A 57,078-nucleotide genomic window follows, 5' to 3' on the forward strand; every position below is an offset into this window, starting at 1 on the left:
TTTGGCGTACGATTAACGTATACAGATCCTCCAACCCATGCGGGGCACAGATATCCACCTGATCCTGATTATCTAACCTTACACCTATGGCAGTGACGATTTCTGGCCAATATCGAAGAGCATCTTCTGTTGAATGATATGGCTCGTTTCCATTGTGCAGATGCATCCTAGCCTGGTTTTTCACCGACCACTTCAAATTACCCGTCTCTTCGCGAAGCCTTTGTTCCAGCAGTTGATCCCGCTCCTCACGCATATCTTCCGTATCATAGTAAACAACATCAATATCGCTGTGCAGTTCGCGAAGAGGATAGCCATGAAGCACATCCCAGATATAATTGCGGATATACCCCGCACCTATGTAACACTGAGGCAGTTCAAGACTGCGAACCCGCCGCAGGTCGTGCATGAATTGTCCATGCTCCGTAATCGCCTGAATCAACTTTTCCTCATGCAGCATATAGCGTCTCTCCCTGTTACTTTGTCTTTTTAATTGTAGAGCTATCATTGCTCACTTTCACTTTACCGAAACACTGCTTGTTCCAATATATCATGTTTGAGTACCCTCAATAAAATAAACAAATCCCCTCAGGAGTCACCTTAAGCTCATCTGATCAGATGTTCCTTAAGATTATTTACCCTGAGGGGATTGAATGAGGAGATCGAATAAGGGATTGGGCCTACTGGAATTCCATTAACCCCACATGCCAATCAGTAATATGCCGCCAAAAATAACGATGGAACAGAGAATACGCTTCTTCCCCTGCTGTTCTTTCAGTAACAAAATACCGAGGAAGGCGGCGAATACCGTCCCCACTTCCCGAAGCGGGCCCAGTCTCGCCATGGGTGCCTGCTGTAATGCAAACAAGAATAACAAATACGACCCCGGATTCAGCAACGCCCCCAACATAATGGTTGATCGGTTCTTTTTCCATTCCTGACGCAGTTGGCGGGAAGCGAGCAGCGCCGGAGTCAATCCAGCCACAAAGCCGATATTTGTCACTTCAAGTAAAGACAAGGGTGAAATATGCTCCAGATTCAATTTGTCCACGAACACATAACTGGTTGTACATAAGCCAACACATAAGGCCATCAGAACCGGCTTTGATCCTGTTACCCTTGAGCCAGATTTGCCATCTCTGCTTCCCACACCACTAAGCACCGTAAATCCTAAAATCATGCAGGCAATACCCATCCATCCGAACAGAGACAACGTTTCCCCCAAAAAAGCAACGCCGATCAATGGAACCAACAAGGTGCTCGTTCCCCGCATAATCGGATAAATCTGCGACAAGTCGCCCAATTCGTAGGTCTGCGATAGCAGCCAGGAATACAAGGCTTGCAGCGCCATCGATAACACGAGTAGTGCATAGGCTGGCATGGATACAGGTTCACGCAACAACTCTACGATAAGCACAGGCAGGAGAATCACGGTCGGGATCATCATGATGGACCATAAAAACACGCTTTTGTTTAAACTTCGTTTGGTGAACATGCTCCAGACCGCGTGAGCCATCCCGGAGGCGAGCACCAGAACTATAGGTAAAATCATAATCAAAACGTTCCTCTCTAATCCCTTGCTCTTCTATAATTCTCTATTGTGCCGAAGTGCTCTCAGGTTGATGTTCTGGCTGTTCACTCACAACAGAGCCGTCCTCCAAGCGAAGCCAGGTATCGAAGCTGCGTTGTCCCGCCTGCAAATGAATGACCCGACCTCCGCGCAGCATGCCTTCCCTCCCATATGTACTGTGTCCACTTGAACGCCCGTAGCAAAGACGAATACCATGATAAGTCCCCTGAAAATCATTCACATGATCATGTCCGCAAAAGGTCCCCATCACATCGCCCATCTCCAGCAGTGCAGAGAACAGACCCGAGTTCACTTGGGCAGAGCAAACAGGTTCGTACTTGCTGCCGTAACAGATCTGCGTGTCCCACATGAACTGATATTCAGGAATCGGGATATGGAAAAACGCCAAGGCTGGGAGCTTATCCCCGCGGCTGCGGCCGGGATTGACGCGTGTGGATTCAGACATCAGCCAGTGGATCTGATTGGGCTGAATCCAGCCATAACCGGGAATGGACTCGAACTGGGAATAGTCCCCCGAATCGAGTAAATACAACACGGCCGCCGGGTTGCCATCCGCTCCGGCAATCTCCAATGTGTAATTGCCCAAGCCCGCAATCTCACGCGGCCCACGTTCTGTCACGGTATGTGCATGCTGCTGAATCACATCCATTAATCCATCAGGGGTAATCCGATTCTCTGTATCATGGTTGCCATACACAAAAGCCCACGGAATACCACGTTCTTCCACCACCGACACGGCATCCCGAAATGCCTGCTCCGGGTTTTCACATTCCTTATTGCCAGGATCAACCGGTCCCGTGTAGATGACATCGCCTGTAAATACAACCAGATCGGGTTGTTCCACTTCAATTATCGTTTTCATTAATTGCCGGGTCCGAAGATCTTCAGGCCGCCCCTCCTTCCAGTGCAGATCTGTAAACTGTACGATTTTAAAAGTTCCATTTTTTTGAAAAGCAAGCTGACGTTTCACCCTTTTTCCTCCCTGATAATCCATGTACTATGGACCAAAATATAAGATGTTGTTTGTTGTGGTTTTACGTTGTTTTATTTGATCTTATCGTCACATCATATTACTGTCAATACATATTAAGAACAGAATCCAAACCTTATTTTCACCTCGATTACCATTTCAAAATTGACAAGGACTGCTCACCAACTTAAACTATTAAAACAACAACAATCCACACTATGTCACAACACTAAAATATATAAAACTTAGATTGAAACTTCAGGAGGCACAACCCATGTCTTTAACGTATGAAGAACGCAGACACACCATTCTTATCCAACTTGCTACGCAGGGCAAGGTTCAGGTACAGGTTCTGGCGGATCTGTTTCAGGTATCTACGGAAACGATCCGACGGGATTTGGATCGACTTGATAAGGAAGGCGAATTGCGCAAAGTATACGGAGGCGCTGTTCGTGTGCGTTCAGGAATGACCGAAGCCCCTTTTCAAAAGCGTGCGCAGCTTCAACTGAACGAAAAGCAGGCCATTGGCGTGGCAGCCGCCGCTCTGATTGAGGATGGAGAGACCGTAATGCTGGACAATGGCACAACAACACTGGAGATCATGCGGCAGTTGCGACATCGTTCTCAGGTGACCGTCATTACCAACTCCGTTCCCATTCTCACCTGTGCACTGGAGGAATTTGCAGGCAAAATCATTTTCGCCGGAGGAGAAGTCAGCCCGGTCGTACAAGCCTCTACCGGACCTATTGCTCATGAATTGCTGAGTCGATTCAAAGTCAACAAGGCATTCATCTCAGCAGGCGGCGTTTCGTTAACGGATGGTATCACAGATTATGTGTTGGAGGAGGCCCTCATCTCTCGCAAAATGATGGAGCGTGCGGAGGAAGCCATTTTGGTCGCTGATCATACCAAGTTTGGACGCTCCACCTTCGCCCAGATTGCACCTTTGGAACAAATATCCATGGTAATCACAGATGCCGCATGCCCTGCAGAATGGGTAGAGGCTCTTCACCAAATGGAAATTGAAATGGTTCACAGCATTTGACAATGTGAGCCATTTTCTATATTTTAGAAGTATAATGATCGTTCTATCTTATTCTGGAAGGAGGTCTTATTCCTTATGAGCAGCAAAAAGGAAACGCTGTTGAACGTGGCGGAGGAATTGTTCTACCTTCACGGATTCCACTCCATTGGCTTGAAGCGAATTATCACAGATGCCGGGATTGCCATCATGACGTTATATAATCACTTCGAATCCAAGGATGATCTCATTGTTGAAGTGCTTCGACGGCGCGAACAGCGCTATCTGGAACAGCTGCGGCAGTATGCCGACAACAAAGCGCAGCCTGTATTGCTCAATCTGGCGGAAGGGCATGCACGCTGGTTGATGGAACATGAGTCAAGAGGATGTTTGTTTTTGCGTGCCAAGGAGGAATTTGGCGGAGATACAAATAACGTCATTGTACAAACCGTTAATGCGCACAAGAAACATGTGATGACCCTGATTAAAAATCTTGATCCTGCCGCAAGCGACCGTGCAGTGTTGCAATTTATCCTGCTGCTGGAGGGTTCCACCGCGCTCGCCGAGACAGAAAATGTAAATAATGTGTGTCGGGAACTCGTTCACATGACGCAGAATAGTTTCAAATAGTCCCACACTGGGTGAGTTATTATTTCAACTCACTTTTTTATTTCAAAGAAAATATAATGATCGTTCTATCTAAAAGGCGGTGGATTTAATGAAAAAAGTAATTTTCCCAGGGATTGCACTTATTGCTGTATGTTATGCATTCGGGAGATTCAGCTACGGGCTGTTTATGCCGGAAATTTCGGAAGCACTGCAACTGGACGATGCCCAGTCCGGAGCAATCAATTCCGCAACCTACATTGCATACTGCCTATCCTTGCTTAGTGCTCCTCTCCTTATTAATCGTATGGGGCACTATCATGTCATTCAAATAGCGGGTGTTAGCGCTGTGCTCGGTTTACTGGGCATTGCCTTGTCTCCAAACGCGTTTGTTCTCACAATAGGCGTATTTCTCGCCGGATTAAGTACTGGCTTGGCCTCCCCTGCATTGGGTAACACCGTCTACGCTGAGCTTGCGCCTGAGCAGCAAGCCAGAGGAAACAGCTGGATTAACACAGGTACCAGCTTTGGCATCATCGTATCCGGTCCAATCTACTGGCTGTTCACCGAATATTGGCGGTTAACCTACATCTTTTTCGCTGTTCTCGGTGTTGTGGTGGTGGTGTGGAATAGACGTGTTCTTTCCACACGCAAAACGGAGCCTTGTACCCAGTCGCTCTGGGCTTGCATGAAGCCAACCAAACCGGGTATGGCTCTGCTCATGGCTTCCCTTCTGACAGGCATCAGTTCTGCGATCTATTGGACCTTTGCCCGAAACTTCCTTACGGACGAAAAAGGGGCCTCCGATTCGGAAGCCGTACTGTTCTGGATTGTGATGGGGATTATGGGGATTCTCGGCGGGTGTGCGGGCCGTATTATTGAACGCATTGGGATTGGATGGTCCTATCGAATAGGCCTTCTGCTCTTGTCTGTTTCACTTGGCATTATCCTTCTTCCATCGATGACCGCCAGCCTGGTCTCAGCCGTTATGTTTGGCAGTACCTATATTTTTCTGACCAGTGTATTCATCGTGTGGGCGACCAGGCTATTTCATCCAAATACGTCCATCGGGATCAGCCTTGCTTTTCTCGCGCTCGGTGCGGGTCAGTTCCTCGGTTCATCCATAGCGGGCTATACCATTGAAATGTTCTCCAACACTACAGCATTTCTGGCCTTTGCTGTACTGGGTCTGTTCGGGTTACTCATTCGGGTGAAGCACCCTGTATCTTAATTTTTACAAACCAACAGGCTATACATCTGCTGCGCATCTGAAACCGATATGCCCAGTAGATGTATCAGGCGTGTTGGGGATTCTCGCCGCCACTCTATAGCGATTGCAGTAGGAACGATGGCATAAGTAGGAACCGCCTTTTAACACCTTGCGTTCTTTATTGGGAGATAGTTCCGTGTTAACGACTGTAGACTTCTCATGATCCGTTACGTAGTTATCGGCGCACCACTCCCACACATTGCCTGACATATTGTACAGTCCGTATGCATTCGGAGGGAACGATTGGGATGGAGCGGTGCCTGCATAACCATCGGCTGCATTATTTTTCGTTGGAAATACTCCCTGCCAGATGTTGCAATAGTGTTGTCCATTCGGCCTTAACGTATCGCCCCAAGGATATTTCTTCTGAATCAGGCCACCCCGTGCTGCGTATTCCCATTCCGCTTCTGTGGGCAGACGTTTATCGGCCCAGCGGCAATAGGCATTGGCATCATTCCAGGAGATATGAACAACCGGGTGATCAGCGCGATCGTTTACATTAGAATCGGGTCCTTCGGGATGAGCCCAGTCAGCACCTTCAACTACCCACCACCAGGGTGTCTGTTGTACCACATTTCGAACTTGAGTCGCCATTTGCGGAGATACGAACAGATGAAAAACAAAAGACCAGCCAAACTGCTCTGACTCAGTCCGATACCCCGTGTCACGTACAAATTGTGCAAACTCCGCGTTGGTTACCGTACAGGCATCCAGATAAAAGGAGTTCACCTGAACTTCCCTGACGGGACCTTCCCCGTCTGCGGCAAAAGCTTCGGGGTCATTCGTGCCCATCAGAAAACGTCCACCTTCTATACGAATGCTTTCTTTCTTCTCTGCTCTATCGGTTAGAGCTATTACGAAATCGGCTATAGAACTGGTATGAATGGATGGCTTGTCCCCAACAACCTCTGTCGATGCAGCCGTTTCCTCTGACAGGTTCTTTTCATCCAGCTTGCCGCCCCGGCTTGCAGCGCAGCAGCAAGAAGAAGGTTTCTTTGGCAGCTGATCATGCATCTCAAGCATCCCCTTCTATGGTTAGGTTTAAGACTCGTTCTCTCCATTGTACACGGCAGGGCGAATATTCGGATACGGTGGTGTTTGGTTGTCAATACCTTTGAGGATATGGTCTGATGATTTCCTCACTCCACACCTGTACTTCGATGTAACGTTCCGGTCCGAGATCCCCCTGTAGATTCCATTCCTGAGGCCAGCCATAGGATTGGATAATGTCCGAGTTTATTATTCGTACATTCTGGGTCTTATTCAGATACATAACAACTTCTTACACCTACTCATAATGTACATCATGTCCACAGTAGTGAAAATATCAGCAGCAAAATAATTCGTTTGGATGAAATTCACACAGTGCACTTCATTCGCAAGATTCGCTATTATTAGGGAAATATTAACCAACAAATGATAAACTAATATAAGAGAGATTACTTCATATGCTAAGGCATAATAAGGAGGGCTTTATTATGTTAGGAATCAGAGTACAGCAAGTAGAGAATCAACTAATCATCCGTTGGCAGCTTTCCAAAATAGAAATTCCCATCTCAGACATTAAAGCAATTACCCTTGATGATACATATGGTGGAAGTGAGCCTACAGCCGTTCGAATCGGCGCAGCGTATGGCGCTTCCGAAACAATACTAATTCGCACAACCCATCAATCCTACATCCTGTTTACTTCCAACGAGGCTTTATTCCCAAAAATCAGTGCCATACTATCAAATAATACAGGTTAGTGGAATGCGTCAAACTTGCAACGTGCTAACGAATCTAGCGCACCTTAAACGTCCGATTCTCAAGGTATGCCGATTTTAACGAACTTCAGTGACGTTATTTCGGTGAAAACACAGCGTCAGAGCCTAAAAATCGATCTCATTGATAAAATAACGTCTCTGGGATTCGTTACATCTCAGAATGGTGTAAATGAGAGCGAATAACATGTGTCACGTTCTTTAGGCCAAATTAAAGCGAACAAGGGGCGTCCACCGTCATGTACATGACTTTTGGGACACCCCTTGTTTTCAAGTTAATATAAGTTCAAATGACAGTCCTATCTCCAACTCCACTTCGGTAACTGATCCAGCGTAATTACTTCTTCACTATTATATACTTCCTTCAAATACGCTACCTCATTATGATTACCACCCTTTAAGAATTCTCCCGTCCAGGTACAGAACCAGCTCCATTGTACACCCTGCTCTTTCATTTGCTTTGGATCAGGAATGGAGCCGTTCTCGGCTAAGGCAATGATTTTGCTGTCATTCACCAGTGCACGCAGATTCTCATAACGTTCAGCTAATGGGCTGTGATCGCCTGCTTCTGGATACACATCCACACTCACAATGTCCACTACATCGTCACCCGGATACCACTCCGGCTTTTCGGAGTTCCAGACCCAGATCAGATTACCCAGCTTATACGTGTTGACCAATTGATCATACAGCAGGCGATACAACTGCTTGGCAGCTTCAGGTCCTCTGGCACCCCACCAGAACCAGCCTCCTTCGGCTTCATGAAGCGGCCGGAATAACACAGGCACCCCAGCGTCCTTTAGTTCTTGCAGATGTACTGCAATTGCATCGATATCCCGGATTAACAATGTATACTCTTCAGATTCAGGATGAGCCAGCGCTGACCCGAGATCATAGGTGGTGGCATCCGTATAGAAGCCACGCCACCATTCCTTACCGGGTTCATCGATCAAGCCTACTGGTGCATTCCAATGCCAACATAATGTCACAATTCCGCCTTGCCGGTGCCATGCCAGCGCATCCTGAATCTCCTGGGAGATTGCGCCGCGTTCTGTCCTTGATGGAGAATAATCCATGAGATCGAATCCGATCACCGCCGGCTTGCGGCCTGTATTCTCATTAATCCAGTTCAGATTGCCGTAATCCTGCTGACCCGACAGTATCCCTTTTCTATAACGCTCCGCCAAGTACTTCATCAGTTCTCTGGCCTCGGAAGTCGCTGCTTCATTCACCAGAATACTGCTAATCTTGCTCTCCATCATAGCTCCCCCTCACTCTACAGCATGGTCCAAGCCCATTAAACATCCAACTTCGAATCAGCAATCAGATATGTTGAGTACAGCAATCGTACGCCTACTCTTCTTCTTATCCAACAACCCCGGAGCGTTCAATACTCTCCACGAAATAACGCTGTACAAACAAATACAAAATAATGAGCGGTGCAATCGCCAGCAGAATGCCTGTATCCACGATCATGGCAACATAGTTCGGATCTGCCTTCATGCCCGAGCTCGAACCAAAACCCATCAATTGGGGAATCAACTGGTTGGCTTGGGCAGGCAATGATGCCACCTTCAGTGAGATGAGTGGACTTTCACTCATGAATAGCGCCGAGTAGAATGTATCGTTGTACTGCCAGACAAAAGAGAACAGAATGACCGTAATCAGCGGTGAAATGGCATTCGGCAGCATAATTCGGGCAAATGTCCGAAACCCGCCTGCTCCATCGATTAGCGCAGCTTCTTCAATTTCCTTGGGCATGCCCTTGAAGAATTGGCGGAAAATATAAATGAACAGCCCTGCCTTCAACCCACCTGCCGTAGCCGCGGTAATCATGGACGGCCAGTATGTATTCAGCAGATTAATCCCCTCTCGTCCCGTGAACAGATGAACCATCCCCAGGATGTCAAAGTTGCGGAAATGCAGATACATCGGCACCATCAGGGTGCTTGTCGGAACGAGAATGGTGAGGATGACCAACACAAACAGCACATTGCTGCCGGGAAAAGAAAAGCGGGCGAAGCCGTACCCGGCTAACGCACAGGATATCGCTGTGAGCAGCGTTGTAATCGTGACGAACAACAGCGTGTTCGCCAGCAAAGGCAAATAATCCATCACCTGTGCCGCAAGCTTGATATTATCCAACGTAAAATGCTGAGGAATCATATAGATAGTCGGATTATAGATATCCTGTTTATCCTTGAACGCAACCGAGATTTTAAGAAACAACGGATACAAAATAATAAATGAAATACCGATAACCAGTGCATATCTGAATATGGAATACAGGAGGTCCGATGTCTTGTTTCGTACCCTCTGCATGCGGTAGTTGTCTTTCGGAACCACCACCATGCGATCCGTTCCCGACACAGCCATAGTCTCATGCCTCCTTCAACGTTCGTTAACTTTCAGTTATAATGAACCCGCCGTGACAGTACCCATCCGACAACAACCAATACCAGACCGATGACCAGGGTGTACAGCCAGGACATGGCCGAGCTTAGGCCGAAGTTCTGGGTTTTGAACGCCGTCTGATAGATGGCCTCGGTCACCGGACTGCCTGCGAAGGAATCAATGATGGTATAGATAACATTTGTCAGGATCAATGGACTCACCATCGGAAACGTAATTTTCCAGAATGATTCATAAGCCGTTGCGCCTTCAATTTTGGCCACTTCGTACATGGAACCTGGAACCGATTGCAGCGCAGCAAGGAAGATCAGAATCTGTACGCCAGAGCTGCTGACAATATCGTAAATGCGCATAATGGCTTCCACGATATAATCGACATAAGCCATGGGCAGTCCCACATCATTCAGCATTCGCACCATTGAAATGACGTTGAAAGAGGCTCCCCCTTCGGTTGACGATTCAATCGCACTGGCGTCCCCCATCAGATTGATCAACCCTGCGGACTCGGCCGCTGCCACTGCACTGGAGGCTAGTATGACCGGCAGGAAGAAGATGGCACGCGCCATCGTTCTGCCCTTGAAATTCTGGTTAAGCAGTGTCGCTGTAAACAGACTGAAGAACAGAATCATGGGCACATTCAGCAGCATCGCCCCAACCGAATCCACCAAGATACGGTTAAATGTAGCATCGACTAGAATGGCATCCTTGAAGTTTTTCAATCCTACAAAATCCAGTACATATCCTCCTGGGGCAACCGACAGATTGCTCAAACTGAACCGGATCGATTGCAGCAGCGGCGTGGCGAACAGGAAGATGAAACCAATCAGCCAAGGCGAAATAAATGCAAGTCCAAGCAGCGCTCTCCTGGATTTCAGCGATAAACGAAGGGTTCTCATCGGTTCACTCCTTCCACTGCATAGTCCGCCCCGCCAACGGTAATTCCATCCATCGTTACCGGATCATCCGTGTAATTGATCAAGATAGATGCACCGCCACTGTAGGTGACTCGTACAACACCTTCCTGAACTCGTTCATGCTCGGTTATTGGCTGGTTCCGCAAATTCCCTAATACTTCATTTGCTTCCTTGTATAATGCAGCTGCGTCATCTACCCAATACGCATAGTCAGTGGCATATGCCGAATCATAACTGGTCAGCTTCAGCTTGGATGATGGTTCATACGTCCATTGAAACTGAGGAGCGGAGCCCAGCTCCAGACTGCGAAGCAGCTGTTTGCGCAGATCCTGATCCCCTGACGTATTCATTGCGGAAGCAGCGTAATCCATGTATCCATGAATGACCATTTCATAAAAAGGAACTTCCTCATCGGTAATATTAAATCGGCTGGAGCCTGAGGGGACATCCACAATATGCTGCGTATATCCCCACGCATAGGCGTTAGCGGAGGATAACATCATGTTTGGATACTCCTGCTGCAGCTTGCCTAGCTGCTCCTTCACGATGTTCTTTGCGGTCTCCCGGTGGATGACACGACGATCTCGATAATCCGAGCTCAATACCTGCCCGAGATCACGCAGCGATAATGCGCTGAGCTCCAGTTTATTGATTTTCCCGGCAAACTCGCTCACTACATACGGAAGCTTGGCGGCCGACAACAGATAATAACTGTCTTTGCTCTGATCCATCCGGTTGAGGGCAGGACTGTAGGGATACAATTCAGCTGTCTCCTTGGTGACAAATCGCGCTGCATCGGAGGAGGGAGCAAAGTTCCAATCGTCGTGATAAATACGCTGGAACGCCACATCAGGGAATAACGCTCCGCCAGATTGTTTCAGTTGTTCAGACAGATCATGCAACTCGGACCGAGTGCCGACTTCACTGTCCAGCTTGACCTGGGTGGGTGTATGGTGACTGAGACCTCCGCCAAACCATCCCTGATACAGCATCTGCACTCGATTCACACCCTCCTGCTGCAGCTTGGCAGCCATTTCAGCCGCTTGTTCATATGTCGTCATTGCCAATGTGGTCCGATAAGGTACACCCAGGAATGAAGCTTTTTTGTCCACTGCACCCAATACATCCACGTAAAAAGGTAATGCCGGCTCGTCTTCCAGCGGTTTCAGTACGTTCTGCCCCACCAATTGCTGCTGATACAAGCGGGCCATACCGGAATAGCTGGCATCCTTTCCATGAAGGAAATGGTATCGCACCTGAATATCCCCACGGAATGGTTCCTCGCTCAATAGCTGAATCTCCTGCATCTTTTGCGAAGTATACATCTCCAGCTCATCCTCACCCCGCAGGGAAAACGTGCCGTAGACATGGTTGTAACTATTTTGTCTGCCTCCAATATCTGCTGAGATGCTGGCCATACCGTCCCCTTTTTCAATCACGGCAAACCAGGCATGTTCACCGTTCTTCAAACCAAAGACAGGCATATGGACAGATTCACTGACCTGCGGGCGACTGAGTGAATTGTCGTTCGGATCTGCACCGTACACACGCTGTACGTACTGCTCCTCCTTGACCTTTCCGTTATTCAGATGGATCAGACTGCCTGAACCGTCAGGTACAAACATATAACCTTCACCTTTCGTATCCGCGGCACCAAAGTAAGCGAGCAGATCGATATTACGAATGCGGTATTGTCCGTTCTCTTTCACCTGACTTAGCGGCACGGTTACAACCAGTGAGCCTTGATCCAGCCGATATTCCACCGGAATGACGAAGCTCGGCTTATCCGATGTGCCCCCGCCTTCGACTCCATTTTCCTTATTGTCAAAAGCAAGATCGTCTGCGGTGTACCCCGCCGCCTCAAAGGCATCCAGCATCTTGTTCAGCACAAGCTGCTTTGAGATCTGTCCATCCAACCGTTCCAGCACATCCGGGTTGGTTTTGGTTGGATAATAACGAGCAGATGTATATCTTGCCACTGTGGCATCCAGTTTCGAAAGCACCTTTTCCTCCAGACGCTGTTTGCTGATCAGTTTGGGCAGGGCATCAATGCCAAGCGAGGTATCCCCTAGCGTGTATGTAACGCGAATGCCCTGATCCACATTGACGGCTGCGAACTGTTTGTTGCTGATACTGGAGCTAAAGTTTGGAAAGTTCTCCAGTGTACCGATCGCATCCCGAAATGACACGTTCAGCTGGGAGGACAGCACTTCCTTTTCATAAGCGGAAGCCAGACCGTCCGCAGACCGTTCCTTCGGATTGCTGTACCAGATCTGCCCACTCGCTGCATCACGAACGGCAATTTCCGTCGTTTCCTCGTTGTAATACAGCGCCAGTTCCTGATCTTCTTCGACCAGTCGCATACCCGGCACACCCTGTGAAGAATCCGTGAGGAATTGCAGTGACTCCGTCTCGGTTGATACAGCCTCTGTTGTTGCTTCAAGATAAGCCGCTGCTTCCACAGCAGGTACTCCCCTGTTATTGATATACAGCAGTCCAGCCGCGATCAGGATCACAGCAGCACCACTGGCCAGCACCGTATATATTCGTTGCCTTTTGTTCACGGATGCCGCCTCCTTTAGGTCCGAAAAATCAACTCACGATAGATGTTGTAACCGAATTCATATAACTGCTGCAACATGCTGAATACCAATGCTCCGAGGAACACAATAATGCCCATGACAATTACTGTCAGCAGCATCGTCAGGATCGTTTTGATCACGGTGTACTGGTGTACCGTCATCGTGCCAATGAAGAGCAGCAGCAGAAACCAGAAGAACGCGATACTATTAAACAAATAATAAAAAGCCGTCTCTTCCTGTACCATAAACCGGCTGATAATAATCATCGGGATATAGATCAAAATAATCGGAATGAGTGAGTATCCTGTTGCGAGAAAAATCTCCCTGAACTTTCCTTCACCTTCCATCAGGGTGGTTACCGCCCAATTGGCTATGCACCAAAGAAAGAACGGCACTGCAACTGTTGCCATCTCCCCTATGCTGTTGATTGTGCGAGGATCGATGTAATTCACAAGAAACCCCGCGTATTGTTTTTGCAAAATCATCATGATGATAGTAAGCGCCAGTGCACCAAAAGCAACGGTCAACCTGCCTCGCTGATCCGACTTGATATCCCAAAATGCATCAATGGGGTGAAAAATGAGATGCAGCGGAAACTTAATGTAATCCTGCTTCACGGTCAATCTGCCTCCTCCGTCTCCATTTAACTGCCGCTCGGACCAGGATCAGCATGAAAATCAGTGCGATGGCAAGCGTCAGAAAGGTGCCGAAATGCTCCTTCATCATCTCTCGCCGATATCTTTTGAACGCGACAGAGTAACTTTTGCGATCCATACCCAGTTCGAAGTAACCCAGAGCTTCCTCGTTTTTCTTCTCCATCAGCAAGGATTTGCCGATACCGATATAGGCGATATCATAGTTCGCGTTCAGCTTCAGTACTTCTTTCCAAATATGAACAGCCTCCGTATCCTCACCCTGATAATGAAGGGCAACCGCCTCATTCACGCTGGCTCCAAACCGTGTTGGCTCATAGACAACCAGATTGCTTTTCCCTCGATCCAGTACCAGTTGATGATCCCCGGATTGTTCCATGGCGACTGGTGTTTTGAGCGTTCCTACCTGATTACCTTTGCCTCCATATACGTAGAGCAGATGACCTTCATCATCGTAAGTAAACACCCGGTTTTGCGTCGCATCCAGCACACTGTACATACCGTTGCCCAGTACCTTCACATCAATCAGTTTGGACGGACCCGGGTTATTGCGGAATCGGATATCTCCTTTGACTTCAAAGTAACCAAATCGCTTCAGCACATCCTCGCCGGATGGATTGAGACGTTTAATCGGTTCGCTGGAACCCGGGTCGATATTGGTCGCATACACGAACCCTTTGGCGTCGATATCCACATTGGAAAACTCGGTCGGTACAAACAAAACCATCTGCGCCCGCTGGGCTTTGGTTGAGAGCATCCGCCAAATGTATTCGCCGTAGTCGCGTTCCACCTTGTTCGTACCGACGTATCCGATGAATTGCCCACGCTCGTCAAACTGCATTATTCCTTCGTAGACACCCTGAGTCACCACATACACCCGGCCTACCCGATCCACCGTCAATTTCAGCGGTTGGAATTGAAAATGGGTGGCGAGGATATCAGACTCTGGCTTCGTAATGGTATGGATCAGCTGGCCTTCCGCATCCAGGACAACCACGCGGCTGTTCCCTGTATCAGCGATGTATACTCGCTCCTCTTCGTCTACGAATAATCCACCTGGAGCATTAAAACTCTCCTTGCTGCCGTCCATCATAAATCCTTCGATCACCCGCAGCAGCTTATATTTCTCGTCCAGCACAACAATTCGGCTGTTTCCACTATCCAAAATATAAATCTGCCCAGAGGCAGAGACGTTCACATCAGCGGGGTCCTTAAATTCGCCAATACCCAGGTCGCTGCCCGAAATGGTTCGCTGAGGCAGGTAGGCATCCGGTGAAGGAACAGCCTCTTTCCAGTAGTTGTAGTTATAACTCTCATACGGCGCCGGGGAGGCCGCCGCAGGCACGGCATTCACCAGCAGCAGCGATACTGCCGCCAGGAGAACAAGCCATCTTTTCACTGTGCGTGCCATATCGTTCCCCCTTATTCCTTCATGCCCGAGCTCGCCATCGTCTCAATGATGCGGCTTTGTGAGAAAATAAACAGTGTGATGGGTACACTCATCAAAATAAGCGCCACCGCAGCACCTGCCCCGGCTCGGGATATCCCGCCCTGAATGATCTGACCCGCCGCATAATGCAAGGTCTTGAGCTGTTCACTGTAGATGTATCCATTGCCATCACTGCCCCACAGCATCTGGAACAACAGAATGATCAGGGTGAGCCAGGCTGGCTTTACATTTGGCATGACAATGGACCAGAAAATCCGGTATTCACTCGCACCGTCAATTTTGGCTGCTTCCAGCAATGCATCCGGGATCTGCTCCATGAACTGTTTCATCAGATACAAACCTAATGAATAGGCGAATGCCGGAATAATGACGGCCCAATATGTGTCAATCCAGCCCAGCCATGACATGATCATGTAGTTGGGAATAGCTGTGACAGCAGGCGTGAACATCAGGGAAAGCACAACGACCTGAAACATGAACACTTTGCCCGGAAATTTGTGTTTGGCGAGCGGGTACGCCGCTGCCGAAGCAAGCAGCACATGGCCCACGATGCCAATGCCCGTAATAAATACCGTGTTGAATATATATCGTGAGAACGGAACCCACGAGTCACTCAGCAGATTCAGCAAATCAGTGAAATTGCTGAACGTTGGATTTTTGACAAAAAGTGTTGGTGGAAAAGTAAAAATCTCATCCAGCGGTTTGAATGCATTATTAATCGCATAGATCAGCGGCAGCACCATGAAAGCACCAAATACGAGCAGAAGGACAAACAGGGAGATGCTTCCTGATAAAGAGCGGTTCACCCGCCTTTTGCCTGTCGCAATTGCAGCCATAGCTATTCTCCCACCCTTCGAAGCAGTTTTTGTACCAGCAGGTTGGTGCCCACCATAATCATGAACAGTACGGTTGCAATCGCCGAAGCGTATCCCATTTCAAACCGTGTTGTACCAAAGTCGATCAAATGGGTTACTACCGTCTCTGCTGCATAGTTCACACTCGGGAACCCGGCCAGGGCAATTGAGACATCGGCCACGGCAAATGAGGTTGTGAGTTGAATGACCGCACCGAACATCAACTGCGGGCGCATCGAAGGCAAGGTAATATACCAAAGCTCCTGCCAGCGATTTTTGATTCCATCTACCGCGCCCGCCTCATATAATGTCCGGTCTACGGTCTGCAAACCGGCGATAAACGCCAGAAAGCCTGTGCCAAGACTCAGCCACAATTGCACCAGAATGAGGATTGGCATAATGTAGGCTTCCGTTTTCAACCACTGGATTGGCTCCAGCAGAAATCCCCATTTGATCAGCAGTCCATTGGCTATCCCATAACGATCCCCCGAGAAAATCATGAGCCAGATAAAATAGACATTCCCCGAAATGGATGGGGCATAGAAGATCAGCGTCATAAACGCTCTCCATTTGGGTGTTAATTCATTAATAATCCACGCAAATACGAAACAGGCAATATAACTGATGGGTCCGGTAATAATGGCAAACAGCAACGTATTTTTGATGGCAATCAGGAATACGTCATCCTCCAGAAACAGCCGGGTATAGTTCTGCCAGCCAATAAAACGCGGAAACTCCAGCATGTTGAAATAGGTGAAGCTGAGTATGATGGAGATAACCACCGGAATTACAGTGAACATGATAAACAGGATCATGTAAGGAGCGAGCAGTACATAGGACTGTTTGCTGGCCTTCATTTCCTTGAGCTTCCAGGACCACCATGATTTCATGCCCATGCCTGGCGCTTTCTCAGGAGGACTGTTTTGTCCATCTCGGAGTGATATTTGTGACACTGTTAACCCTCCCTCTGCTTACGGAAGACCAAATTCATTACGCTTGATCCGAATCTCGTCCTGAATATACTGGGTGTAATCCATGATGGATTCCCTGGCTTCCACTTGGCCCACAACCGTCTTGTAAAATGCATTGAACAGATGGCGTCCGGTAAAATAACCGCCAGGCACCTCGGGAATGCCCTTCACCGTCTCGAATTGTGCCTTCAGATTCGCATAATCCTCAGCAGGCCACGGTAGTGAATCCAGTGCCTTGATGTTTGCCGTCGGATAACGCGCAGCCGCACCCATCAGCCCTTCCATCTCGCGACCAAACTCGGCTTGAACCGGTGTACTGGTCCACCATTTCATGAACTCCCACGCGGCTTCCTGATCCTTGGCGCTTTCCAGCATCATGACCGCGCTGCCGCCACCCGGAACGTCCCGATTCAATGTTCCATCCGGCTGCGCCGTACCCGGAACCGGAACAAATCCCCATAATCCACGGATCTCCGGTGCAAATACGGACAACTGGTTATACATCGTGTAATCTGTCAAACCAATCGGCATCTGTCCTGTTCGGAAACGGTTGGCAAAGTCGTATTCCCGCTCCAGCTTGTAATCGGTATAAAATTCTGTCCATTTCTTAAATGTCTCAATACCGATGCGTGAATCCAGATCCGATTCCTTGCCGTCATTCCGGTAGAAGGAGCCGCCGTTTTGGAGCAGCATCGTGGCATACTGCGAGTTAGGTGGGATGTTCACACCCTGCATGTTGGCCTGGGCCACTACCGGCATGCCAAATTCCATATGATTTTTGCTCAGAATCGCCAGCAGGCTCTCGACATCATCCCACGTTTGAGGAACTTCAAGCCCAAGCTCTGCAAGCACATCTTTACGGTAAAACAACATATTAAAGGTCTGTGTCTCGGGCAAGGCGTATACACCAGAATCGTAAGCGTACGGTACGATGGCACTTTCTCTAAACTCCTGTTCCACCGCGCTATAGTCACTGAACTGGGTGAGATCCACAGCCGAGTTCCGCATGGCAAAGTTCACGGGCAGATCATTGCCGATCTGCATCGCGACATCCGGTCCTTCACCCGATAAAGTGGCCGGCAACAGCGTACCCATGTTGACCAGCTTCAAATTGACGTTAATCCCGCTCTCGGGTGTAAATGTCTCATCAATCATCGCTTTCATCGTATTCGCCTGATCCCGGCCACTGCCGATCCAGACCGTCACCGTGCGCTGATCCTCTGATGTGGCTACGTTCCCGATCTGGTTATAATCAATGAAGAACGAATGATAGAATGTCTTCGCTTCATGACCGAGCTTCGCCAGTGGACCCATACCCGTACCGGGAATACTCCTGTCCAATGAAGCTACATAGAGGGCATCAATTTCAAGCGGCTGCTCGCGAGCCTGCTGCACCCAAGTCCCCAGTCCGCCCGTGTTCGTTTTGTAAGCGGCAAGTCTTCTTGGAATGGTATCCGGTATATCGATCATCTCATCCAATTGCTGGGCCATCGTTTGGATCAACGCTTCCTGATCGCTGGACTGTCCTGACAGGAGACGAAGTTGCCCTGCCACTTCCTTCAGACGTTTGCTTTCCCCGCTGAACACCTCCAGCAGATTCGGAATCTGCTTCTCCACCCGATAATCCCGGAATTCATCCGGCTTGGTGCCAGTAATCATCAGAATTCTCCGGTACATGGAGTTCAGGTTGTACAGGCTGTCCTCCACATTGCGAATAAGTGGTGCGAAGTCGCCCAGGCTGTTCTCCAGCCGAATGACATGTTTGCCTTTGGCCAACTGGAACTTGTAAGCTTCCTCACCGCCCAGCACATCAATGCGATAATCACTTTGGTAACGGAACGGCGCCTTCGTCATCTCTGCAAACGGAATCTCGCCATCGATGGTCAGCTTGCGAGTGGAATAGATACCTTTGACAAAATTTTGCTGAGCGGTAAAACCGATATGATACAGTCCACTCTCCGGCACATCCACTTCCCATTCGATCCACTGTCCTGGCAGTCGCCAGTTAAAGCCGCCAATCGTATTCATACGCACCCGGGAAGCACTGTACGGAGATACGGCTGAACTTGATCTTTCACTGGTTGGATATAGCGTAGGTGAAGATTTGGCAACAGCCGCTTCCCCTTCAATTCGAATGAGCACATCCTTAGGCTGACCGGAAGAGTCCGTCTGCTGTGCCCCTGCGGTGTCCGCATAAGGAACGGCCGGTTTCTCATTAAATAGCCGTATCGATCGAATCACCATGGGTTCGCGAGAGGATTTCAGCGTTAACGTGTGCTCTCCCTTTTCCAGATAGAACTTGAATGGAGCCTGTTCGTACCCGTCCGAGTCCTGAAATGTTTCCTCCATCCAGCGGGGCTTCTCCACTTGTTTTGGGCGAAGATCATTGCCTTGATTATCCTGTTCAACGGCTTGCTTTTCATTGCCCCATACCCGGTCAAATTGCAAATAGGCGGCTTCCGCAAACGGAAGTTCACCGTCAATATACAATGCACGCTCAATTGCCGAACTCTTGCCTTTTACGGGAAAATAGACAGCAGAGAGGTTATACAGCCCGGTTTCCGGCACATCAACGACCCAGTCGATCTCGCCTGTCTCCCCGGTATGAAGCGATATACCTGGCTTGCCCTCATAATCATTCAGCTTGCGTACCTCTTCATCCTCTGCCCGTATGTAGTCTCCTGCTTCAATGGTCATGTCCACATTCGGTAATGAGGCCTGGCCTGCTTGGGACAGATATTGTTCATATCCGTTCTTCTGCCTCGTCTGCTGCAAGATGGCATCCACCTCAATAGCAGGCAAACTGCCAGAAGGCACAACTGCACTCTTTACACCTGCACCGGAAGTAAGCAAAAGTATGACGCAGGCTGCCGCTGCTGCAATGACTATAGGCAGGATCCATTTCTTTCGTTGTAGAATTCCAGCCATCCTACGAGCCCTCCTCATCAAGGCTGATGCCAGCAATGCCTATTCGGTGATACAGAAAAAGAGGCACCCGTGCGCGAGCCCGGACACGAGGCACCCCTGTCTGAATCATGCTGGTATTATGGTTTGCCAAGCTTATCAACAGCGGCTTGTGCCTGCGCTTTATACTTTTCGGCTGTTGCCGTAACGGAAGCATTGTTTTTGATAATGTCGTTTACATAGTCGCCGATTGGATAGCCCGCGTAGGCGTCATCCAGCAGGATACGGCCCGTTCCCGCGATATGCTCGCGAATCATGGCGATGTCCTTCTCGTCGGTATAACGACTTTCCAGGTAATCCTGACCTGGGTACTCTTCAATTTGCGGGATGTCGAAAGTCTCCTCATAGATTTGGTATACGATTTTAGGATCTTCCACACCTTTTGGAATGAATTTGGCTGAGGCCGCGTTGTTGGCGTATGTTACATCCTTGTTGCCCTGAGGTCCGTTCGGGATCGGTACGACTCCAGCAGCAAAGGTGATATCACCCAGTTGCCATTCCGCAGCTGTAAACAAGGCCACATCTCCATCCTTGAATGTGTTGCTTTCCTCCCAGTTCGTTTTGTCACCAGTTTTGACTTTCACGACATTCTCCACGTTATACAGGAGTTTGACGAATTCGGCAGCTTCAATCGTTTTCGGATCGGATAATCCTTCTTTCGAGTGCTCGTCATCTACGATCGTGCCGCCATTGGCTGCAGTAAAGTGACGAAGCGCGTCAATGGCCCAGCCGGAGAATCCGTATACGTCAATTTTCCCGTCGTTGTCCGTATCTTTGGTCGCCTGTTTCGCCAGCTCCATGAATTTATCCCAATTCCATTCGCCTTTGCTATACAGCTCCTGAGGATCAGGCAACGACAGCTTCTTGAACAAGTCACGGTTGTAGTGAAGTCCCAGACCGATGCTGGTCGGAGAATCAAATGCGTAGTAGTTGCCTGTGATAGCAGGATATTTCGCGATCAGGTTTGCCTCTTGGTTGATGTTATTCTCAGCTGTGGTGAATTCGGAGATAGGCAGCAGCTGCCCTTTGAGGATGGCGGGTAGTGCGGATTTGTATTCCATCTGAACGATGTCTGCGAAAGGTTCGCCAGCCAGCGCAGTCGTTGTGAATTTGTTCATGTACTCTTCGAATGGCACATTCACGAACTCGATTTTTACGTTGTATTTCTTCTCGACTTCAGCAATTTTATCCAGTCTCGCCTTATCCGATGCGGTCTCCCCTGCTGGCTTCAGATCCCACCAGGCCGCAACCTTGATGACACGTCCACCCAAATCCGGTACATCGACTGCCACTTCTTCCGCTCCGCCTTCTTTGTCTGTCTCGGCGGTTCCAGTTCCAGTGCTGCTGCCTGAATTGGTTGTTTCATCCGTACTCGGCTGAGCTGTCCCACCACCACTGCAAGCGGATACAAAAAGCATTACGGCCAATAACATGAGCGGCAAAAGATTCCATTTTCTAATCATGAATGTAACAACCTCCCCGAATGTGTATAAAATCATGCTCTGACATAATCCCCCGACTCCAATCCCCCTAATGAAATTCGATGACCACCACCATTTGTTATTTTATTGTTTGGTTTTGACAAACAAAATTTAACATAGCACAATGTAAGCGTCAACATTTTTATTGTTAACATTTTCTATTTTTTCTGATAGAATGCTGTTATATCGCTTAAACCCTTTTAAAATAGCATATTATTTAGATATCATCCTAAGTACAGTTATGTTCAAAACGAAAATCACTTTTCTTATTTTGTTATTTTATAAAATAACAAAAAGATAATAACTCATTCAAAATTCGTTCTTTTCTCCTGAATTATGTCCATCACCGAGGTCTATTTCCGTCGTTTCATGTATGGGACACTAACATTTCCACTTCTCCAGCCGTTATTAGATTAAGAGAAATACATCATGATATACTAGAACCAGCTTTATTGAGCAATGTAAGGAATACGGCAGAACTACGAGTGTAAGGATGGTATGATGAAGACGAAGGTAACTATTCAGGAAATTGCACATTTTACAGGTCTGTCGAAATTTGCGGTCTCACGAGCACTGTCCGGAAAATCAGGTGTTAGTGAACAGACACGGGATGTTATTCTCAAGGCCGCTGGCAAGCTTGGATATTTCAAAGATAACAGCATGTTATCTGGTGATATGTATAGCAGCAATGAGCTTCAGGACCCGCAGAACACGCGGTGGAGTGGAACCATTTTGATTTTGTTTCCCAATGTTCGTTATCAGAATCAGGATTCCGTATACTGGGGGCCTGTCTTTAACGGCATATCATCCCGACTGAATCAGAAAGGCATCAATATCCTCACCCTGACAGAGCCTTCTGCGGATCAATTATTCACATTACTGAACCCGGATGCCATTCGGGGCATTATTACGGTGGGTTCCATCTCGACACCTATTCTGCTTGAAATCAAGCGTCTGGGCATTCCCGTCGTCATGGTGGATCATCTGGACCCCGTTTTTCACAGTGACAGTATCTTCACCGACAATTTTGCATCCATGCGTGACATTATGCTCTATCTTCTGCGCAAGGGATTCAAACGGTTTCAGTTTGTTGGAAATACCAGTGATGCTCACAGCTTCTATGAACGCTGGGTGGCCTATACTTCAGTATTAATGGGACATGGATTGAATCTGAATCAGATCCCGGAACTGAGCAGCCCGGATGTGGATGATTTCCGTAAGACATTTACTTCGGTCATTAATGAGGAGAACTTGCCTGAGGTTTTTGTTTGTGCGAATGACTTCTTTGCGCTCTACACCATTGAAGCTCTTGAGAGTATGGGCATTCGTGTGCCCGATCAGTGTGTAGTCACCGGTTTCGATAATGTGTACGACAATATACCGGTACTCGCCACGGTGAATGTAAACAAGGAGCTGCTTGGTGCACGTGCGGTGGACCAGATGTTATGGCGTATTGTGAACCCGGAGAGTAACGTAGAGAAAAAGCTGATTCTCGCAGATGTTATGATTCGGGAACAGTACGGCAGACATAGCGGTTAGACGATAAGGTATCAATAGACACCAAAACACCCCCATAACCAGTGCTCACCTGGCTTGGGGGTATTTGTGTTTGGATATCATATAAAAATAGATTCTAAGAGTCCATGCTACGTATCTGTCCGCACTTCATCCCAGTCCTGATCCAGATAACAGATCAACCAATTCAGGGCACGGTGACGTTCGTAGGCCACTCCGCCATTGAGATTCGCTGGAGGTATTTGTTCCTTCACACGACTGTTCACACACACCCAGTTATACCGGTAAATTTGGTCCGCTGCGTCCAAAATCTCGCTTTTGGAGCGAAACCGCGCCTCGGCTACAAAGGCTTCAACATTGTCACATTGCTGCAAATATCCTACATCCTGTCCCACGTTGCACAGATTTACCGGAGCTCCAAGCTCCTTGACGTAGCCAAGTGCCCATAACATGACATGATAAGCTTCATATCCCCATGAAAAGGAGATAATCTCCTGATGTTCTGCCCCATGCTGCTCCACAAATCTTCTCTCCACAGGTGAAAAGAATGAATCTGCATCATACTTGTCGATCACTTCCTGGACAAGCGCTGCTGTATCTTCTGCGCTTTCACCGGCTCCAAGACATTCACCCTTGAGGGCTGCAATACAGAGGGCTATCGCACGCTCTGCCACTTCTTGAACACTACGGATCGTTGTATGCTCATCCCCCGCTCTTGCAGGCAGATGAACATTGAATGGGATTCCTTGCTCTGTTAGAAGCTGCTCGGAGCGTTCTTTGCGCAGCGTTGCAGATTGCGACGGAGGTCTGACATCGTCCAGGAAACTGGCGTGCGCTGTCACTTTGTAATCCTCTACTTCGGATTCTCCGTTGACATCCAGCAGCAGCTGACCTTGCGGATTCAGTAGGGAGCCACCACCCCAGAAGATGACTGCATCGAGGGCGTCGGCCAGATGTAATAACTCATTGAAGAACTCCTCGGAGATGTCCTCTTCCGTCTCGATGCCAACAACCATATTCAGTGTAGAGCATTTAATTAGTACCTTTTCCTGTAGCGAAGCATTCTTTCCCTCAATCTGACTCAGAAATCCCAGCATCCCCTGAATCATTGTGGTAAATTCTTCAGGGTGGGTCTGGCTCGTCATGATATTGAAGCCCTTCGTTTTTTTACCGAATAGCTTCTTGCGAGTGACTTGAATGCGGGTTTTATCTTCTTTACGCTCAATTGTATCCTCAGGGTATATGGATTGAATCATTTCAAACAGCTGATCCAGATTAAACTGGGAGCTGTATATTGCACAATTTCTCATGAGGTTCACCTTCTTCTTTTTATATAAGTTCAACTAACGATATTTACACCTGCACTCCAATGACAGAACAACCTTCCGATCGCTGTTATCCCCAGATTTTTTTGATTCCTTTTTCAATTGTGAAAATCCAGGGATAAAGGCGAACACTTCGCTTCTTCAGGTTATTTCTGTCCTCTCCGTTATTGTGTAAATGTTTAGTTGAACATATATAATGATTTAGTCCTTATATGGATCGATTTCATTGCCTCCGGCCATTGCGACACCTACAGGTCGCAGGATATGGTTGATTTTCAAAGTATGCGCATGCGCATTCAGCACGTCCTGCAGCTTCTTGTACACAAATGGACTTTCATCCGTTCCTGCACCTCTCAGCTCCACACCATAGGCACGAATCGCCGCCTGCATCTGTTCTTCGCTAATCTCACCACCCATACGGGTACTCAGCTCGTAATTCATTTTGCCAGCCGCCTGGGTTCGGCTCATAGTGCGCCCTGCACCATGTACGGTGCTGCGGAAAGACTCGGTATTCTCTTCGCTGTGAATTCCCTCCACAATTACCGAGATATCTCCCATGCTGCCTCCTACAAAACCAAGCTGGCCCGGGGCCAGCGGCGTTGCTCCTTTGCGGACCACCACGACTTCTTCGCCCATATGCTGTTCTTTCCAGGCAAAGTTATGATGGTTATGAACCGAATACTCTGCGCTCGCCCCGAGAATACCGAGAACCTGTTCAATCACATAATCTCGGCCTGCGTAAGCATATCGGCCGGCCAGAGTCATCCCGTCCCAATACATATCACCCATTTCACTCTTGAGGTCAAACAATGTCGGTGGTTGATCCATCGATTCTCCCGGTGCTTTACCACTGAACTTACGTCCGGCAGCCAAATTCAGAAAACCACTCGCAACCTTGTGGCCAAATCCGCGGCTGCCAAAGTGGTTTGCAATCCATAACTTACCCGTCGTCTCTTCCACAAAAATATCTACAAAATGATTGCCACTGCCCACCGTCCCGAGCTGGTTGCGCGCGAGTGTCTTCAACTTGTGCTGTAGTCCAGGCTCAATGGAATCAAACAGCTTCCAGCTGGCATCATCGAACAGCTCATGCTCCACAGGTGTTGGATTGTTGCGCCCTACGCCGAAGGATATGGTCGAATTAATATCATCCATAATGACAGCAATCTGATGCCGGATATCATCCCACATCAGGTTGGTTCGTACGGCCTTATTACCGCAGGCAATATCATATCCGACACCTGAAGGACTGATCATGTTTCGGTAGGCTACCACGCCCCCGATGGGCTGTGAATATCCCTTGTGATGGTCCGCCATGAGAGCCACGCCCAGTACGTCACCATGCTGCGAGCATGTCACAGCCTGACTTACTGCATTCTCCAGCGGTTCCCCCCAGACTTTAATGTTATCCACGATACGCATGATCTGGTTAACCTCCTTTTTTCATTAAAACTTCCAATGAAATAAATATATACATTAAAATATGTACGCTTCTACTCATAACTTTCTTTATTTTACCAAAGAGAGATCCTTCCCGAAACTATACATTCCTTCAGTTTAAAGTTATCCGTATATATTAAAAAAGAGAGCTAGGCTCTCTTCTACATGATTAGTCCTTGTTCTATTTTTTACTGATCTTAAACTTGAACTCCCACGTCGCCGTGTTACCCGAATAGCGGCCTCTGTTCTCCGTCACGACAACCGCCAGGGTCTTGTTGATCGATTTGGAAATGGAGGAAACCTTAACGTTCATGCTTTTGCTTCCAAGATCAGGAATTTTGTCCTGTTCCTCGGCATTTGCTTTTAATTTCAACGTATCCGTTGGTTTTAGATTCAACGTGACCGACGAGCCCTCCTCCAGGCTCTTGCCGTTTACACTTGCCCCTATGGCCCATTCATTACCAACGGAATTGTTCTCCACCAGTTCTGCACTGACAAGCGTCACGGTCACTTTGACCGTTTTGGCAGCGGCATAGGATGTTGGGGAGCATACAGCGAACACCAAACTTAGAATCATCAAGACATTAGCCCATTTTTTGAACACGAGAGTGCCTCCCTCATATCAGTTCATTTATTTCCAGACTATGCCTTATTCGCCCTGCCCCTTAAGTAGTCCTTCTACCATTAAGACATTTCCCGTGCTATATTGATTAATTAAAATGCTTCCGGTAACCCTGAACCTTCTCATCCTTAAAACCCAGTTTTTCATAGAAAATATGTGCCTCTTTGCGCTGATCGCCAGACACCAGAATCATATATTCACAACCCAGGTCTCTCGCAATGTGCTCAATCTGAAGCATAAGCTTCTGACCAATTCCCTGTCTGCGTACCTGATCGGATACAATTACATTCTCCACAACCATGAAGGGATTGCACTGACCCGCCAGATCCATACATTCAATGCCCATAACCGATCCGGCCAATTCCCCGTTGTAAAATGCCCCGAGTACATGGTAGTGTCCATTTTGCTGGATATAGTGAAACATCTTCTGCATCTGCTGTTCATTGGTCGGTGTACCCATCAACTCGTTGTACAGCTTGCTTAGCTCCGGCAAATCTTCAAGTTCGATTGCTCTAATGATAACCATGATAACCCTCCTGATTTTTGTCCTATTTCACATATGCTGCCTTAAGTTAGGTCCTTCTTAAAATAATAATGGCGGTGTCCGGTCGGTGCATTCTCGATCGTTGTGATCAATTGATAGCCATGCTTCTTATAAAATTCCGGTGCCTGATACGAGAATGTGTTCAATTGGATGAAATCACAGGATTTCTCGCGTGCAATACGTTCAATCTCACGTAGCAATTGGGAACCGTAACCTTGATGCCGATGCTCTGCATCCACCCAAAGAATGTCGATCTCCAGCCAATTCCAGCAAAGTGTACTGAGCACACCTGCAACAATCTCGCCGTCGTCATTTTTGATGTTAAAATTCAATTCTTCGTAACGATGCCTTAATTCCTCGCTCACATGCGCAGCATTAAATGCGATAAGTTGCTGGCGAACATATTCTGAATCCTTTGGAGTACTTGAATTGATGTTGATTTGGGACAATCTCTTCTCCCCCTTTCGTCATTACTCCGTGGTAAATATTTGAATGGGTCCGTCCCACTCTGGCTCTCTAACCTCTTGGTATTTATTATGGGTATAACGTGCAATGACCTTACGCCAGAAAATCTGAGCAGGCTCATTCGTCTCCATCTCCGCTACTTTCCATGTCCCGTGAAAAAGGTTGAACACCTGAATGGCAGCTTGCGCGCCGATGCCTGAGGGCCATTATTCCAGTAGTCTTTATTTCAGTAGTCTATAATTCACTAAGATGTAGTTCAATCCAGATAACAGCGTAGCTCCTGCCGCTAGCCATAATAAAATCATATCAACCCGCACATCTGTCAGCAAACTGAACGGAACATTATTCAATAATACAGCGAGGATGGCTGCCACCTGCAGCACCATTTTAATTTTGCCATATCGATCAGCAGCCAGAGCAATTCCTTGTTCAGTAGCAATCATACGCAGCGCTGTAATGACAATTTCACGTCCAATAATGATCACAGCAATCCATGAACCGATCAGATTCTCCTGAACCATTATGATCAGAGCAACCGAAATCAATAGTTTATCTGCCAGTGGATCAAGCAATTTCCCCAGCTTGGTTATTTGATTATATTTTTCTCGCCACATACCCATCCAGCTTATCCGTACCTGCAGCTATTACAAAAATAATAACTCCAATCACCAAGCCATGCTGCTCCAAAAAACGAATAAACTCACTCAACTCCTGTATCCATGACGGCATCGGGATGAAGCACAACATAAACAAAGGAATCAATGCCATTCTCGCCAGGGTAATTTTGTTAGCCAGGTTCATGGAAAACCTCCTTCTTCTTCACTCCATATGTTGTGATTTCTCCATCCTCTCGCCGTCCTCCTTTTTTTCTCACAAAAGGCTCAGACCATTGCTGCTCCAAGTCTGGTGGGAAAAACGTGTTAGCGGCTTTATCTTTTAGATCTAACAGGAAGGATCATGCAACTTTCCAGCTAATGGAAACGTAATAGAAGTAACTATTCTCATATCGAGGTGATGAAATGAAAGCTGTAAGTAAGTTACTGTTCCTATGTACGATACCTCTTTTATTGTTTGCCTGCTCACAAAAAGTGGAAAGTAACCAACCGAACGAGCATTCAGATTGGAATCCTCCAGTTGAGATCTCAATTGAAGATGCTGAAGCTAAGATCCCGTTTGAAATGAGACAGCCGTCCGTTCCTTTTCAAGTTAATCAAAAATCAGCAAGGATTTTAGATACCAATGGTACATTTGATGCCGTGGAAATCACATATGAGAATACTGATGAAGGATTGACCCTAATCCTTATGATGACAAACTCAAAGGCTGATACGCCTCCAAATGGAAAAGAAGGACTAAAATTAGCTAACGGTTCGCAGACGTGGGACCAAGGAGACGAACATTTTAACGCCATTTATTGGAGAAATGAGGGTTTAACTTACTCTCTTATTTCAGGTAAAAATAACAATCTTGAACCGTTATACGATCACCAAACATTAATTGAAATAGCAAATACAATAAAATGATTTTGATAAGCTAAATCGTTATGGTTACGGGACACGAAAGATTAATGAACTGCCTTTCACATAAGGCAGTTTTCTTTTAGAGTAAAAAAACAACATTAAGTTTTAACGTAACCTTCACAAAAAAAGAAAGGACATACTGTATTTCATACAGTTGCCCTTGTTCCGTTTTCTTTAATGTATTTCTCTGTCCCTAATCTCCTGATCTACAACGATTCTCTAATCACACGTTTGTAATACCATACGGACAACAGTCCAAAGATCGAATATAACATCGTATATACAATCATGACCATTACGGTAGGTGTGACAAGTTCTGTACCAAAGAAGAACCAGCCTGATTTCACAGCAAAATAACTATGGCTTAGTCCCACAACAAGTGGAATGCCGAAATTAAACAACTGTTTGAACTGTATTCCGCGTAACAGATTGCCTTGCGTAAATCCGAGTTTCCGTAGAATCGTATAGTTGGATTTCTCCTCTTCGCTCTCATTCATTTGTTTGAAATAGAGGATGCATCCGGATGTAATCAGGAAGGTCAGTCCCAGGAAACCGACAATGAACATAATTAGTCCCATAGTGGTGCGTTGGTTATTTCTGAATTCAATCTGGGAGAAACTTGGGGTCTCTAATTGCAGATCTGCAAAAATAGCATACGCATTCTCGTCCTGTCCTGGATCTGTAATTTGCACACCGTAATAATCGGTCGATTCCCCTTTCTGAAGTTTCGGATCAAGATCCTGCGCGAGCTCCGCATAAACTGATTCATCCACAACCGCTACAGGTGTACCCCGGGTATAGTATACGGGAAGAACTCCCTGTTTCATGGTTCCAATCAGTTGCTGGTCAATCGTTTTTTTCAATCCGTGCAGAACAATGGGACCATCATCCCGAATGGAAAAGAATTGCTGAATTACATTGCCGTACCCCATGAAAATGACTTCGCCTGGTTTCAGATCAATGTTATCTACCATGCTGTCACTTACTACACTGCTGAACAACAACTCCTCCATTGTGGAGTCATTCATCACCTTGTGAGCATCAATTTCAATATACAAAGGTTGTCTGTGCTTTTCTTCATATGGAATCTGTTTGTGATCCAACTCCGCTATAAAACGATCCTTTACCTCAGCCTGAGCAAAAGAGAAATCCTCCGGCAGGCTTTCTTTGGCTTGCGCCTCTGCCGAATAGTAGGAAATGTAACTGAGCGACAGCATACCTATGGCGAGTGCCGATACAGTAGTAATAATAGTTAGCAACAAGGCATTCGACTTCATGCGAAACATGATGGAGGATAACGATAATACCTCGTTAATAGAGAGATAACCCTTTTTACTTCTGCGGATCAGATTAAAGAGAAAACTGACAGAACCTTTATAGAATAGATACGTCCCCAAAATAACCGAAAAGAGAATTAAAATCATCGTATACATTAACTGCTGCATATCCAATTTCTCGACGCTGAACAGCCGTGCAGACAGTATGTAACCGAACACGATCAGAGCAATACCTAAGATGCCCATCAGAATCTGCCCTATAGATAACTTCTGTACCTGCTGCTCTGTTGTAGAAGACACCCGAAAGAGGGATAGGATGCTCTGTGCTCGGATAAAGGTGTAATTCATCAACATGATGAGCAAGTACATCACGGCAAAAACAATCAAGGTCTGCAACAAGGCCATCGGTGAGAAGTACAAATTGGTGATCGCTTCAACACCAATAATTTTGAACAAAATCATCAATATCAGCTTGGAACCGAGAAAACCGATCAGAACCCCCACCGCCAGCGAACTAAAGTAGAGAATGCAATTTTCCGCACTCAGGATGCCAAATATTCTCCCCTTCGTCAGTCCGATCAGCTGAAACAAACCGATCTCCTTACTACGTCGCTTGATAAAAATCGTATTGGCATAGAGCAGAAAAATGCCCACAATGACGATCAGTAACACGGAGGATGCGCCTATCGCAGCCGCTCCTTTTGTTGATTCAGCAACCTCATTCATAGAGGGATCATACTGTAATGTCACAAATGAAAAATACAGCGCCACACTAAAAATCAGGGCGAAGACGTAAAGATAATAATTCTTCAGGTTCTTCCTCAGATTGCGAAAAATGATGTAGTTCAGGCTCATGGCTGCACACCACCCAGCACGCCTTGAGTTTTGATAATGTCATTGAAGAAGGATTGCCTGGACTCGTCTCCTTTATTTAATTGGGTGTAGATCTGACCGTCCCGGATGAAAATCACTCTGCTGCAATAACTCGCGGCAAATGGATCATGGGTGACCATAATAATGGTAGCCTCATACTTGGTGTTCATATCACTCAATTTGCCAAGCAGGTCCGAAGCTGATTTGGAATCGAGTGCACCTGTCGGCTCGTCAGCAAAAATAATGCTCGGATCATGCACAAATGCACGCGCTGCCGAAGTCCGCTGCTTCTGTCCACCCGAGATTTCGGAAGGATATTTGTCTTTCAGCTCGTATATGCCCAGTTCACGGGCAATTTGTTCGAACTTCAGGTGTGCCTCATGCTTCGGAATACTCGTAATGGAGAGCGGCAGCAATACATTTTCCTTCACCGTGAGGGTATCCAGCAGATTATAATCCTGAAAAATAAAGCCGAGATGATGTTTGCGGAATTCAGCAAGCTGTTTCTCCTTCATGCCGGTAAACTCCTGACCCTCAATGTCAATCGTGCCCTGACTTACCCGGTCAATCGAGGAAAGAACATTCAGCAGCGTCGTTTTCCCCGAACCCGAAGGTCCCATAATACCCACAAATTCGCCTTTACTTACCCCGAGATCAATTCCCTTGAGGACTTCCTGTTTATTTAGTTTGTTCCCATAGACTTTATGAATTTTTTTGGCTTCCAGTATCCACATATCCCACTCACTCCTCTTTGGTATATCTCCATCATAGGCGGGATGTTGCAATTTATCGTGCGATTCACCGAACAAAACCAAAAAGCATGTGACAATGTTGTCACACGCCTGCAAGCTGGATCATGTCATTCTTACGCGGAAAGGTCAGCTTGACGATGGTGCCTTCTCCGGGAGCAGACTGTGCCTTAACGTTTATACGAAGTGTTTGTGCTACCTGTCGGGTCAAATATAAGCCCATCCCCGTTGCCGTTCCTTCCAGCCTGCCTTGCGATGAAGTGAAGCCTTTATCAAAGATGCGTGGTAAATCATGAGCCTCGATTCCTCGTCCATAATCCTGAATGGTCAGTATGATATGCCCCTCCAGTTCCCGGCTTTCAATGACAATGTCGGAGGAATGACTGTATTTCACTGCGTTGCTAAGCAGCTGCCGTATGATAAAACCTAACCATTTGCTGTCGGTCAGCACCTTTGTCACATGTAATGACACTTCGAAGCCAATCCCTTTGGATATGCACCACGACTTCAAAGCTCTAATCTCGCCATTCAAAATCGGTTCAAGCTCTGTTTCTTCCACAAACAAATCATTATGCATAAATGGAATACGCTTCTGGTGAAGCTGCTGATCAAGCAGTTGGTGAATTCGCAGCCATTCATACGTCATTTGCCCCTGTAGCTTGTCAGCCGGCATACGCTCAATCATCAATTGCAGCGCAGTTAGCGGCGTCTTCACTTCATGAATCCAGGCCAACATCTCATCCTTTTCCTGCTCCAGCAAAATAAAATGAGACGAGGACTCTTTCCGATAACGTTCGGTCTGCGAAGTCACGGCATCGTGCACAATCCGTTCATAAGGGCTTTCCGCGATTTCCAAATCCCCCGGATCATAGGTATGATCCCAGGTGGTTAATCTTTTGTAGAAACGGGTCTCCCTTGGATATCTCACCCAGATAAACACGATGCAAACCACTACATTCAGCACAACGATATATGCTACAGATCGGAATGGAATGGACGTGTCAATATAGGCTACAAATAAAATGATGAGCTGCATGCTGATAAGCAGAAATAGCCAGCTGAGCTTTTCCCGTATGTATTTGCCAATCATGCTTCCGCCTCTTCTGTTGCCATATAGCCCTGACCAACTTTCGTTTCGATATATCCATCCAGATCCAGCGGTTCCAACTTTTTGCGAAGGCGATTGACGTTAACCGTCAGCGTGTTGTCACTCACAAAATGCTCATGGTCCCACAAGCTGCGAATCAGATCTTCGCGGGTCACAATCTGATTTTTGCGCTCAACCAACACTTTCAGAATGAACATTTCATTTTTGGTCAAAAGGACAGATTCGTTCTCATGGGTAAGTGTATTCTTCACATATTCAATGGTAGCCCCACGCCATGTACGCAGTTCAATCCGCTCTGTATTATAGTTGTATACCCTGCGCAGTGTTGCCTGGATCTTAGCGATCAGCACATCGAAATGGAAGGGCTTCTGAATGAAGTCATCTGCGCCCAGGTGCATTGACATAACCATATCCGTAGGATGATCCCGTGAGGACAGAAAGATTATCGGTACATTGGAATGAGCACGTATCATACGGCACCAATGAAATCCGTCATACTGGGGGAGCTGGATATCAATAATCACCAGCTGGGGCTGAATGACACTGTATTCCTGCATCACTTTGCCAAAATCCTGTACGCCATACACGTCATATGACCACTGGGATAACCGTTCTTTGATTTCACTGAATAATGATTCATCATCTTCAATGAGCATAATTTTAAACATATACCTTCACCACGTTTCTGTTCTTCTTGGGATGACTAAACTGTAAAAAGTACAGCAAAATGCCATTACGGGTACGAATCGTTCTTCCGATCGCTGTTATCCCCAGATTTTTTTATTCCACCTTTCAAAGGTGAAAATCCGGGGATAAAGGCGACCACTCCGTTTCTTCAGAATCGATTTCGTCCCCTCCACTACTTTCGCTGCTTATTGAACAATACAAATTGTCGAGTCAAAAATAAGATAATTATTTCTCACTATATTGTCAGAGATCGAACAAGGCACATTCCCCCAGATTCATCAATAGAATTCTGGAACCATGTGGAGCAACTCGTAACGCAAATTAGTACATTTTGTTATCCCTCCATAGTATGGGGGACCTCGCTTGGGTCACTGATTTCTTCCATCCGTTCGATCAGTTGCTTTGCGACATCCTGTGGCGATCTTAATTGGCCTGCTTCATAGACCTGACCGAATACCTCGGACAATGCAAATTCCTCTGCACTCTTTCCTCTTGCCACAGCCTGTAGCTCCGTATCTACCATCCCTGGATCGAATGCAATCACTTCAACGGGATTTGGTTGCCCGGATAGTTCCATCGCTACACATTGGGTGAACATGTTTATTCCAGCTTTGGAGGTGCAGTAAGATGCCATTGAAGGTGCCGGATAACTTCCTGACCCGGACGATACATTGACAATTTTCCGCCGTGCGTTCAGGTGACTGGTCTGCTGTATAAAAGAGGAAGTCAGGATCATGGGTGCCGCCAAGCTGATATGCAGCTGTTGGCTGATTTCCTCTGCGATGCACTGATCGATCGGCTTCAACGGCTCAAGCATGGCTGCATTGTTAATGAGCCCGATGAATTCAACTTCTTGCGGCGGAATCTGTTCCAATATGCTTGAGACAAGATCGTCGATGCTATGGATATCTGCAAGATCAAACTGAATATGCATATAACGCTCGAAAGCTTCCTCCAAGCCAGACGTTCCACGTGCAATACCGTAGACGTAATCTCCCTTTTGCAATAAAAGTTCCGCGAGCTTTTTGCCAATCCCCTTGGATGTGCCTGTAATAATAAAATACCTTTGTCCCATATGCTTCCTGCCTTTCTCTTGCTCCGTGCAAGATTGGTTAAACGTCAAACCTATGACCTTTAAACCTATAACTACACGTTGGGTTTTCTCCACAACGTCACCCAAAGGATGGGCAAACCAAAACACTTATCATCCTGTCCCTTCGTCTTCATCGGGCGTAACTCCACGCATTCAAAAGGATCTTCAAACAAATAGCGAAGCTTGTCCTCCGTAAAAGCCAGACCGCCTTTCATCGAATTCTCATGGTATACCTCCCAATCATCCATTACACTCTCCGGTCCACCTTGACCGCCAAATCCTGGAGCAAAGCAGGTCATCCCAAAATATCCTCCAGGTTTAAGTCCGTTGTGAATCATCTGTATGTAGGGAATTCGTTGATGTGGCAGAAGATGGTGAAGACAGCCCGAATCATAGACGAGATCGTATTCTTCTTGTGGTGTAAGTTCATTCCTGAGTTCACATGCGCTACCAGATTTTCATCCGGTTTGTTTGGAAAAAAGGGAATCGGCCGGTTCCGCTCTTCATAGAACGGCTCCCAAAATTGCTTCGCTGATCTGAATTCGGCATCAAGCATATCATATAGATCCTGGACATTTTTTATCGTCTTCTCCATAACCACATTCCTCCTCGAATTCATACAAAATATCCTGTATATCCCCTCTTATGTATCGATCTCTTTCCCTAAATCGCCAGCTTCATCACGTTTTTCGCGCTAAAACTACTACCCTCTATTATAACATTTCCATCCAATATAACTCTATTTTTCTAGCCCCAAAACGGTCTGTTTACATGTTGAAAAAACGACATTCAGAAGAAAGAAACCCTCTATCTCCGGATGTCGTTTTAGTCATTTATATTCATGATTCGATCAGCTTAACTTCTTCGTTAGATATAACACCACATCGTCATCGATGATCGTTTCATCGCCCCACTTTAGATAACAATCAAGCTTGTGAATACCCTGACCATCCGGGATATATCCACGACGGGCATATAGAATTTGAGCTTTGCCATAATCGGAGAACACCCCCACACCAATCCCGGCAGTATCCGTTCTCTCCCGAACCACTTCCTCTGCCCGGTTCATCAAACGTGATCCAATTCCCTGACGCTGATACTTAATCAGCACATTGAAATCATTAATTTCCGGAATGCCCTGTTCCCTGAACGACGGATAACAGGAATTCCATAATACATTCACGTAACCGGCAAAAACTCCATTAAGCTCAGCTACCAAAGTCACCCGTTCACCATTCTGCTGTTCTGCAATATATTGAATGTACTGCTCTGCCGATTTGGCCCAGCCCTGTTCCTGAAACGCCTGCGAAACTACAACCGGATCACTCTCATTCAAAAGCCGGATACGTATACTCATCGATGTATTCTCCTTAATAAGTTATTTATTTCAATGCTAGATTCCCAACCTGCTTCTAAGCGAGGTTATATGGGCAACATGGTGTCTTCCATGCCATGCATATACGCCCAGATTATAATCCAGTCTGGTCGTTTCTTTGGATGCGGGATGATAAAAGGTTTTGGCATAGTCTGCATCTGTTAATGTGTTTAATAACGCTACCCAACGACGATGCAGCGCATCCAGGATTTGCAGTGAAAACTCGACGTCCAGCTCCCGCGAATCACTCAATTCAGCCCACCGCTCTTCGTAATATGGTCTTATCGTAGGATTATCCTCCGTCAATGCCAGCTTGAAACGAACCATGCTGTTCATGTGGCTATCTGCCATATGGTGTATAACCTGTTTGAGCATCCAGCCACCTTCCCGGTAGGGCAACCTTAATTGGTCTTCATTCAGTCCTTTGACCGCTTCGCGGGCGCGCTCCGGCAACTCGGCAATATCCTCAATCCACTGTTTCCGCTGCTCTGGTGTGACCTCGCCTGTATGTTCAAATGATCCAATCGGGTATCTCAAATCCATCGATCATTCCTCCTTGGTTAAATGGCTTAAGCATGGTATATCGCGCTGCCTATCGGGCATACTGCATCAGCCAGCAGTCTCTCATCAACCCTTCATGCAGCTCGTGTTCTGGTAACAGTCTGACCTTCCTGAAACCACACTTCTCGTAACAGGAAATGGCTCGTTCGTTCCACGATTGCGGGTCCATAACCACTTTCCGGGCTTGCTTTTCGTTGACCAGATAGGCCAACATGGATTGTACCAGTTGTGTGCCAATACCGTGGTTCCAGTAATCAGCCTCTCCAATAAACTGATCTGTTCCATAGATAATTTCATCGCTATCTCCATAACCATACTCATTTCGTTCTTCCCCCTCCAGTTCATAGAACTGGATATATCCAATAGGTTTACCTTCGTATTCAACCATACAACGATGTGCAGTATCGTCTTCTCTATAAAAGTGCTCTCTGACCAAATTCAGATCATGCGGCCGATCACGGCCTTCATAATATTGAAGCACAGCTGGGTCAGACAACCATCGAACAAGGTGCTGCTCATCTTGCTCATCCAATAAACGCACTGTAATTTCATTCAATTCATAGATTAGCATCACTCTGCATACTCCTTAATGATTTCCAGAGGCTCTCCCGAGACCCAGCTCAGGTCCTTGCCCAATACTTTTTCCTGATGAACATAATAGATCATCGGTTGCCTAATCAGTTCTGCCTTCTCACCCAAAGGATGAATGGTAAAACGCATCTTGTACGTGCCCACTGTATCAGGTATGGAGAACCCTACAAATTCAGTAATCGCTGTTGATGTCTGCCTCTGTAACGCTTGACGAAGAATCTCTTCCATTGCACCTGTGCTGCCGACGGAAGTAGGTTGAATAAATCGGCTATCCTGTTTGTCAACAAAAGATATTGAACCCCAGCCAGGTACAAAGGGATATACGATGTGCTGACCCTTATCTTCTTTTGTGCGTGTAATGGTTAATTGCACCTCGTATTCATCCGTAGCTGTCTGCCGAATCGTGCCCTTCATGTTAACACCTTGCGCTGTAACGCTTGGAGCCAGATTATTATATACAAGAAACACTGCTACAATAATAATTGTAATACCAGTCAGCCAAAATATCGTACTCCTACGCATGTATTTAACCCCCAAGTTTAACTGTAAATCTGAAGTAATTCGCTCTCCATTAGTGTCTGTGTAACGCTGTCCAATTCTGGAGAAGCAGACCAATCACTATGTGTATTCAAACCATATTTAATCGTATGGATAACGCTATTGGCTGACATGTATAAATTATGGTGTACTCCCGGTTCCACAATGATGTGATCTCCTTCGCCCATAACTCTAATCTTAAGAGCCTGATCATGCGCAAAATTTGCATAAGCGATCCACCCGGACTGCACAACATAGAACTCGGTTATATGGTTATGAAAATGGCTATTTTGCCATGCTCCCTGAGATGAAGCTATCGTTCTGCAATAATAACTGCCATCCGCTGAAACCATCTTGTATTTCCGTTCCCCATTAGCCATCTGCTCGAAGCTGGTATTCATATTATCTGGTCCTAAATTCCGTTCTAAAGTTTCTCTATCCAATCCATTACACCCCCTGATCTGAAATACGAAGGTAGGCATTCAAATTTCCCTCCAGAAGAAAATCCCATATTAAACAACATTCGACACTGGCAAGTCGATTTTCCTGTTCGATAGATTATCTTTTTTCTTCGTAAAAAGAGTTTTATCCATTCTCATCTTGTACTTGTTAAAATTTGAAACGCTTTTCTTACAGGCGCCGTATTAAGCTCGAAGTCGTATTTTTTCACTTGGATAGACCAATAGGATGTGGAGGTTGAGCAAATGTCTTTTTTTAAGAAAATGTTAGCCAGTGTAGGTGTTGGAGCAGCCAAAGTAAATACAGAATTACATACACCTGAGGTTACGCCTGGAGGAATCATCTCGGGGATCGTGTACATCGAGGGCGGAGAAGTGGAACAGAATGTAGACCGAATCTACCTTACGATCAAAACCCATTACATACGGGAGCACAATGATCGGAAAGTAAATGAAACGGCCGTTGTAGCCAAATATTTACTCACAGAAGGGTTCCTATTACAACCTGGAGCCAAACTGGAGAAATCCTTCTCATTTGATCTGCCTGAAAATCTTCCAATTACACTGCATCGTGCAGAGGTATGGGTTGAAACAGGCCTTGATATTTCAAGCGCCGTGGACCCCTCAGACCGGGACAGACTACGCGTAGTTCCTACCAAAGATATGAAGACCGTGCTTGATGCAATTGATCTCCTTGGTTTTAAGTTACGTGAAGTGACCAACGACTATGCCCCAAAGCTTGGTGGCAATCTTCCCTTTGTACAGGAATTTGAATTCGTGCCAACGAGCAAGTTCCGCGGCTATCTGGATGAGCTGGAAGTACTGTTTTACCCGATGGGAGATTCAATGGAACTGCTGCTTCAGATCGACCGCCGCGCACGTGGGCTTGGTGGCATTTTCTCCGAAGCGATGGGTACAGATGAGAGCTTTGTTCGTCTGCATCTATATGAGAGACATCTTGCACGTGGTGCACATTCGGTCGCCCAAGGACTGGAGGAGGTCATTTCCAAGCATTTATAATCTATTAAAAAATAGATCCAAAAACAAAAAAACAGTTCTCCTACCAACTTTCATTGGTCTAGAACTGTTTTTTGTCTATGTTTTCTTTTATTAATATACAAGCCCAAACTCAAGAACGCTGTGTCCAGCGCTGCATCCCCGATCGAAGACCATAATATGCAGCAGCAAGCAAGAGGAATCCGATAACAGCGATCAGAATGGAAGTGGTATCCCAACGGGCAATGAAGCCGAAAGTAACCTCGGACTGCAACGTGGTGATGCTTGAATCATTTTTCATCATATCAGGCTTGTAATTAAGCGTCATTAGCATACCTTGAACGACATTCCAAGCCATAAAACCCAGTGTGAATAGCAAAGTCACCAACAGGGATTCCACACCTAATCGTTTGTTGATACTCATCTTTTTGCCTCCTCATTTACGGTCTGATAACACTTTGGAAATTATAAAATCCACCACATCATCTGTTGTTTGGTCGTCCGTTTGAATATACTCTTCAAAAAGTGCTCCGTGGAATGCTTCGGCACACTTGACCGCTTGTATAAAAGTCCATCCACCAGGCTCATCCCCGCGCTTCAACAATCTCTCATGTAATGTTTCCATAGATGTCATCAGAGTGAAATGAAAGAGGTCAGCATCTAACTCTTTCAGACCCCGATGGATGTAATTGAACTGCTCTGTCTTGTAGATGGTCATCGGAACAATCAGATGTTTGTTATACTTCTGCCTGATTTCACGGGCGACTTTCACGGTAAGGACTTTCCACAGCTCCATATCCTGAAAATCGTCCGTTTTCTCCTCTTCCATTTTCACGTCATCCACAATCACATTTCTTAACATGTAACCAATCTCTTCCGGATCGTAGATCATGCTGTTCGGAATTTGCGGCTGCAGCTTGGTTGCAACAGAGGTTTTACCCGAGCCAAATGCCCCATTAATCATCACAATCATTGTAACACTCTCCGGCGTGTCAGATTCAATTAGACAAGAGGTGTTCCATCTCCTGTTTCAGGCGATCTTTGTTCGTATCCACATATTGATAAAGGAGTTCAAATACCTCTTCATTATCCGATTGCATGCTCAAATGACCCGCTTCCAGTTCCACCCGTTGCAAAACCTCATGGATCTGTTGACCATGCGTATTCAGGGTCGTCGTTACATCCTGTTCGGAGAGTGCATTCACATTCTCTCTTAATTGCTCAGGCGTCACACCATTTTCGGTTAACATATGCTGAATGTTCTTCAGGATCTCTGCATCTGCATCATTGCCTATGCGCTGCATCGCTTCCGTCGTTTCACCCAGAAACTGTCCGCTCGCATTTTCAAGAAAACCGGTAATGCCACTCATGGACAGCTCTGTATCCAGATCTACGATCAGGATAGTATCTCGCAGTACCTGTGGAAGTTCCGGTCCGCATTCCCGAATGGTCGCAAATTCAGCACGATAAAGATCCATGGCAACGCTCCCCACCACTTCTTCACCCGACATGCTTTCAAGCTGATCCAAGGGTAATAATTGCTGCAATTCTTCCTGTAATTTGTCCATCTCTCTCTGCCTCCTGTATCTCTCTATATATAAGTTTAACTTATGAATACTTACACTATCACTCCGATGACAGAACAACCTTCCGATCGCTGTGTTGAACATATCTATATATGCTGAACGAATAATTCCACACTGGATTAATACATAGTCATAACTAGTGTAAAGAAACGCCTTTATATCATAGCAGAATATACGATATAAGTTTATCCTATGTATGTTTGCACCAGATCACGCTGCCCACACACTTTACACGAAATACAGATAAAGTTAACCTTCACTTGACCTCTGGAAAATGATCCGCTGTTATGATCGTGTCATCAAGAGTCATGGGAGGGGTAATGATGCGCCTGGCCTTGTTCACCGATACCTATGTTCCGGATACCAATGGTGTTGCCGGCACGCTGCACCGCTTAAGTAACCAGTTAAACCGCAAAGGAATTGAGCATCTGCTACTTACGCCGCAGTCCGTTATTGAAGGCAATCACGCCGCACCGGCCCGTTCGGTTACCAACATCCCCTTTTTCCTCTATCCGGAATGTAGAATAGCCCTACCTAACCGGAGATCCATCCATCAAGAGTTAAAAGCCTTTCAGCCAGATCTGCTGCATATCGCCACTCCATTCAATATGGGCCTTCTCGGTCTCAGATATGCGCTCAAGCATCAGCTTCCTCATGTCATCTCCTACCATACCCACTTTGATCGTTACCTCGAATACTACAGGTTGAACAGCATAATTCCTCTCTACTGGAAGTACATTCAGTGGTTCCACCGGGCCTGTGACTCCACATTAGCACCGTCTCAGGAGACCTTAAACTCATTGCAATCGAAAGGTATTCAGCGTCTAAAACTCTGGTCCCGCGGGATCGATTGCAGCCTGTACTCACCAGATAAACGAAGCTCAGATATCCGTACACGCTACAATATAACGGCTCCTCTAATTTTACTCTACGTAGGACGAATTGCCCCAGAAAAAGATATCGCTACCCTCACGCTTGCCATGCAGCAGTTACCTGAACATATGCAATCCCGTGTACACTGGATCATTGTAGGTGATGGCCCATTACTTCCCAAAATGCGTATGCAATCCCCGCCCAATGTCACCTTTACAGGGTACCTCCATGGTGAGGAACTTGCTGTTATGTATGCTTCGGCAGATCTCTTTGTGTTTCCTTCCTCAACAGAAACATTTGGCAATGTGGTGCTGGAAGCGATGGCTTCAGGATTGCCAGTTCTCGCAGCGAATGGTGGCGGTGTAAAAGACTTGGTCGCACATCATCGAAGCGGTGTTCTGTTCGAGCCAGGTCAGGCAGACGCATTGATTCGGGAGATATGCCTCTGGGGTGATCATATGGAACAACTAAGACATATGGGTATTGAAGGACGAAAGCTTGCTGAGCAGCGTTCGTGGGATCACATTTTTGACGGGTTAATCGGGGATTATGAGGAAGCCATTGAGAATCGGAGAAGACGCACGAAAGATCGAATTATTACAGCTTGAACATTACTAAGAAAAAAGCGGGGATGGCTAACATCCTCGCTCTTAATAACAGCCGTTTCCATTTGTCTGATCTCCATGCGCGCCTTCCTCGCTGTTCTGTTATGTAGTGTAATTTTGAATCTAATCTGACTGTCTCCGCTTAGAGTAGCCCTTTTAATTCACCAAGATGCTCAATAATATGCAATGGCTTGGTTGTAATGCTGTCCTGCCAAGGCTGATTGACCTTCATCCAAATCGTGCTCATGCCTACTTTTGCCGCGCCTTCAACATCATTTACCGGATGATCTCCAATGTAGGCACACTGCACTGGAGTGAGGCCGAAATGATCCAATGCCAATTTGAAAATACGAGGGTCGGGCTTTTTGACCCCAGCCTCTTCCGAAACGATAATATGATCAAAATCATCCCGGATGCCGAGCTGATCGATTTTACCGTACTGAATCTCAGTTTTACCATTGGTGATCAAACCTGTTTTATATTTTCCTCTTAGATGCTGCACCACTTCTCGCGCCTGTTCCATTAGAACAGCACTCCTCACATACTCTCTGCCATAGAACTCCATAAGCTCCGCGTGAGGCGGGTTCTCAGCCCAAGGTAATTCATGGAGCAGCTCGTTGAACAGGATATGTTTATCCTTATAACCATCCATATCAAGCTCAATGATTCTTTTGAGGATATCATCCGAAGTCTCAAGATGGGTAAAATAAGTGTTAATCAGGCTCTGGGTAAATCCCTCAAAGGTACTTGTTCTGTTGAGAATCGTATTGTCCAGATCAAAAATAATCGCTTTAATATGATCCATCGTCATGCTCCTCCTGTCTAGTCTGTCAAACGTTCTTTACTCAACAGCAACTCCAGTTTCCGATTGGTTTCGGCCTAATCGTTTCGTTTTACTTTCTATGCTGATGAGTGTGACCGTCATAATAATTACACAAATGATCCCAATAAACCCCATAACTACTCACCTCTAACGTAATGTTTAATCTATTCTGTTAGCTGCGACTACCATGAATTATAAACATGCAAACCCAACCATAGAATAGACCAGGGCTGGGTTTACCTGCAGAACTCATGTTCATTTCTTCTTTTTGTGATAATGGTATCCTGTACATAGGCCCTTTTGTTTGGATTTCGTGGAACAATTATGTCCACCATTTTTGTCCAATCTGCCTGGATGGGCGTAAGCAGAAGAAGACACACCAATAAGTACGACAAGAGACAGAATTACAATAACAACCTTTTTCATACGTCACCCTTCGATCTCACCCTATGCTTTAGGGCTTAATTCTTCCTCCATCATTCTACATGAAAACCCATAATTAGGATATCCTTATTACTCCAAAATTTGCTTATTCTATGATTTCAAATTTCTTCAATGCGTGTGTGATGCCATCCTCACTTGCTCGCAGTGTGACATAATCCGCACTTTGTTTGATGCGCTCTCCTCCATTTCCCATCGCAATGCCAAGCCCAACGTACTCTAGCAGATCGATATCATTTTCACCATCGCCAAAAGCCATCGCTTCCTCTCTCGATATATTCAGATGGGCGAGCACTTTCCCTGCCGCTATCGATTTGGATACTTCGTTCTCTTCCATGACGTTAGACACATAAGGATGGAACCTCACGAATTTTAATGCAGGGAATTGGTAATGGAATTTCTCCGCTTCTGTTTGATCGGCATATAAACAAATACAATACACTTCTTGTTCCAAAGAACTGATTGTCAACGGATACTCCATCAGACCGAGCGTATCTCTCAATGCATCGATGACACGCACATCTGCTGTACATAATCCATTCATCTCTAATGACTCTGTAAAATAAGAAATACTGCTTCTGTTCATCTCGGCAAATTCACTGAATTCTCTAACCATCTGTGCAGAAAGCACCGATTTATGTATCACTTCTTCACCGCTCTTGATCAATGCCCCGTTAGCCGAAATTATGGTATCTATTCCGAGTTTCCTGAACTCTCCGCATAAATTATAGGGTCTACCAGTGACCAGTACGACCTGAATACCCCTACGAACCAAATTTCGAATCGCTTCCTCTGTACTTGGCGAGAGACTTCGATCCTTCTCACTGAGTAACGTACCGTCCACGTCCATAAATACGATTTTAATCAATGGAACACCTCCTACTCACTGTCATTTGTTGGTGCGATATGCTTCAGATCCGATTTGGTTTTTCCTCTTTTTTTCGCTTCATCAGAGATACGATGACCAAATTGCAGGACTTCATTATGAGCAAAATAAATATATTCAACATCCGGTTCATCTTTAAATTTAACCAAGGCAGAAAAAGGTGGAAGCTTAACATTCCATATGCCTTCCACGGATTCAATGTCCTCTTGGGTATATTTCTTTTCCTCAATTAAGTATTCTGTAACTCTATGGGCATAAATCAGCTTGTTTACTTGCACATAGACAACTGGGGTTAGTACCAAAATAACCATTATGGTCAGTATCCCTACCAATACGTATTTTTTCCTCTTATCCATCAAATACCTCCTAAGCTATATAAATTGAATTGCGGAATATTTACACTTGCCACTCCGATGACAGAACAACCTTCCGATCGCTGTTATCCCCAGATTTTTTTGATTCCTATTTTCAAAGGGGAAAATCCGGAGATAAAGGCGAACGCTCCGCTTCTTCAGGTTATTTCTGACCTCTCCGTTCTCGTGTAAATGTTTATTTCAGTTTATATGGAAATTAGCATCGATCTTCAATAAAAAAGGCAAGTTCGCAGGATACCTTAGTAGTCTTCCTGCACTTGCCTTTACATTATCGAGTCTGGACGTTCTGACTCCGCTCCATATACCACAACTGAAACGCCTCTACGGCTTCAAGCGAAATATCGTTTACGTTGTGATGCAGAACAGGTTTGGCACGGTTTACCGTTTGAATCGAAGCGACACCAAACCAGCGTTGCAGCACATTCCGAGTGATTTGTACCTCAATGACTTTCTCACGCTTAGAGATGTATAATGTTGACGTTAATGCGCCGGTTCGCAACTGAATAAAGTTCTGATTCAGGACGTAGCGTGTATGGAAAAAATCAGCTAATCTGCATATGACAACCCATAGTAACAGAATAGCGGAAATCATCCACCACGCCTGATGCTGTCCCAGAATCACCGGTTTGAAATAAAACAGTAAACCTGTAGCAATGATCCACACCCAGCTTGGTATCAGCATGCGCAGCCATAAGGATTTTCGTGGAAGCTTCTGCATCTCCTCTGTAACCTGATAGGATGGCAAAATCTCCGAGATCATATCGTAAGCTTGCTTTACAGGCAGAAAAGGATAGAGCGAGTTAACCTCCTGGTCGGATTCTCCCAAACCACCTGCTGTCGTCAGTTCTACTTCTGCCAGTCCTAACAGCCTTTTCATCGGAGACTGCGTGATTTTCACCGCCTGGACTCGTTCCTTCAGAATCGAAAATGCGGTCTGTTCCAACATGCCCTTCGTAATATAGATTCGTTTGCGATCTGAGGATATTTGGAAATCACCATACTTCACAAAGGTTCTGATTATACCAAGCGTAATGGAAACAGCGATAAGCCCTGAGATAATCAATGCGGTAATCCACCAGGTATCCAGCCACGTTAATACGATGCTCTCCGTCACTTTTTCATCGGGAAAGAAATCTTTTATCGACGAATAGAGAGACCCCAGAATCGGAATAAGTACCAGAAAGCTGAGTGAGGTGAACGATGCTTTGAATATATCTTTACGGGTGGACTGGTAATGTATAGTCCGTTCAAGCTCCTCTTTTACAGGCACTGGAGTATCTTCCTCCGTTGTTACGTTTTCGGGCAGATTCTCTGAGTCTACGAGTTGTTCCATAACATCACTGGTCGCATCTGCTTCCGACATATGTCCTGCTACAATCTTTTCAAGCCGATCTGATTCCGAGAGCGAAACGACTTGCAGCTGAAACGTAGCATCTTCTCCCTTGATGCCCGTCTCAAAACGAATGGATGTGACTCTGAACAAACGATGAAACAACGACGTATGCCGGTTCACGTTCTGAATTTTGGTGAAGGGTATCGTTCTTCTTGTGCGGTTAAATACTCCACTGTAGATCTGGAAAGCCTTATCCTCTGCGGTATAACGTAACGTAAACCAGCCCCAGATGATGGCTATTACACTAAACGTCATAGCCACATAAAAGGCGACTCTTCCATACATAATCCACTTGGACGCCGAGCCATGACGAAGAATAAATAAAAAAACGATAAATGCAAAAGAATTTTTAACCAGTTTCCATACACTCCAGAGCATGGCTAACGGGTGTTGTCTTTTCGTCTCGTTCATTCATCCACCTCGTTAATCCTCGCATAGGATGCAATCTGATGGCGCAATTCAAGCGCCACTTCCTCCGGCAACGCCGGGATGTTATGAGATGACCCCATCGTGCCGACCGATACGGAATATAGGCCATATTTTCTCAAAAGGGGACCTTGGTTCGTTGTAACCGATTGTACTTTCGCCATGGGAATGATCTGATGCACCTTCTTCAGAGCCCCGTGTTTCAATTGCAAGAACTCCTCATTCGCATCGTAGTACCAATGCTTGTATAACAATGAAGGTCGAATAAAAATCTCCCACACGGCATACAGCACCGAAATAGCAGTTACTCCCCACAGTAACCAACCAATCCACGACTTCCATCCATAAATGGAATCCAGAACCAACAGTGCTGCAAGCACAATCAGACCTATTCCATTAGATATGATTGCACTGATTCTCCATATAGTTATGGCGTTCGGGGATAAACGTTGCTCGGGTGTATTCCACTGTATGTACTGCATATATTCACTCCTTTTTCTTACTGTACGAAGAATAGTCCTCTATCGATGCAGAAAGATTCAATTAGTAAAAGAGATGACTCCTGTTCAGCACAGTCGTCATCTCTGGGTCATTTTATTTTGCAGCAAAATCCTTCACTTCACATAACCATACCATATGGTCTGAACCTTCACCCCAAAAGTTCTTTGCCACGGCATAGGGTTCTCCGAACTTTCGCTGCCATTTCTGCTGCGCTGTCCGGTAGCCGCTATCCAGACAAAATTGCGTAATCTTACGCCGCTGAAGTTCAGTAGCCAGGGCCTGAATAAGAGCAGAGCCAATCCCCTGACCTTGTACCTCTGGCAAAACGTAGAGACTACCCAGTTCTCCTATACGGTTCAATTGGTTGTTTGTGCATTCTTGAATCTCCTCGCCGCAAGGACCATAGGAAATGGTGCCAACGACGGTTTCTTCTCTTTTGGCGAGCAAAAAGAAGACACTCGATTCCTTATTGTTGTCAGGATGCAAAGCGGAGTGAAGCATTGCTTTTTTGTGTTCTATTTCATCCCGAATGTCTTCGTGCAGGGCACCCAGACCCTCTTGCATAAATGCATTCGTAATGGATGTCTCGAATACCTGGCAGGCACTCTCCATATCCGATGATGTTAAAGGTTGAATGGTAATCAGGTGACTCATATGACCGTCTCTCCGTTTCGATAGCTATATAAATTTAACTAAAGGTTATTTACACTTGCCACTGCGATGACAGAACAACCTTCCGATCGCTGTTATCCCCAGATTTTTTGGATTCCCTTTTTCAAAGGGGAAAATCCGGGGATAAAGGCGAAGCGTATGCTTCCGATGCAGCTTTCTTTCAGAAAGCTTTTAGCTCCACTTCTTCAGGTTTTTTTGTCCTCTCCGTTATCGTGTAAATTTTTTGTTAAACCTATATAGTAAACTGACTTAACGATGTAATCAGTAGGCTTATATGTTAGTCTGTATGACTCTCGATCAATTTCCTTACCTGGTTTGAATTCTCGATGGGTATGATATATCCTACGTGGGTATCCTCATGGTTGACCAGAAGGGCTGACTGCTTGGGATCTTTTCCTATGGAAAAATCATACTTGGTTAAGGCGCCATCTGCATCTGTTAAGTTCATCTTGTACTCCACGCTATAATCAAGACTTCCTGATATACGCTCCGCTTTATTTATAGCTTCGATTATGATTCCAATCTCAACCGGATCTTCGATTTTCACACCCTCACACGCTTCAATCGTGAAGTTCGGGTTGCAGGTTAATGTAATGAGCGAAGGCAGAGCTTCTTTCGGACTAGAATTAGTTTCAATTGGAGGGTTACAGGCTGCAAGGAGCATCGCGAAGAGAGCTAAGATAATCCCTGCTTTTTTCATTAGCATATATACCTCCGATTCTTACTCAGAACATGAGCGTAAACTCTCTACGTAATTATCTAGATTTAGCTCTAGATGCTTATGTTGTATACCGCAACTCGGAGTCCCATCCTTGGAGCAGCACGTTTAAACGCTGGGCGGTATCGGCCACGAAAGTACGTATCTTTACATCCGTAATGAATTTGGGAACTATACCGGGTTCGTTGGCGCTTTCATTAAAAAAGGAAAATGTACGATCCCGCCAGCGCAAAATCTCCTCTGTTTTTAACAGATCAGCAACATCATAGCCAGGCGCAACCTCAAGCATCTGCCAGACTTCCTCACTCCAACTCGCCTGTTGATAAAGGTTAAAATCAATCTGATCCGTCTCCTGGTAATACAGACGCCCAAGTTCATCCTTGGTTCGGGTTATACCCGAATTTTGATCCGTAAGAGTGACCTGCTCCACAAATTGCGGATGAACACTACGGAACCAGTAAAAGTCTGTCAGGACATGCATAAAATAGCCCCGCACGAACCACTTCCATCCCTCATCTGCGTGCTGTTGAATGTAGGTTGAATAACGTTCTTTTAGTTGCTCAACGTACTGTCCTTCATTCTTATCTTTAGGGTTGAAATGAGTGGTTTCCTTATCCGCTCTTGTCCAACCCTCGCGCATATGAATAGAGTCAGGTGCGACATTTCCCAGATAGAACGGGCCTCGTTCTACATGTCCATGCAAGGTTTCAGCAAAAAGAACAGCAACATTTAAATGAACCATTGGCAGTGGCATAGAGATATTCTCCTTTTTTCGCAAAATCTGCTACACATACAAAAGAAAATCAATGTAGTCTATGCTCAACCCTGCACTCGCTCCGTTTGTATTGTCTCAAATAGCTGCTCCAAATCCGTATGAAGATCCGGCTGTTCATTAACGAGCAGGTTTATGTATTCCGACCCGCATTCATAGAAAACAAGACGATTAAACGGGGCTGAGTCCCCAAGATGATTGATATCCAGTCCCAATTTCACCCGAATCCGATTCTCCATATATCTCGCGTAACCCTCGTTCCACTCCAGCCAGTTGAAGTACTCCCCTTGTTCTTCACTCAAAGAGCTAAACAGGTCCACTCTTGCCGCTTTGACTTGCAAGAGATCCTTACTCTTCAGGGCTGACAGCAACGAAGTGATCCGCTGAACAACGATCTCATTGTCATAAGGAAACTCATAATCCAGTTCCCATGTTACACGTTTGATCTGCTCCATCTTACGTTTGATCTCAAGTCGGTCACTAATGTCGCGATACTGTTCATATACGTAACAATGGACAAACTCATGAAAGAGGTAAACTTTCTGCTCAAAATTTTGGAACGCCGCATCTGTCACAACTGCGCATATTCGCTCATCCATGTGATGCACCGGAAATGCCGCCAAGCATTCATCGGGAATATTCAGATCATCCGGAACGGTTTTCACCCATTCATATTGCTTCGTCTTGGACGAATAATCGTAAATATATAATAAAGTTTCATATGCCACAACCACAGGATAATGCTCTCTGAATAAGGGATGTATACTGACCAAATCCTTTTGAAGCTCTTGCAACTCGTTGATTTGCTCTAAAAAAGTATCCATGTCAATTACCCTCTCTTTAGTTGAATGATGAGTTAATCATATCAATAGAGCAACAATAAAACACTGAGAGAAAAATGATAATTCTATTGTTGAGTGATATTTCTACAGGTTAGAACCGTTCTCCTCGTTTCTCATATAAATAAATATCCAGCGCCTGAATCCCACGTTTCGCAAGTTTGATAAATAAAATAAGAGCATATACGCCCAATCCGAATAATACCAAATTAAATAAAACTGCAAATGTCGAAATGAATGAAAAACTCATCATACTTCCTCCTTTTTATCCGTAATGAATTCAAAATTCATATGATCATCATGATTTATATATATACCAACTTATTAATTCCCCAGCCTATTTTAGCATATTTTACCTTACTTTACTTTCTTCAATCAAATTCCTCATTGTTGATAGGCTGAATTCTAATCATTGAAATCAAAAAATCTTCCCCCGAGATCCGGCTGGAAGACTTTACTGAAGCCTTATTCTATTGAATACGTTCACTACTCTTAGTTAATATATCCCGCTTTTTTCAGCACATATTCCGTGAATGGATTAATCTCTGGGATGGGCATGCTCAGATCAAAATAACGCAGTTCCAGTCCTTCGTCATCCATGACGGTTGGTTCACCCTGAATTTCAGTAGCTTCATAGACAGCCATGACATTATACACCTCATCTCCATGCGGATACTTGTAATACATGTCCTGACCTGAAAAAACGGTAATGAGTTTATATGCACTCGCTCTCAATCCAGCTTCCTCATATAATTCACGGGCAGCAGCTTCCTCCAACGATTCTCCCGGTTCCAATGATCCGCCAAGGGTTCCCCAATCCAGACTATCTGTACGTCTTTGCAATAGCAGATGGCCCTGCTCATTGAAAACCAACACACATGAACCAGCCATGATTAGAGGGCGCGAACCCACCAGCTTTCTCAACTCCATGATATATCCCATAAAGATTCTCCCCCGTCTTGAATCAGATAAGTTCAACGTGTCTCTATGACTTGGATTTTGTCAAAATCCCATTGTCTACTGGATAATTTGCTGTGCGTACGTCCACAATGTTTCGGAACCGTTCGCAATCTCTCGATTTCTGTTTAACACCTGTTCACTTGTAATATTGTATTTCTGCCACGTATCTCCCTCATTCTGATGATTGTGGATCAACGGCTGCAACCGATCCATCGACGAGGCAAACTGCGCTTCATTGGTCTCCTTTGCCTCGAACTCCAGCCACAGGTTCAACAATTCTTGGGCCTGCTCCTCAGGCAATATCCCGAACAATCGATGGGCAGCCTTAATCTCGGGGTCATATTTATCCGTATGCCCTACCGTATCATAGGCAAAAGTATCTCCGGCATCGATCTCAACGAGGTCATGAACAAGAAGCATCTTAATGACTTTGAGAATATCCACCTCTTTGTTGGAATGACTCTGTAAAATCAAGGCAATCATCGCCAGATGCCAGGAATGCTCCGCATCATTTTCAAGTCTGTCACCATGGATAATTCTCGTTTTTCGTTCAATCGTTTTCAGTTTATCGATTTCAATAAGAAATTGGATCTGTTCCTGCAATTCGTTCACGATCATTCTCCTCCCAGTGTTTTTTCCAAATCCTTCAGGAGAGATTATACCAGTAAACTCTGTAATCAAAGTTCAGTGACATACCCACCCCCTCTGCCATACGGATTGAACCTGCATTATCTGGGGAGCAGTCCCAATACGGCTGGATACCTTTATTCCTGCATTCTTCTACAAAAGCCCGCGCTACCCACTTGCCATAATTATTTTTCTTGTAGGCTTCGATAGTTTCAATATCAATTGCATGCCACTGATCTGATATAAACGCCGAAAAGCAAACACTCGCGATATCCTCGTTGTGTACTGCAATGTATCCAAAGCCATGTTCCAAGAAATTATCCATGTTATCCCAAAATCGCGAGACTTTATCCTTTAGAAAAGACAGATTATTGAACTTTCCAACTTTCAGTAATGTCTCGTCTAATCTTAGAAGCCTGACGACCTCATTCTGAGAAGGATACCCTTCATGTATTGCTTGATGACTTCGATGTTCAATCATTCCTTCGGTTGAATCCATTGTGAATACATGCTGAATATCGCTATGGAGTTCTTTATTCGCGGCCATATGATGAAGCACATCTTCCCATCTTTTATCTACCACACCTACTTCGACTGTATGGATATTTAATCTTAATAATTCAGATTCTATATGTTCTTTCATGAACTCTTCCAAATCGTTCAGAAAGGGTTTACTTTGGGCGTTTCCGATCAACTGAAAACCGTTTTGTCCCTTCACCCAAATTAAAGCTGCTGTGATATTCGCTGCATCATCAACGTAGATCCGGCCAGGATTCAACCCAGATGCCACAGCCTTCACCTCAATATTCCTGTTAAAGTCCGTGAAGTGCATCACCTTATAGAATTCATGCTTCATAAGCTCGCTAATCATCAGTTCATTCCCTCCCGAACGACACTCAAGAAATAATCACGTTGATCCGGATGGCAAGCAATCAGATACGGCTCTGAATTCATACCTTCAAAGGGATTACCTTCAAAATCCATAACTATGGCACCTGCTTCTTTCGCCATTAATATGCCTGAATACAAATCGTCTCCTACCGAATTGTAGAGCACAATGCCGTCAACATCCCCCTTAGCTAACATGCACCACTGTAAGGTTGGAGCCCATAATCGCATCATTCGTTTGAAGCGGACATCCAGATGCTGACGTAGCCGTACAGCCTTCTCCTCATTTTGCACCTGATGCCCCTGAATCCAGCCAATGGTCCCTTTATGAATCTGCTCTTTCTTTTGGACTTTCATAGGGTTCAGATTACAACTTGCTCCATTCCCGCGGGATGCCACAAACAAACGATCCACCAGAGGTTCGTAAATAACCCCGAGAACGGGTTCTGAACGATACATTAATGTAATGGAGACGGAAAATATCGGTAGACCAATGGCAAAGTTGTTTGTTCCGTCTAACGGATCAATCATCCACAGCCAGTCACTCTTCTGGCCGTTATGCCCCCGCTCTTCACTTTGGATCTCATGATCGGGGAATCTAATGCTAATTGCATCACATATTATCCGCTCTGCTTCATGATCAACTGCAGTAACTACATCGCCAAAGATGCCCTTCTCCTCTGCACAGGTGATCTGATCAAAATGATCTTGGGCAACTTTCCCTGCTCTTCGAACGACTCTCTCCGCAATCTCTTGGGCTATATGAATGGTTTGTTCGATGACCATCACTCCGTTCGGTTACTTGATCCGTATCTCTCATTTGTTTTTTTATATAAGTGCGCCTTTATATGCAAATTTCATAGATCCAAGTCTCTTCATCATCAAGCAAATATCCTTTACCGATATACGCCCAGTTATTTTTTTCATAATAGTCCGTCAAATCGGTGCATAAATACAGCTTGTCGTACCCCTTCGCCTTCACCTCGTTAATCGCATGATTCTGTAGCTGCCCACCCAAGTTCTGGCCCCGGTATTTGGGATCAACATGAAGGCACGCAAACCAAGGGAACAGATCCTGCCGGCTATTCAAATCACTTCGTAACAGAGCATATCCTCCAACAATCCTGTCGCCATCCAACAGTACATAAAATCGGGGCACATCGCTCTCAGTTTCAACGGAACGTTCTATGCAATCCCGATAAAAATGGTAGCTCGATTGCGAGCCCCACTGCTTCCAAATATAGTGTACAGCTGCCTGCAGCATATCCGGCTTTTGCCTAATATCAACAATCTTTAACATCAATGATCTACCGAAGACCGTTTCATTAAAGCCGACCTTAAGCGCAATCTGCTGCATCGTTTCCTCACTGAGCGAATCGGCATGAAAAACGACTCCGGCCGGATTTCCTTTACCAGGAACCTTCGAAAAAGCATCATAATGATATACAGTGATTTCACTCATTGTAGACCCACCTTATTTTTCAGTTTATAAGACGTACATCGCCATATAACTCTACTACTTCACCATCAACAACGATCCCAGCACCATCTTTGCAAGCATAGATTGTTGTCGAGTTGGTAAGCGCGTAATCTCTTAATGAATCCAGAGTTTCGTCAGAGCCATCCCAATGGGGTGAAAATTCAAAATCAACGAGCGCCAGAGCCTGCTTGTCCATTAATCCAACATGGTTCTCGTCCGCATCTTTGCCATATCCGGCCATTTCAATCGTTGGTGTAGTTAGAATACTGCCTGCGCTAACTCCAATCAGAATGCCGCCCTTGTTCACATACGAACGCAACAATCCCCTTGCATTTCTCTTCTGTAGTAAACTTAGAAAAAAGAATGTATTCCCTCCAGATAAATGAATCGCATCGTTTTCAAAAATCGTATTGAATCTGCTTTCCTCGTACTCCAGGTCCAGATCATAATAATCAATCGTTTCGATTCCCAGTCGATTATAGAAACCGCTCGTAAGCTCGAAATATCTTCTATCCGGGTCAGAACACGAAGGTACATAACCGATGGAAGGCTGGTCAGAGTTGAACAAGCTCATTATTCTCTGATTTAATTTTTGATTTGATTCGAAATATAAATCACTTAACAAAACCAGCTTGGTCATCTGAATTTCTCCCTTTTTTAATTTCCATAGCACTACTGCATCTGCCCATTAATATATCTTCTATGACTTGAAGATGCATCTTGAGCCCACAATTCCAACTCGATTTTACTAACCAAAAATTGACCTTGAACCTTGATGAAAGGAAACATTTTTCCTTCAAAGAAACCGGATGCCGAGAAACTTCCTTGTTCGGCCTTAATAATGTCCATCACCTGTTCTTTAGTCATACTCAGATACTCCGCCGTTTCTTGGATCGTCATTAATGGTTTGTTGTTGTTCGGCACTTCCTGCTCCATTGCCTGAGCCGCTTCATTAGCTCTCCCCTGATTTGATAGCAACAGGCAGCCAACAATAAACGATATGCCCAAGATTGCACTGGCTATTAAGATGGAAAATGGAATAGATTTCACGGAATCCCTACCTTCTATTTTTGCTTACAGATCTCTAATCGTGTAATGACCCGCTTCACCGAGAAAGTCAGTTCGGGTTAACCCCTGCTCTCCAAGGAACGCTCTGTAACTCGTTATCGTACCATCATGTGAAATGATAAAAGTTCTCTCGCCGTGCTCTCTGCACCATTGAATTAGCTGTCCAGCATAAACCGCAAATTGATGTTCTTCCATTCGATTAATTCCACCCACCCAGCAATCAAGTTCAAAATCAAGAATTCGTAGCCCCATGTACTGAGCATTTAATTCATCTTTTGAATAGATCTGATCACAGCGCAGAACGGGGAACTTCGGGCTTTGAGGGTATATTCTCGGGCCAACGAGTGGACAGACTGTCAGTTTATCGCCTGATGTTAAGAGGAGTGCCGTTTCTATCGTTCGTTTCGTAGGACTCACCAAAACTACGTCTTCCGATAAGATTTTAATCTGCTTTCGTAATTCAGTCGCCTGCCTCTTTCCTTGTTCAGTAAGTCCCGGATGCAAAGTGATTTAGCTGATGAGGATAATTAAGCAAATGTTCAGCGTGACCATGACGAATAAATGTGATTTCCACAGGCTCCTCCTAATTCTGAACGTAATGCTTAAGGCCGACTGTATCATACAGATAGCACAAATCCTTTTTCAAAAACACCGGATAAACCTCCATACCTTTTGAATTCATCCAGATTTACTTTGCCGACCAACCAGAGGAAAACCCCTCCACAAATCCGTTAACAAAAGATGGAATAAAAAGTACAATCAACAAAGTTAAACTCCCTATCCCCCATCTGACCAATGTTTTACGTTTGCTCCTTACACCTACGATGAACAATATAGCGGTAATGACGATTAGTGTTGCCTCGAGAAATAACATGAAAATAAACCTCCGTTATGTATTGTATTACCGTGCTAAGAAATCTCGTACTTTTACTTTAATCCTGCTCAAGATTAACTTTAGGCAGCTTTCATATACGCTTTGACCTGTTTTGCAAAATGAGCAGCTTCATCTTCAGTTTCAAAAGATCTTTTGGGAATGACATGCGCACTCGCCTTATTAATGAATATATAAAAATATTGCTTCGTTTCACTGAAACTTTCCAGACCTTTCCACTGTGTGGTACCTGCAGTCATATCATTACTCCAGCGAATTTCCTGCTCCGTAATTTCAAGCTTTTGGTCACCCAGTATCCCTTTGCTCTCACGTGCCAACTTCTTAATTTTCCGCTTGGTTCGCACGTAAGTCATTGTATTAGCAAACACACTACTAATCAGAGCGATAATTATACTTTGCACCCATGAATAATCCAGCTGTCTAAAAATAATTGCAATCGCTACAGGCAGAAGACACACAGCAATCAGCATACCTTTCCCATACAGTTTAATCATCGCGAATTTGTTCATTTGCCAATAATCTTCTTCGGTTAAGTGAATTTGAATCATGTTTCTAGTTTCCTCCGTTCTTTAGTATCTCAAAGTGAACCTTTCAAAATCTTCTCTAGCTCCTCCTGACAAGCAGCGCGATTATATGTCGAATTATCCAGCCAGTGTTTGTCCATCTTAATAAAATAGTGAATAATGGGAAGAATATCATCATCTTCATGAACAACTGTCCCATAGAAATCAAGGAAAATAGCTTTCAATCTATCCCTCCCACTGGAATACGCTAATCCAAAAAAGTTCATATGTATGTTAAATTTTCTCTGTAGGTACATCATAACCCATAATGTGGAATTTGCGAATGAACCAAATAGTGTAATCCTCCTCCTCCTTACTTCTTCTGTTCAACACAAAAACCACGCTGCTCTGCATGCTTGCATCATACAAAAGCGTGGTATGTCGATAAATGCTTTCCAACTTCCAACATCTGAACACAGCAACCAACTATCTTTTAAAGAACATTTTCAATATGCC

66 protein-coding genes and 2 pseudogenes (2 of these 68 cut by a window edge) are annotated in these 57,078 nt (G+C 45.6%); 8 read left to right on the forward strand and 60 right to left on the reverse strand.

Going from position 1 to position 57,078, the window contains the following annotated elements:
- From QP794_RS03085 to QP794_RS03095, 3 genes are all read right to left on the reverse strand, one after another.
- Positions 1–457 carry the 5' portion of a nucleotidyltransferase family protein gene (locus QP794_RS03085; protein WP_350338839.1) on the reverse strand. It extends 95 nt beyond the left edge of the window, so only the first 457 of its 552 coding nucleotides appear in the window; its start codon is at positions 455–457; its stop codon lies off the left edge, out of view.
- Positions 458–691: 234 nt separating this feature from the next.
- On the reverse strand, positions 692–1,549 hold the full coding sequence (locus QP794_RS03090; protein ID WP_285074843.1) for a DMT family transporter: 858 nt from the start codon (positions 1,547–1,549) through the stop codon (positions 692–694).
- Positions 1,550–1,592: 43 nt separating this feature from the next.
- Positions 1,593–2,558, reverse strand: a complete 966-nt coding sequence (locus QP794_RS03095; RefSeq protein WP_285074844.1) for a metallophosphoesterase family protein — start codon at positions 2,556–2,558, stop codon at positions 1,593–1,595.
- A 274-nt stretch (positions 2,559–2,832) separates the two neighbouring features.
- On the opposite strand from QP794_RS03095, the gene QP794_RS03100 reads away from it, so the two are divergent.
- The 3 genes from QP794_RS03100 (at position 2,833) to QP794_RS03110 (ending at position 5,416) form a co-directional block, all read left to right on the forward strand.
- Positions 2,833–3,603 (forward strand): DeoR/GlpR family DNA-binding transcription regulator, encoded by a 771-nt coding sequence (locus QP794_RS03100; protein ID WP_285074845.1) that lies wholly within the window; start codon positions 2,833–2,835, stop codon positions 3,601–3,603.
- Positions 3,604–3,678: 75 nt separating this feature from the next.
- The gene (locus QP794_RS03105; RefSeq protein WP_285074847.1) at positions 3,679–4,209 is read left to right on the forward strand and encodes a TetR/AcrR family transcriptional regulator; all 531 of its coding nucleotides are present in this window, start codon (positions 3,679–3,681) and stop codon (positions 4,207–4,209) included.
- A gap of 88 nt (positions 4,210–4,297) precedes the next feature.
- Positions 4,298–5,416, forward strand: coding sequence for an MFS transporter (locus QP794_RS03110; protein WP_285074848.1), 1,119 nt, complete (start codon positions 4,298–4,300; stop codon positions 5,414–5,416).
- A gap of 18 nt (positions 5,417–5,434) precedes the next feature.
- Here QP794_RS03110 and QP794_RS03115 read toward each other — a convergent pair.
- Positions 5,435–6,268: pseudogene (locus QP794_RS03115) on the reverse strand (formylglycine-generating enzyme family protein); the annotation flags it as partial.
- 665 nt (positions 6,269–6,933) lie between these two features.
- On the opposite strand from QP794_RS03115, the gene QP794_RS03120 reads away from it, so the two are divergent.
- Positions 6,934–7,203, forward strand: a complete 270-nt coding sequence (locus QP794_RS03120) for a SunI/YnzG family protein (RefSeq protein ID WP_285074851.1) — start codon at positions 6,934–6,936, stop codon at positions 7,201–7,203.
- A 314-nt stretch (positions 7,204–7,517) separates the two neighbouring features.
- Here the strand turns inward: QP794_RS03120 and QP794_RS03125 are convergent, their stop codons facing one another.
- The 10 genes from QP794_RS03125 to QP794_RS03170 all read right to left on the reverse strand — a co-directional run bounded on the left by QP794_RS03125 (position 7,518) and on the right by QP794_RS03170 (position 21,481).
- Positions 7,518–8,480 carry a glycosyl hydrolase gene (locus tag QP794_RS03125; RefSeq protein WP_285074852.1) on the reverse strand — a complete coding sequence of 321 codons (963 nt, stop codon included), beginning with the start codon at positions 8,478–8,480 and terminating at the stop codon, positions 7,518–7,520.
- A 103-nt stretch (positions 8,481–8,583) separates the two neighbouring features.
- Positions 8,584–9,594, reverse strand: coding sequence for a carbohydrate ABC transporter permease (locus QP794_RS03130; protein ID WP_285074853.1), 1,011 nt, complete (start codon positions 9,592–9,594; stop codon positions 8,584–8,586).
- Between the two features lie 32 nt (positions 9,595–9,626).
- Positions 9,627–10,526, reverse strand: a complete 900-nt coding sequence (locus QP794_RS03135) for a carbohydrate ABC transporter permease (protein ID WP_285074854.1) — start codon at positions 10,524–10,526, stop codon at positions 9,627–9,629.
- On the reverse strand, positions 10,523–13,108 hold the full coding sequence (locus tag QP794_RS03140; RefSeq protein ID WP_285074855.1) for a DUF5696 domain-containing protein: 2,586 nt from the start codon (positions 13,106–13,108) through the stop codon (positions 10,523–10,525). Before QP794_RS03140 ends, QP794_RS03135 begins: the two co-directional genes overlap by 4 nt.
- Positions 13,109–13,122: 14 nt before the next feature.
- Positions 13,123–13,743, reverse strand: a complete 621-nt coding sequence (locus QP794_RS03145; protein WP_285074856.1) for a YIP1 family protein — start codon at positions 13,741–13,743, stop codon at positions 13,123–13,125.
- Complete coding sequence (locus QP794_RS03150; RefSeq protein ID WP_285074857.1) at positions 13,724–15,190, reverse strand: NHL repeat-containing protein; 1,467 nt, start codon at positions 15,188–15,190, stop codon at positions 13,724–13,726. The genes QP794_RS03145 and QP794_RS03150 overlap by 20 nt, the downstream gene beginning before the upstream one ends.
- A gap of 11 nt (positions 15,191–15,201) precedes the next feature.
- On the reverse strand, positions 15,202–16,065 hold the full coding sequence (locus tag QP794_RS03155) for a carbohydrate ABC transporter permease (RefSeq protein ID WP_079346345.1): 864 nt from the start codon (positions 16,063–16,065) through the stop codon (positions 15,202–15,204).
- 2 nt (positions 16,066–16,067) lie between these two features.
- On the reverse strand, positions 16,068–16,979 hold the full coding sequence (locus QP794_RS03160) for a carbohydrate ABC transporter permease (protein WP_285075200.1): 912 nt from the start codon (positions 16,977–16,979) through the stop codon (positions 16,068–16,070).
- A 75-nt stretch (positions 16,980–17,054) separates the two neighbouring features.
- The gene (locus tag QP794_RS03165; protein WP_285074860.1) at positions 17,055–19,982 is read right to left on the reverse strand and encodes an extracellular solute-binding protein; all 2,928 of its coding nucleotides are present in this window, start codon (positions 19,980–19,982) and stop codon (positions 17,055–17,057) included.
- 116 nt (positions 19,983–20,098) lie between these two features.
- On the reverse strand, positions 20,099–21,481 hold the full coding sequence (locus QP794_RS03170; protein ID WP_483311865.1) for an ABC transporter substrate-binding protein: 1,383 nt from the start codon (positions 21,479–21,481) through the stop codon (positions 20,099–20,101).
- Positions 21,482–21,997: 516 nt separating this feature from the next.
- On the opposite strand from QP794_RS03170, the gene QP794_RS03175 reads away from it, so the two are divergent.
- Complete coding sequence (locus QP794_RS03175) at positions 21,998–23,038, forward strand: LacI family DNA-binding transcriptional regulator (protein ID WP_285074862.1); 1,041 nt, start codon at positions 21,998–22,000, stop codon at positions 23,036–23,038.
- A 107-nt stretch (positions 23,039–23,145) separates the two neighbouring features.
- Here the strand turns inward: QP794_RS03175 and QP794_RS03180 are convergent, their stop codons facing one another.
- The 8 genes from QP794_RS03180 to QP794_RS33110 form a co-directional block, all read right to left on the reverse strand.
- Positions 23,146–24,324, reverse strand: a complete 1,179-nt coding sequence (locus QP794_RS03180) for a DUF4272 domain-containing protein (RefSeq protein WP_285074863.1) — start codon at positions 24,322–24,324, stop codon at positions 23,146–23,148.
- A 216-nt stretch (positions 24,325–24,540) separates the two neighbouring features.
- Positions 24,541–25,761 carry an RtcB family protein gene (locus tag QP794_RS03185; RefSeq protein ID WP_285074864.1) on the reverse strand — a complete coding sequence of 407 codons (1,221 nt, stop codon included), beginning with the start codon at positions 25,759–25,761 and terminating at the stop codon, positions 24,541–24,543.
- Positions 25,762–25,960: 199 nt separating this feature from the next.
- Positions 25,961–26,383 (reverse strand): hypothetical protein, encoded by a 423-nt coding sequence (locus QP794_RS03190; protein ID WP_285074866.1) that lies wholly within the window; start codon positions 26,381–26,383, stop codon positions 25,961–25,963.
- 106 nt (positions 26,384–26,489) lie between these two features.
- Positions 26,490–26,927, reverse strand: coding sequence for a GNAT family N-acetyltransferase (locus QP794_RS03195; protein WP_285074867.1), 438 nt, complete (start codon positions 26,925–26,927; stop codon positions 26,490–26,492).
- Between the two features lie 41 nt (positions 26,928–26,968).
- Positions 26,969–27,394: a GNAT family N-acetyltransferase gene (locus QP794_RS03200; RefSeq protein ID WP_285074868.1), complete on the reverse strand. Its 426-nt coding sequence runs from the start codon at positions 27,392–27,394 to the stop codon at positions 26,969–26,971.
- A 21-nt stretch (positions 27,395–27,415) separates the two neighbouring features.
- Positions 27,416–27,580: a hypothetical protein gene (locus QP794_RS03205; RefSeq protein ID WP_285074869.1), complete on the reverse strand. Its 165-nt coding sequence runs from the start codon at positions 27,578–27,580 to the stop codon at positions 27,416–27,418.
- A gap of 51 nt (positions 27,581–27,631) precedes the next feature.
- Entirely contained in the window at positions 27,632–28,024 is a 393-nt protein-coding gene (locus tag QP794_RS03210; protein ID WP_350338840.1) for a CDP-alcohol phosphatidyltransferase family protein, read from the reverse strand.
- The gene (locus QP794_RS33110; protein WP_350338841.1) at positions 28,005–28,211 is read right to left on the reverse strand and encodes a CDP-alcohol phosphatidyltransferase family protein; all 207 of its coding nucleotides are present in this window, start codon (positions 28,209–28,211) and stop codon (positions 28,005–28,007) included. The genes QP794_RS03210 and QP794_RS33110 overlap by 20 nt, the downstream gene beginning before the upstream one ends.
- A gap of 218 nt (positions 28,212–28,429) precedes the next feature.
- Between QP794_RS33110 and QP794_RS03215 the strand changes: the two genes are divergently transcribed.
- Positions 28,430–28,933 (forward strand): hypothetical protein, encoded by a 504-nt coding sequence (locus QP794_RS03215; RefSeq protein ID WP_285074870.1) that lies wholly within the window; start codon positions 28,430–28,432, stop codon positions 28,931–28,933.
- 203 nt (positions 28,934–29,136) lie between these two features.
- Here QP794_RS03215 and QP794_RS03220 read toward each other — a convergent pair whose 3' ends face one another.
- The 12 genes from QP794_RS03220 to QP794_RS03275 all read right to left on the reverse strand — a co-directional run bounded on the left by QP794_RS03220 (position 29,137) and on the right by QP794_RS03275 (position 38,224).
- Positions 29,137–31,062 (reverse strand): ABC transporter permease, encoded by a 1,926-nt coding sequence (locus QP794_RS03220; RefSeq protein WP_285074871.1) that lies wholly within the window; start codon positions 31,060–31,062, stop codon positions 29,137–29,139.
- Positions 31,059–31,814: an ABC transporter ATP-binding protein gene (locus QP794_RS03225; protein ID WP_285074872.1), complete on the reverse strand. Its 756-nt coding sequence runs from the start codon at positions 31,812–31,814 to the stop codon at positions 31,059–31,061. The genes QP794_RS03220 and QP794_RS03225 overlap by 4 nt, the downstream gene beginning before the upstream one ends.
- A 100-nt stretch (positions 31,815–31,914) precedes the next feature.
- Complete coding sequence (locus tag QP794_RS03230) at positions 31,915–32,919, reverse strand: sensor histidine kinase (protein WP_285074873.1); 1,005 nt, start codon at positions 32,917–32,919, stop codon at positions 31,915–31,917.
- Positions 32,916–33,605, reverse strand: coding sequence for a response regulator transcription factor (locus QP794_RS03235; RefSeq protein ID WP_285074874.1), 690 nt, complete (start codon positions 33,603–33,605; stop codon positions 32,916–32,918). Before QP794_RS03235 ends, QP794_RS03230 begins: the two co-directional genes overlap by 4 nt.
- 353 nt (positions 33,606–33,958) lie before the next feature.
- Positions 33,959–34,699, reverse strand: coding sequence for an SDR family NAD(P)-dependent oxidoreductase (locus tag QP794_RS03240; protein ID WP_285074875.1), 741 nt, complete (start codon positions 34,697–34,699; stop codon positions 33,959–33,961).
- A 71-nt stretch (positions 34,700–34,770) separates the two neighbouring features.
- Positions 34,771–35,016, reverse strand: a complete 246-nt coding sequence (locus QP794_RS03245) for a hypothetical protein (protein WP_285074876.1) — start codon at positions 35,014–35,016, stop codon at positions 34,771–34,773.
- Positions 35,017–35,051: 35 nt separating this feature from the next.
- Positions 35,052–35,312, reverse strand: a complete 261-nt coding sequence (locus tag QP794_RS03250) for a hypothetical protein (protein WP_285074878.1) — start codon at positions 35,310–35,312, stop codon at positions 35,052–35,054.
- Positions 35,313–35,567: 255 nt separating this feature from the next.
- Positions 35,568–36,074, reverse strand: a complete 507-nt coding sequence (locus QP794_RS03255; RefSeq protein WP_285074879.1) for a GNAT family N-acetyltransferase — start codon at positions 36,072–36,074, stop codon at positions 35,568–35,570.
- 36 nt (positions 36,075–36,110) lie between these two features.
- Entirely contained in the window at positions 36,111–36,635 is a 525-nt protein-coding gene (locus tag QP794_RS03260; protein WP_285074881.1) for a YfiT family bacillithiol transferase, read from the reverse strand.
- Positions 36,636–36,684: 49 nt separating this feature from the next.
- Positions 36,685–37,224, reverse strand: a complete 540-nt coding sequence (locus QP794_RS03265; protein WP_285075202.1) for a GNAT family N-acetyltransferase — start codon at positions 37,222–37,224, stop codon at positions 36,685–36,687.
- Positions 37,224–37,766 (reverse strand): hypothetical protein, encoded by a 543-nt coding sequence (locus QP794_RS03270; RefSeq protein ID WP_285074882.1) that lies wholly within the window; start codon positions 37,764–37,766, stop codon positions 37,224–37,226. Before QP794_RS03270 ends, QP794_RS03265 begins: the two co-directional genes overlap by 1 nt.
- 17 nt (positions 37,767–37,783) lie before the next feature.
- Positions 37,784–38,224 carry a cupin domain-containing protein gene (locus QP794_RS03275; RefSeq protein ID WP_285074884.1) on the reverse strand — a complete coding sequence of 147 codons (441 nt, stop codon included), beginning with the start codon at positions 38,222–38,224 and terminating at the stop codon, positions 37,784–37,786.
- A 261-nt stretch (positions 38,225–38,485) separates the two neighbouring features.
- On the opposite strand from QP794_RS03275, the gene QP794_RS03280 reads away from it, so the two are divergent.
- On the forward strand, positions 38,486–39,259 hold the full coding sequence (locus QP794_RS03280) for a sporulation protein (protein ID WP_285074885.1): 774 nt from the start codon (positions 38,486–38,488) through the stop codon (positions 39,257–39,259).
- A gap of 109 nt (positions 39,260–39,368) precedes the next feature.
- Here QP794_RS03280 and QP794_RS03285 read toward each other — a convergent pair whose 3' ends face one another.
- The 3 genes from QP794_RS03285 to QP794_RS03295 are packed head-to-tail and all read right to left on the reverse strand — an operon-like array spanning position 39,369 to position 40,803.
- A complete protein-coding gene (locus QP794_RS03285; RefSeq protein ID WP_285074886.1) occupies positions 39,369–39,659 on the reverse strand; it encodes a hypothetical protein in 291 nt (96 codons plus the stop codon).
- A gap of 12 nt (positions 39,660–39,671) precedes the next feature.
- Positions 39,672–40,208 carry an AAA family ATPase gene (locus QP794_RS03290; RefSeq protein ID WP_285074887.1) on the reverse strand — a complete coding sequence of 179 codons (537 nt, stop codon included), beginning with the start codon at positions 40,206–40,208 and terminating at the stop codon, positions 39,672–39,674.
- A gap of 25 nt (positions 40,209–40,233) precedes the next feature.
- Positions 40,234–40,803: a DMP19 family protein gene (locus tag QP794_RS03295; RefSeq protein ID WP_285074888.1), complete on the reverse strand. Its 570-nt coding sequence runs from the start codon at positions 40,801–40,803 to the stop codon at positions 40,234–40,236.
- 338 nt (positions 40,804–41,141) lie between these two features.
- Here QP794_RS03295 and QP794_RS03300 point away from each other — a divergent pair, with 338 nt between their 5' ends.
- The gene (locus QP794_RS03300; protein WP_285074889.1) at positions 41,142–42,302 is read left to right on the forward strand and encodes a glycosyltransferase family 4 protein; all 1,161 of its coding nucleotides are present in this window, start codon (positions 41,142–41,144) and stop codon (positions 42,300–42,302) included.
- 139 nt (positions 42,303–42,441) lie between these two features.
- On the opposite strand, the gene QP794_RS03305 is transcribed toward QP794_RS03300, so the two are convergent.
- The 23 genes and pseudogenes from QP794_RS03305 to QP794_RS03420 form a co-directional block, all read right to left on the reverse strand.
- The gene (locus QP794_RS03305) at positions 42,442–43,104 is read right to left on the reverse strand and encodes an HAD family hydrolase (RefSeq protein WP_285074890.1); all 663 of its coding nucleotides are present in this window, start codon (positions 43,102–43,104) and stop codon (positions 42,442–42,444) included.
- Positions 43,105–43,377: 273 nt separating this feature from the next.
- On the reverse strand, positions 43,378–43,548 hold the full coding sequence (locus tag QP794_RS03310) for a YHYH domain-containing protein (protein ID WP_285074891.1): 171 nt from the start codon (positions 43,546–43,548) through the stop codon (positions 43,378–43,380).
- A gap of 103 nt (positions 43,549–43,651) precedes the next feature.
- On the reverse strand, positions 43,652–44,431 hold the full coding sequence (locus tag QP794_RS03315) for a Cof-type HAD-IIB family hydrolase (protein WP_285074892.1): 780 nt from the start codon (positions 44,429–44,431) through the stop codon (positions 43,652–43,654).
- Between the two features lie 11 nt (positions 44,432–44,442).
- Positions 44,443–44,805 carry a DUF3139 domain-containing protein gene (locus QP794_RS03320; RefSeq protein WP_285074893.1) on the reverse strand — a complete coding sequence of 121 codons (363 nt, stop codon included), beginning with the start codon at positions 44,803–44,805 and terminating at the stop codon, positions 44,443–44,445.
- 286 nt (positions 44,806–45,091) lie between these two features.
- Positions 45,092–46,627 (reverse strand): PH domain-containing protein, encoded by a 1,536-nt coding sequence (locus tag QP794_RS03325; protein WP_285074894.1) that lies wholly within the window; start codon positions 46,625–46,627, stop codon positions 45,092–45,094.
- Positions 46,624–47,124 (reverse strand): PH domain-containing protein, encoded by a 501-nt coding sequence (locus tag QP794_RS03330; protein WP_285074896.1) that lies wholly within the window; start codon positions 47,122–47,124, stop codon positions 46,624–46,626. The genes QP794_RS03325 and QP794_RS03330 overlap by 4 nt, the downstream gene beginning before the upstream one ends.
- A 112-nt stretch (positions 47,125–47,236) precedes the next feature.
- Positions 47,237–47,797, reverse strand: coding sequence for a GNAT family N-acetyltransferase (locus tag QP794_RS03335; protein WP_285074897.1), 561 nt, complete (start codon positions 47,795–47,797; stop codon positions 47,237–47,239).
- Between the two features lie 295 nt (positions 47,798–48,092).
- Complete coding sequence (locus QP794_RS03340) at positions 48,093–48,515, reverse strand: hypothetical protein (RefSeq protein WP_285074898.1); 423 nt, start codon at positions 48,513–48,515, stop codon at positions 48,093–48,095.
- A gap of 79 nt (positions 48,516–48,594) precedes the next feature.
- Complete coding sequence (locus QP794_RS03345) at positions 48,595–49,287, reverse strand: hypothetical protein (protein WP_285074900.1); 693 nt, start codon at positions 49,285–49,287, stop codon at positions 48,595–48,597.
- Positions 49,288–49,352: 65 nt separating this feature from the next.
- Entirely contained in the window at positions 49,353–50,129 is a 777-nt protein-coding gene (locus tag QP794_RS03350; protein ID WP_285074901.1) for a hypothetical protein, read from the reverse strand.
- A 109-nt stretch (positions 50,130–50,238) separates the two neighbouring features.
- Entirely contained in the window at positions 50,239–50,397 is a 159-nt protein-coding gene (locus QP794_RS03355; RefSeq protein ID WP_173405199.1) for a hypothetical protein, read from the reverse strand.
- Between the two features lie 239 nt (positions 50,398–50,636).
- The gene (locus QP794_RS03360) at positions 50,637–51,086 is read right to left on the reverse strand and encodes an NUDIX hydrolase (protein ID WP_285074903.1); all 450 of its coding nucleotides are present in this window, start codon (positions 51,084–51,086) and stop codon (positions 50,637–50,639) included.
- 75 nt (positions 51,087–51,161) lie between these two features.
- A complete protein-coding gene (locus QP794_RS03365; RefSeq protein ID WP_285074904.1) occupies positions 51,162–51,722 on the reverse strand; it encodes an HD domain-containing protein in 561 nt (186 codons plus the stop codon).
- Between the two features lie 28 nt (positions 51,723–51,750).
- Entirely contained in the window at positions 51,751–52,602 is an 852-nt protein-coding gene (locus QP794_RS03370) for a GNAT family N-acetyltransferase (RefSeq protein ID WP_285074905.1), read from the reverse strand.
- The gene (locus tag QP794_RS03375; protein WP_285075203.1) at positions 52,602–53,405 is read right to left on the reverse strand and encodes an inositol monophosphatase family protein; all 804 of its coding nucleotides are present in this window, start codon (positions 53,403–53,405) and stop codon (positions 52,602–52,604) included. The genes QP794_RS03370 and QP794_RS03375 overlap by 1 nt, the downstream gene beginning before the upstream one ends.
- 58 nt (positions 53,406–53,463) lie before the next feature.
- Positions 53,464–54,081: a GNAT family N-acetyltransferase gene (locus QP794_RS03380; RefSeq protein WP_483311866.1), complete on the reverse strand. Its 618-nt coding sequence runs from the start codon at positions 54,079–54,081 to the stop codon at positions 53,464–53,466.
- A 19-nt stretch (positions 54,082–54,100) separates the two neighbouring features.
- Positions 54,101–54,739, reverse strand: coding sequence for a Type 1 glutamine amidotransferase-like domain-containing protein (locus QP794_RS03390; protein WP_285074906.1), 639 nt, complete (start codon positions 54,737–54,739; stop codon positions 54,101–54,103).
- Positions 54,740–54,771: 32 nt separating this feature from the next.
- Positions 54,772–55,149: a MerR family transcriptional regulator gene (locus QP794_RS03395; protein WP_285074907.1), complete on the reverse strand. Its 378-nt coding sequence runs from the start codon at positions 55,147–55,149 to the stop codon at positions 54,772–54,774.
- 24 nt (positions 55,150–55,173) lie between these two features.
- Positions 55,174–55,419: a hypothetical protein gene (locus QP794_RS03400; RefSeq protein ID WP_285075227.1), complete on the reverse strand. Its 246-nt coding sequence runs from the start codon at positions 55,417–55,419 to the stop codon at positions 55,174–55,176.
- Positions 55,420–55,587: 168 nt separating this feature from the next.
- A pseudogene (locus QP794_RS03405) lies at positions 55,588–55,671 on the reverse strand (hypothetical protein); the annotation flags it as partial.
- Between the two features lie 450 nt (positions 55,672–56,121).
- The gene (locus tag QP794_RS03410; protein WP_285074908.1) at positions 56,122–56,607 is read right to left on the reverse strand and encodes a YcxB family protein; all 486 of its coding nucleotides are present in this window, start codon (positions 56,605–56,607) and stop codon (positions 56,122–56,124) included.
- 29 nt (positions 56,608–56,636) lie between these two features.
- Positions 56,637–56,807 (reverse strand): hypothetical protein, encoded by a 171-nt coding sequence (locus tag QP794_RS03415; protein WP_285074910.1) that lies wholly within the window; start codon positions 56,805–56,807, stop codon positions 56,637–56,639.
- Between the two features lie 241 nt (positions 56,808–57,048).
- Positions 57,049–57,078 carry the final stretch of a hypothetical protein gene (locus QP794_RS03420; RefSeq protein WP_285074911.1) on the reverse strand. Its footprint extends 330 nt past the window's final position, so only the last 30 of its 360 coding nucleotides appear in the window; its start codon lies beyond the right edge, outside the window — the gene reads right to left on this strand; the stop codon is at positions 57,049–57,051.

This window comes from Paenibacillus sp. UMB7766-LJ446 (genome assembly GCF_030226665.1).
GTDB classification, from domain to species: domain Bacteria; phylum Bacillota; class Bacilli; order Paenibacillales; family Paenibacillaceae; genus Paenibacillus; species Paenibacillus vandeheii.

Coding starts and splice junctions, on each gene's coding strand:
- QP794_RS03090 (WP_285074843.1), bottom strand. CDS start 1,549: ATGATTTTACCTATAGTTCTGGTGCTCGCCTCCGGGATGGCTCACGCG.
- QP794_RS03100 (WP_285074845.1), top strand. CDS start 2,833: ATGTCTTTAACGTATGAAGAACGCAGACACACCATTCTTATCCAACTT.
- QP794_RS03105 (WP_285074847.1), top strand. CDS start 3,679: ATGAGCAGCAAAAAGGAAACGCTGTTGAACGTGGCGGAGGAATTGTTC.
- QP794_RS03110 (WP_285074848.1), top strand. CDS start 4,298: ATGAAAAAAGTAATTTTCCCAGGGATTGCACTTATTGCTGTATGTTAT.
- QP794_RS03120 (WP_285074851.1), top strand. CDS start 6,934: ATGTTAGGAATCAGAGTACAGCAAGTAGAGAATCAACTAATCATCCGT.
- QP794_RS03125 (WP_285074852.1), bottom strand. CDS start 8,480: ATGATGGAGAGCAAGATTAGCAGTATTCTGGTGAATGAAGCAGCGACT.
- QP794_RS03130 (WP_285074853.1), bottom strand. CDS start 9,594: ATGGCTGTGTCGGGAACGGATCGCATGGTGGTGGTTCCGAAAGACAAC.
- QP794_RS03135 (WP_285074854.1), bottom strand. CDS start 10,526: ATGAGAACCCTTCGTTTATCGCTGAAATCCAGGAGAGCGCTGCTTGGA.
- QP794_RS03150 (WP_285074857.1), bottom strand. CDS start 15,190: ATGGCACGCACAGTGAAAAGATGGCTTGTTCTCCTGGCGGCAGTATCG.
- QP794_RS03155 (WP_079346345.1), bottom strand. CDS start 16,065: ATGGCTGCAATTGCGACAGGCAAAAGGCGGGTGAACCGCTCTTTATCA.
- QP794_RS03160 (WP_285075200.1), bottom strand. CDS start 16,979: ATGGGCATGAAATCATGGTGGTCCTGGAAGCTCAAGGAAATGAAGGCC.
- QP794_RS03165 (WP_285074860.1), bottom strand. CDS start 19,982: ATGGCTGGAATTCTACAACGAAAGAAATGGATCCTGCCTATAGTCATT.
- QP794_RS03170 (WP_483311865.1), bottom strand. CDS start 21,481: ATGATTAGAAAATGGAATCTTTTGCCGCTCATGTTATTGGCCGTAATG.
- QP794_RS03175 (WP_285074862.1), top strand. CDS start 21,998: ATGATGAAGACGAAGGTAACTATTCAGGAAATTGCACATTTTACAGGT.
- QP794_RS03180 (WP_285074863.1), bottom strand. CDS start 24,324: ATGAGAAATTGTGCAATATACAGCTCCCAGTTTAATCTGGATCAGCTG.
- QP794_RS03185 (WP_285074864.1), bottom strand. CDS start 25,761: ATGCGTATCGTGGATAACATTAAAGTCTGGGGGGAACCGCTGGAGAAT.
- QP794_RS03195 (WP_285074867.1), bottom strand. CDS start 26,927: ATGGTTATCATTAGAGCAATCGAACTTGAAGATTTGCCGGAGCTAAGC.
- QP794_RS03210 (WP_350338840.1), bottom strand. CDS start 28,024: ATGTGGCGAGAAAAATATAATCAAATAACCAAGCTGGGGAAATTGCTT.
- QP794_RS33110 (WP_350338841.1), bottom strand. CDS start 28,211: ATGAACCTGGCTAACAAAATTACCCTGGCGAGAATGGCATTGATTCCT.
- QP794_RS03215 (WP_285074870.1), top strand. CDS start 28,430: ATGAAAGCTGTAAGTAAGTTACTGTTCCTATGTACGATACCTCTTTTA.
- QP794_RS03220 (WP_285074871.1), bottom strand. CDS start 31,062: ATGAGCCTGAACTACATCATTTTTCGCAATCTGAGGAAGAACCTGAAG.
- QP794_RS03225 (WP_285074872.1), bottom strand. CDS start 31,814: ATGTGGATACTGGAAGCCAAAAAAATTCATAAAGTCTATGGGAACAAA.
- QP794_RS03230 (WP_285074873.1), bottom strand. CDS start 32,919: ATGATTGGCAAATACATACGGGAAAAGCTCAGCTGGCTATTTCTGCTT.
- QP794_RS03235 (WP_285074874.1), bottom strand. CDS start 33,605: ATGTTTAAAATTATGCTCATTGAAGATGATGAATCATTATTCAGTGAA.
- QP794_RS03240 (WP_285074875.1), bottom strand. CDS start 34,699: ATGGGACAAAGGTATTTTATTATTACAGGCACATCCAAGGGGATTGGC.
- QP794_RS03245 (WP_285074876.1), bottom strand. CDS start 35,016: ATGACCTGCTTTGCTCCAGGATTTGGCGGTCAAGGTGGACCGGAGAGT.
- QP794_RS03250 (WP_285074878.1), bottom strand. CDS start 35,312: ATGGAGAAGACGATAAAAAATGTCCAGGATCTATATGATATGCTTGAT.
- QP794_RS03255 (WP_285074879.1), bottom strand. CDS start 36,074: ATGAGTATACGTATCCGGCTTTTGAATGAGAGTGATCCGGTTGTAGTT.
- QP794_RS03260 (WP_285074881.1), bottom strand. CDS start 36,635: ATGGATTTGAGATACCCGATTGGATCATTTGAACATACAGGCGAGGTC.
- QP794_RS03265 (WP_285075202.1), bottom strand. CDS start 37,224: ATGCTAATCTATGAATTGAATGAAATTACAGTGCGTTTATTGGATGAG.
- QP794_RS03270 (WP_285074882.1), bottom strand. CDS start 37,766: ATGCGTAGGAGTACGATATTTTGGCTGACTGGTATTACAATTATTATT.
- QP794_RS03280 (WP_285074885.1), top strand. CDS start 38,486: ATGTCTTTTTTTAAGAAAATGTTAGCCAGTGTAGGTGTTGGAGCAGCC.
- QP794_RS03285 (WP_285074886.1), bottom strand. CDS start 39,659: ATGAGTATCAACAAACGATTAGGTGTGGAATCCCTGTTGGTGACTTTG.
- QP794_RS03290 (WP_285074887.1), bottom strand. CDS start 40,208: ATGATTGTGATGATTAATGGGGCATTTGGCTCGGGTAAAACCTCTGTT.
- QP794_RS03295 (WP_285074888.1), bottom strand. CDS start 40,803: ATGGACAAATTACAGGAAGAATTGCAGCAATTATTACCCTTGGATCAG.
- QP794_RS03300 (WP_285074889.1), top strand. CDS start 41,142: ATGATGCGCCTGGCCTTGTTCACCGATACCTATGTTCCGGATACCAAT.
- QP794_RS03305 (WP_285074890.1), bottom strand. CDS start 43,104: ATGGATCATATTAAAGCGATTATTTTTGATCTGGACAATACGATTCTC.
- QP794_RS03310 (WP_285074891.1), bottom strand. CDS start 43,548: ATGAAAAAGGTTGTTATTGTAATTCTGTCTCTTGTCGTACTTATTGGT.
- QP794_RS03320 (WP_285074893.1), bottom strand. CDS start 44,805: ATGGATAAGAGGAAAAAATACGTATTGGTAGGGATACTGACCATAATG.
- QP794_RS03325 (WP_285074894.1), bottom strand. CDS start 46,627: ATGAACGAGACGAAAAGACAACACCCGTTAGCCATGCTCTGGAGTGTA.
- QP794_RS03330 (WP_285074896.1), bottom strand. CDS start 47,124: ATGCAGTACATACAGTGGAATACACCCGAGCAACGTTTATCCCCGAAC.
- QP794_RS03335 (WP_285074897.1), bottom strand. CDS start 47,797: ATGAGTCACCTGATTACCATTCAACCTTTAACATCATCGGATATGGAG.
- QP794_RS03340 (WP_285074898.1), bottom strand. CDS start 48,515: ATGAAAAAAGCAGGGATTATCTTAGCTCTCTTCGCGATGCTCCTTGCA.
- QP794_RS03345 (WP_285074900.1), bottom strand. CDS start 49,287: ATGCCACTGCCAATGGTTCATTTAAATGTTGCTGTTCTTTTTGCTGAA.
- QP794_RS03350 (WP_285074901.1), bottom strand. CDS start 50,129: ATGGATACTTTTTTAGAGCAAATCAACGAGTTGCAAGAGCTTCAAAAG.
- QP794_RS03355 (WP_173405199.1), bottom strand. CDS start 50,397: ATGATGAGTTTTTCATTCATTTCGACATTTGCAGTTTTATTTAATTTG.
- QP794_RS03360 (WP_285074903.1), bottom strand. CDS start 51,086: ATGGGATATATCATGGAGTTGAGAAAGCTGGTGGGTTCGCGCCCTCTA.
- QP794_RS03365 (WP_285074904.1), bottom strand. CDS start 51,722: ATGATCGTGAACGAATTGCAGGAACAGATCCAATTTCTTATTGAAATC.
- QP794_RS03370 (WP_285074905.1), bottom strand. CDS start 52,602: ATGATTAGCGAGCTTATGAAGCATGAATTCTATAAGGTGATGCACTTC.
- QP794_RS03375 (WP_285075203.1), bottom strand. CDS start 53,405: ATGGTCATCGAACAAACCATTCATATAGCCCAAGAGATTGCGGAGAGA.
- QP794_RS03380 (WP_483311866.1), bottom strand. CDS start 54,081: ATGAGTGAAATCACTGTATATCATTATGATGCTTTTTCGAAGGTTCCT.
- QP794_RS03390 (WP_285074906.1), bottom strand. CDS start 54,739: ATGACCAAGCTGGTTTTGTTAAGTGATTTATATTTCGAATCAAATCAA.
- QP794_RS03400 (WP_285075227.1), bottom strand. CDS start 55,419: ATGGGGCTACGAATTCTTGATTTTGAACTTGATTGCTGGGTGGGTGGA.
- QP794_RS03410 (WP_285074908.1), bottom strand. CDS start 56,607: ATGATTCAAATTCACTTAACCGAAGAAGATTATTGGCAAATGAACAAA.